A 44,998-nucleotide genomic window follows, 5' to 3' on the forward strand; every position below is an offset into this window, starting at 1 on the left:
ATGTTCAGGAAAAAGAAAAACTGTAGCCAAAGGAGCATTAGGCTCACTTTGTCTACAGTCTGAGACCGGTTATCCCGGTCTTTTTGTTTCTCATTTTTTCGGTCCGACCGTCGCGCCCATAGTCAGGAAGGCATCCGTCATTGCGCCGTCAGGCTTGTCAAAGACCGTGAGACGGACAATTTTGCCTGAAGTGACGAAGACGGCACCGGTCATGAGGACCTCATCCGACTTCGCCTGTTTCAATACGAGTTCCTCCACAGAGGGATCTTCGGCAAGGCTATACTTGCCGATGACTTCCTCCGGATCGGCGCCTGTGCTTTTCAGTGTTTCTTCCATCGTCGTGACGGTGTTCGTGTAATCGGATCCGTCTTCGCCGAACACTTCGATCCGCATGAAATTCTGCTCATCCTCGGTCGAATAAAGCGAATCCCTTCCCGGCTCCTCGGAAGTGAGCTCAAAGCCGTCAAGCAGGTAAACGGAGTAATCCTGTTCGTCACTGTCGGTCAGCACGGCCTTGCCTCGCTGCTCGGATCCGTCTTTTTGGTAGACCAATTCACGGTCAGGACCGCGCTCTTCCTGTTTGTCCGGTTCTTGCTGATCTTCAGTCCCGCCTTCTTTATCCGCATTTTCGCTGTTGCCGGAATCTGTTTCTGTGTCCGTGCCGGTGTTGTTTTCTTCAGTCACCGCATCCCCGTCACCGGACGGATCGGCGCTGGCTCCCTTGTCACCGCCAGTGTTGCAGGCGGCCAGCATCAGGGCGGCCACTGCAGAAAGGGAAAGAATCTTCCATTTTGCTGTCATGAGTGAATCTCCTCCTTCAATTAAGTGGACGACCAGCCGCCGTCTTGGTTTCACCCGGCCCGTGTAAAGGGTTTTCCCCATAGCCCGTCGAATGAATCACGGAGCGGCAAGGCCCGGGCAGATCAATCATCGTTGCCGTATAAAATTTTATATCGTTTATGGTTGACGACGGTCTTTTCTTCCATCTCCAGCTCGTCGAAGTTTTCCATGAAAGTCAGGTTTACAATAACCGAGTTTTCATTGACTTTCTCAACGATTCCTTGAAGGCCGTCCCTGAATTCAATGATATTTCCTACTTCCGCAATCTTCATGCTTCCAGCCCCTTCCGATTGATTATCTAACAGTTTGCCTTATATTCTCTTGAGAGTAAAGAATTTTTCCCCCGGCGCAGTTTCCGTCTTTTGCCGAAGGGGAGAGGGGGAATCGTGATGGAGAGTCCTTTTATGCATCGGATCGAGCGGGTCCGGCTGCAGATGATCGAAACCGCCCGGATCCGCGGTCTGGATGACCGGGAGACGATCCGGCTCAGCAGGCAGCTCGACCGCCTGATGAACGTTTACGGAAATCTCCGGGAAGGCCGGCGTCCGGTGTTGATCCGTTGCCGCCGTCAGGCAAGTTACCAGCCCATCGCCAGAGTTTCCCCGGATTGCACATCGAAAAGCGAAAAAAATATGTGATTGCTGTGATAATAAATGTTTAACGTGCCCAATATGTGGCTATAGTACTTCTGAACACAGCAACATTCTCATTTCCCCCTTTATTTGGCGGTGCCGCTCAGCGGTGCCGTCCTTTTTTATTTGCCCGGCAGTCTCTTTGGCGGGCACAATCTTCATCCAGGGGAGATGTTTGGTACAATGAGTAAAATGACAGAGGGGGAATGAGGAATGGAGCCTAAACGGATTGCGTTCATCGGAACGGGGGTCATGGGGGCGAGCATCGTCCGCCATTTTCTTGCTGCCGGCCATGGGGTGACCGTGTACACCAGAACGAAATCAAAGGCGGACCCTTTGATCGGGGAAGGGGCGGTCTGGGCAGAAAGCCCGGAAGAAGCGGCAAGGGAAGCAAAAGTGGTCATGACGATGGTCGGGTATCCGTCGGATGTTGAGGATGTCTACTTTGGCGATCAGGGCATCTTGTCGGGAATCCGGCCGGGATCGGTTGTTTGTGACTTGACAACCTCCTCTCCGCAGCTGGCGGTCCGGATAGCGGAAGAGACGGAGAAACTCGGCTGCGGGTCCGTTGATGCACCGGTTTCCGGGGGGGATGTGGGGGCGCGCAACGGCACGTTGTCGATCATGTGCGGAGGCACGGAGGAAGCGTTCCGCGAAGTGGAGCCTCTGTTCGGGCTGATCGGCTCTAATGTGATCCATCACGGGCAGGCAGGTTCCGGACAGCACGTCAAAATGTCCAATCAGATTGCGATTGCGACCAATATGATCGGGGTCTGCGAGGCGCTTGCGTATGCTGTGAAGGCGGGCCTGAACCCGGAGCGCGTGCTCGAATCGATTGCCACGGGTGCTGCGGGCTCCTGGTCTTTGAGCAACCTGGCACCGCGCATGCTGAAAGGCGACTTTGCACCCGGGTTTTACGTGAAGCACTTCCTCAAAGATCTCCGCATCGCGCTGGATGAGGCAAAGGTGATGGAATTGCCGCTGCCGGGAGTGGAGCTGGCCGAACAGATGTATTCGGATCTGTCGGCCAGAGGGTTCGGAGATGACGGAACCCAGTCGCTCTACAAACTTTACACGCAATTCAGCTGAGCGGCCCGAACCAGGGCTTGTGGCCGGAAGAAGTTTGATTCCGGCCTTTTTCTTTTGCCCTGGAGGCCTGGCCCGGACGGTTCTTTGGCTGTTGCGGCGGGGTTGGCCCCGAGTTGCTTTCTTTCAGGCCCGTGTAGTCGGAGAGCAGCTGTTTTGCCGCTTTCAGTCCAATCCGCCCTTTCGGATTGCGGATTTCCATGTTTTGCTCACCGAGATGGGGGAGCGAGCGGAAATCGTCTTTTGAAGCCGGCAGATGAAACAAGTAATCGCCGCACCGGATCAGCACTGCAGACTGTTGCCGGCTGAAGCGGGGGTTTTGCACGAAATGAAGGCCCTTTTTCTCCGCCAGGCCTTCCGTGATCATCTTTTCCAGGGCAGCTTTTTTCAAGTTGTACAGAAAACGGTTGTCCGGCGCGGTTTTTGCGTGGCGGTTGACGGTATGTACGGCCTCCGCCAGCCTCAAAGAAAAATCGGGTGCGTCCATGGGCTCTCCTCCTGTCTTGGCTGTTGACGACATCTTATCATGATTGCCGCGGAGAGGGGAAAAAGAAGGCGCGGCGAATGAGACAAACATTCCGGGGCATACTTTGAAAAAGAATGCCGGGAGGGACAGCAATGGATATATGGCTTTGGCCGCTGATCGGTGTCATGTTGCTCATCGCCGCGATCGGAATCGCGATGAGCCGCAAGATGGAGGGGATGATCCCTGAGGACGGCCGCGATGAAATTCCACAGGAGGTCCGGGAACACCCGTTCAAGTTCAATCCGATCCTGATCGTCATCGGCATTTCCGTCGTCTTCATTGGAATCGTCATCTTCTATTATGCGTTCATTTGGTGACCGCCGGGTGCTATCCCGGCGGTTTTTCCTCCTCTTTTACGGGCGGTCCCCGGCACCGCAGCGGCCGTGCCGCATTTCCCTTATTTTCCTCAACTACTCATAGACAGCCGCTTCCTAAATAAAATGTGTGCCGGCCGACATGATTCCGGGTTCCTTCGGGTATGGAAAGTTAAAGGTGCGCCACAGCCCGTCTTATGCCGGCCAGAGCCAAGCGGCCCGCTTCGCCTTTCTTTGTCCGGCTGCGCGGGCCGGCTCTTCGGGTCATAAGCCGTTCTGCTTTGCGGGGCGGGCCCCGCGACGCAGCCCGTCTTATGCCGGTCAGAGCCAAGCGGCCCGCTTCGCCTTTCTTTGTCCGGCTGCGCGGGCCGGCTCTTCGGGCCATAAGCCGTTCTGCTCTGCGGGGCGGGCCCCGCGACGCAGCCCGTCTTATGCCGGCCAGAGCCAAGCGGCCCGCTTCGCCTTTCTTTGTCCGGCTGCGCGGGCCGGCTCTTCGGGTCATAAGCCGTTCTGCTCTGCGTGGCGGGCCCCGCGACGCAGCCCGTCTTATGCCGGTCAGAGCCAAGCGGCCCGCTTCGCCTTTCTTCTATCGCGGCGCCGCCGGGGCTTGTGGTATGATGGAAATACAGGGATTCCTGGAAATGAGGTTTGACAAAGGGGACGGATTTTATGATTTCCGTAAACAGCACAGACTTTCTGCACGAGTCCATCAGGGACCATATCATCTCTTCCGAAAAGGTAGCGCATGTCCAAATCGGCAACAATGCGGAACATGCGCTCCTTGTCCTGACGAAGACGGGCTATTCATCGATTCCGGTGCTGGATCCTCAGTACCGGCTTAAGGGTCTGCTTAGCATGGGCATGATCACGGAAGCGATACTCGGGCTTGAGCGCATCGAGTATGAACGGCTTTCCGGCATGAAGGTGGATGAGCTCATGCAGACCGATGTTCCCGTCATTGGGATCAATACCGAGTTCAGGCGAGTGTTTGACCTGCTCATCAACCACCCGTTCCTCTGTGTGGAAGATGAGGAAGAGATGTTCGCCGGCATCATGACCCGGCGGGTGCTCATGAAGAAGTTGAAAAAAGCGGTTTACACGATGCCGCGATAAGCAATCAGCCAAAAGGTCTCTTCCCGAGGCCTTTTTTTCGGTTTTATTTCCTCAAAAACTCCGGGAAACCGGTATGGGAGGCTTGTCCGTTGAACGTCAATGAATTCACCGTCATCCAGACACTTGCCGATGAAGGCAATATGAGAAAAGCATCAGACCGGCTGTTCATCTCTCAGCCCGCACTGTCGCAGCGACTCCGTTCGATCGAGAAAGAATGGGGGGTGCAGCTGTTTATCCGGTCGCCCAAGGGACTGACGCCGACACCGGCAGGAGAGCATGTCATTCAGTTTGCAAAGGAAACACTTGCCCGCCACGAGGAAGTGACCGAGGCGCTGCAGACGATGGCGAACAAAGTGCATGGCACGCTCAAGATCGCCTGTGCGTCGATCGTCGGCCAGACATGGTTGCCTCGGGTCCTGAAGGAGTTCATCACGGAGCACCCGGATGTGAAAGTGTCGCTCATGACCGGCTGGAGTTCGGAGATTGTCCGGGCACTCCATGACGGAGAGGCGCATATCGGAATCGTCCGCGGCCACTCTGACTGGAAAGGGTCTAAAATCCATCTGTTCCGGGATCACCTGTTCCTCGTTGACCGGGTGATCCGATCCGTGAAGGAAATTCCGGATACCGACCGCCCGTTCATCCAGTTCAAGAGCGATTCAGATTACTACGAGGAGATTCGCGAATGGTGGCAGCGGCATTTCACTTCCAATCCGCAGCGCCAGATCACCGTCGATCAGATTGAGACATGCCGCCAGCTGGCACTGAACGGGATCGGCTATGCCATTTTGCCGTCCATCACGCTGACTGATGTGGAGTCGGTCAATAAAATTCCGCTCACGGACAGCGATGACCGGTTCGAGTTGTCGAGGGACACTTGGCTCATCGGCTACGAACCGTCATTTTCCCTGCCGCAAATGGATGCGTTCCGCAGGATTGCCCTGCAGCATGCGAAAAAAGTTGAGTGAATAGGCGGAAAAAGCGGAACCAAAAGAACCGCCCGGCGTACTAATGGATAGATGCGGGAAAGGACGGGATGAAGATGGGGAAACGGGCATTCGTGTTTGCGGCTTTTGGACTTGCCGTGATGTTGCTCGGAGCGGTTCCGGCTTCTGCGGCTCCGTCGCTTGAAGTGAAAGCTTCCGGCGGGCTGGACGGAAAGGCGAAGGAAGGATCGGGATTTCCGGTTCAGATTGAGATCCATAACAGCGGAGACCCGTTTTCCGGCGATTTGATCCTGGATTTCCATCCCGGCTACCGGTCGGGAACCGCGGAGGCCATCCCGGTGGAAGTCGGCAGCGGGGAGACGGCGGTGATCAGGACTGATGTAGAAGAAGCCGATTCGTATTCCTACCAGGAAAACGGGTTCAGGTTTTTTGAAGGGGGCTGGGAAAAAGGCCGGGAAATTAAATACAAAGGAGACCGGTACCCGAAGCTGAGCTTCTATTTTGAGGATGCCCAGTTTCTGGTGGCTCTTTCGGACAGCGGGGATCGGCTGGCTGCGCTAAAGGATGCAGGTGCGGGACCGTCTTCGGAGAAGGTGTTCATCCAGCCGATGAAGGATGAGGGGTTTCTCGCACCGGATGAAAAATCGGGCTGGGGTTCTGCGGACGTCATTTTCGTGGACGAGACCGTGATGCCGGGCTTGACGGCGGCTGAACAGGAAGCAATCGGCGGCTGGGTGAAAGACGGCGGGACGCTCGTCCTTGGCGGTTCGGATGATCCGGAAACGGAAGCGGGCATCTTTGCGGATCGGCTGCCTCTGAAAATAACGGGCAGGACGGAAATCGACGGAGCCGGCCTTTCCGCACTTGTTCCGGGCGCGGAATTCCCGGAGACGGTTCCGGGATTTGCCGCCGAGGCGGGCCCGGGAGCAACGAGCCTGGCCCGGGCGGACGGGAAACTGATCGCGGCGTGGCTGCCGTACGGTTCCGGGAAGATTGTCCAGACGGCGTTTTCCCTCGGCGACAAGCCGCTTTCTGAAGCACCCGGCTACCCGCTGCTCATGACCCGGCTCCTGACCGGTGCACCGTCTGCGCAGGCCGGCGGAAATTGGATGTATGCCAATCCGCAGGACGGTTTCGTGGATCTTGGAAAGTCTGCGACAGAAAGGTTTGCGACGTTTGATATTCCGTTTCCGGCCATTTTGGCGGTTGTGATTTTGTATATTGTTGTAATCGGTCCGATTCTATACGTTCTTCTGAAACGGAAGGACAAGCGGGAACATGCGTGGTGGATCATTCCGGCAGTTTCCGCCGCTTTGTCGGCCGGACTGTTTGCCTACGGGGCCAAAGACCGGCTGCTCAGCCCGCAGCTGCGCCAGGCGGCTGTCTTGATCGATGACGGTTCGGGCAGCCCGTCCGGCAAATTCATCGGATCGGTCCTGACCAATCGTGCGGGCGATGTGGAATTCCGGGCACCGTCCGGCCTGACCCTGACGGCGACGGGCTCCTCCAACCCGTTCACCGGATCGGCGTCGGACAGCCTGCGCCATGCGGTAGCGGAAAAAGGGGCGGAAGGGACGCGGCTCGTGCTGAGGAATCTGCCTTTCTGGTCGGTCGGCACCGTGTACGGGGACGTCAGTCTTCGGGAGGGCGGCTCAATCGAGACTGACCTCAAATCCGAAGAAGGAGTGTTGTCGGGAACCGTGGAGAACGGGCTGGACGTCCGCCTGAAAGACGTATCCATCTGGAGCGGCCTGGAATTCATCCCGGTCGGGGACCTGGAGGCGGGCGAGCGCAAGGAAGTGCATGCGGTGCTCAAGGGAGGCCAGCTGCTGCCGGCGGTCTCCGGCGGCTACGGACAGGCCGGCGGTTTAGCGGGAAGTGCGAACGGTTACGGAAGCAGCAAGGATCCGCGTGCTGCGGAAATGGCTGAAGCGGCCTCCCTGCTCCTGGACGGAAACAGTCCCGCCGTCATCGGGCGGACCGATTCCTCATTGATTCCCCTGAAGATGTCCGGCAATCCGGTCCAGTCATCCGTCACGGTCATTGTCCGGCCGTTCGAGCCGGACGTCCGGCTGACAGGGCAATTCACCGTTCCGGCGGAGCTGTTGGCGACTTTGCTTCAGCCCGAGGAAGATCCGGACCTCTACTATGAGAAGTCGCCGGACGGGGAGATGTACATGGAGCCAGGGAACTATGTGTATGAAGCGAGAGTGCCGGAAGCGTTCAACGCGGCCGCGGAGAGCTGGAAGTCCCTGTCGGTCGGCGGCGGCCGCGGGTTGGACGACATCAGCCTCCTGAACGTCAGGACCGGTGAATATGAAACACTTGACGCCGGCCAACAGATTGATCCGCCGGAAGATTATGTGTCTGAAGACGGCGAAATCCGGATGAAATTCCGGAAGCTGCCGGGCGGGGACATGGCGGAACTGCCGGAAATCGGATTGGAAGGGGTGGCTGCGCCGTGATTGATATCAGGAAACTGTCCAAGTCATACGGGGCGTTTGATGCGCTTCGGGATCTGGATCTGGAAATAGCGGAAGGGACTGTATTCGGCTTTGTCGGCGCAAACGGTGCGGGGAAGTCCACGACGTTCTCCATCCTGGCCACGCTGCTGCCGCCCACTTCGGGTGATGCGCTGATCGGCGGGGCAAGCGTGAGGAGTGCCCCCGCAGAGGTCCGGCGGAAAATCGGCTACATGCCTGATTTTTTCGGTGTATATGATCAACTCAAAACCGATGAGTATCTGGACTTTTACGCAGGCAGCTACGATATCCGACCGCGCGATCGCGATGTCCTGATCAGCCAGCTGCTCGAACTCGTCAATCTCACGGACAAACGCGGAACATATGTGGACTCTTTGTCGAGGGGGATGAAGCAGCGGCTCTGCCTCGCGCGCAGCCTGATCCACGATCCCGAGGTGCTGATTCTGGACGAACCGGCTTCCGGCCTGGATCCGCGGGCGCGCGTGGAAATGCGCGGCATCATGAAGCAGCTGAAGCAGATGAACAAAACCATCCTGATTTCTTCCCACATCCTTCCGGAGCTTGCGGAAATGTGCGACGAGATCGGCGTGCTTGACAAGGGTAGGCTCGTCGCGCGCAACTCCGTCAAGGAGATTCATTCCCGGCTGAAGGGCGACCGGCTCATCACGGTGAAGCTGAACGGCCCGGCGGACCCGGCAGTCCGTTTTTTCGAATCCCGCCCCCATATCTCCGGGATATCGGAAGAGCCTGCCGCCGGCGAAATTAAATTCTCATTCAGCGGAACGGAAGCAGAGCAGGCGGCCCTGCTGGCGGCTGCCGTCTCGGACGGGCTCGGTGTCCGTTCATTTTCTGAGGAAGAGACGGACCTCGAGGATGTCTTTTTGGCCATCACGGAAGGAGGGGCCCGCAGTGAATGACAGACTTTCGAACCCGGTTCTCATGAAGGAAGTGAAGCTGCGCTTCCGGTCACCCAAAAGCTTCATCGGCATCCTGTTTTATCTGGGTGCGATGAGCCTGTTCGTGTTCGGTTTCCTGTACATCATGACCACGTTTGACGGGGCGGGATCGGGTTTTGTGAATACGGAACAGAGCTTTATCTTATTCACGGTCCTCACCTACATCCAGCTGGCGCTCGTACTGTTCATCACGCCGGGACTGACGGCGGGGGCGATCAGCTCCGAAAGGGAAAAGCAGACATTGGGCATGCTCCTGACGACAACCCAGACTTCATTCCAGATCATTTCCGGCAAGCTGCTGTCGTCGATCGCCTTTCTTCTGCTCATGCTTATTTCCAGCCTGCCGATCTATAGTCTCGTCTTCCTGTTCGGCGGCATCTCTCCGCTCCAGCTGCTGCTCATGCTGTTTTATTTTATGCTGACCACTGTGGCGATCGGTAGCGTCGGCGTCATGTTTTCCACGCTCATCCGGAGAACGGCCGTCGCCATGATCGCCACGTACGGCACGATGCTGGCGCTCACTGCGGTGACGGGATTCCTTTCTGTGTTCACCGCTTCCGTCAGCCAGCTGGGATCGGCGGCGGGGCAGTCGGTGATGGCCCATTTCTGGGCATCGATCAATCCGGCGGTGCTCGTCGCCTCACTGCTGGCCCCCGGTTCGGGAAATATTTTGGCTGACATGACGGGAATCAGATTTCCGGTCTGGATCACTTATCTGCTGTTTTACGCGGTACTGATCATCGTTTCGGTATTTGTCGCCGTCAGCAGGCTCCGTGTGAACATGAAGACCGGCAAATAGGAGGGAGCGGAATGGACAGCAGTGCATTGCTGGAACGGATGATCGGCAAGGTGCGCCGGCGGCTCGGTGTTCTTTGGGCGGCAAGACAGGGATTGAGGGGCGTTGCCTGGGGAATCTGGGCAGCGGCCGCTCTTTTATTGGCCACGCGATTTTTTGTGCTGCCCGGATACCTTTTTTATGCTGCGGGAACTTTCACCGCAGTGCTGGCCGCAGTGCTGATCGCCGGGCGGCAAAGCGTGCCGGGCAGGAAGCAGGCACTTTTTGCACTGGACCGGCATGTGCCGGACAATCTGATCCTCGCTGCAGGTTCTCTGAACGGGCATTCCGGTCCATTGGAAGCCCGTTTGCTCGAGGAAGCAGCCGGGAGGGCGGATGCTGCGCTGGCAGGATTCCGGAAGGAGAAAAGGCACTGGGTGGAGCGGAAGACGTTGTTTTGGGCCGCTGCCGGGCTCGGTGTCCTTCTTGTGTCCGGGTTGTTTCCGTCTTCCGCCCAGCAGGAGGCGAAGGAAACCGAATTGGAACGCAGCATCGTGACTTCCCTTCAGAAGCAAGTGCACCGCCTGCGTGAGCGTACCGCAGAAGATGAAGTCGGAAAACAGCTGGCCGATCTCGCTGCGGTGCTCGGCAAGACCGAACGCCCGGAAGAGGCCATCCGCGAAACCGTGAAGCTTCAGCGTGAGCTGAGTCTCCGGGACCGGATGGGCGACACGGGGGAACGGCCGGACATCGATGGCAACGGATTGTCTGCGGGAGAGACGGCGTCTGAATTGGCGCAGATGGCGGGCGATGCTGATGAGCGGCTCTCAAGCCTTGGCCGCTCTGCTGCGGACAACGGGGGAGAGCCGCCCCTGGCAGTCAAGGAAGATCCTGCGGACAGCGGCGGTGGAGACGGTGGCGGACGCGGATCCGGCGGTGAAAACGGGGATACTCCAAACGGCCGTGCGCCCGGTTCCGCAGAAGGCTCCGAAAAGGGTTCCGGACAAGGTTCAGACGGTTCCGGGGAAGACCCGGACGCAGTGGGCGAAGGGGAAGGAACCACCGGAGAAAAAGCCCCCGGTTCCGGGGAACCCGATTCTTCCGGCAGCGAGACCGGCGGAAAAGGGGACGGCGCTGACGGACAAGGCGGAAAAGGTGCAGGCAGCGGCCGTGGAAGCCGGACTCTTGTCAGTACGCCGCCACCCGACATGACGCACCGGGATCCCACATCGGACAGCGGACCCGTCCGTCCGGGAGGTACACCCGAAAAGGGCCGGGTTCCCGCGGAGAAGGGAACCGTCCGCCCGTACGGCGAGGCACTCGGCGATTACCGGGACGCCTATCTGGAAAGCGCCGGACAGCTTGGCCTTCCAGAGGAACTGCAACGGGTTCTGAGCGAATACTTTTCTTCCCTGGAAAAAGAAGACTAAGGAGGCGGGACGGCCATGGAGACTGAAGAATATGCAGAAATGGGGCGGGCAATCCGCGACATCCGAGATGAAGTGGGAAAGTTCATCGTCGGCCAGAAAGAAGCGGTGGACCTGATCCTCTTTTCGATCATCGGAGGCGGACACGCCTTGCTGGAAGGGCTTCCGGGTCTCGGGAAGACGATGCTCGTCCGGACATTCTCCGAGGTGCTCGATCTTGGTTTTTCCAGGATCCAGTTCACGCCGGATCTGATGCCTTCCGACATTACGGGCACGAGCATCCTCGAACGGCTTCCGGACGGCGGGCAACGGTTTGTGTTCAGGGAAGGCCCGATATTCAGCGAAATGGTACTCGCCGATGAAATCAACCGGGCGACCCCAAAAACACAGAGCGCCCTCCTGGAAGCGATGGGGGAACGCACGGTCACGGTACTCGGCGAGACGAGGCGCATGGCGGATCCGTTCTTCGTTTTAGCCACGCAGAACCCGATTGAACTGGAAGGCACCTATCCGCTTCCAGAAGCACAGCTCGACCGGTTTCTCTGCAAGATCCTCGTTCCGTATCCGGACCGCGAAGAGCTGAAGGAAATCATGCGGCGGACGACGGGTGCGGATCCGGCACCTTTGAAGAAAGTGATGGATCCCGGAGCGGTCAGAAGGGCAAGGGAACTGGCCAGGGCGGTCGTCCTGCCGGAAGAAATGCTGGATGCGGCGGCCCGAATCGTTGTCGCCACCCGGCCGGAAAAGTCGGACATCCCTGATATTGCCCGCTTTGTCCGGATTGGCAGCGGGCCGCGCGGACTCCAGAGCCTCATCGCGCTTGCCAAGTCGCGCGCCCTGTCGGAAGGACGGTATCATGTATCGATCGCCGACTTGCGGGCGTCCGCAGCCCCGGCGCTCCGCCACCGGCTGATTCTCGGCTATGAAGGAGAGGCTTCCGGCGTCACGCCTGATGATCTGATCGGCAAGATTGTCGGAGAAGCCCTCTCCGGTGTCCGTTCATGAACGAGGAGGTGTTCTTCCCTGCGGAGTGGCTTGCCCGGATCGGACGGTGCCGGCTTGTTCCCCATTCCCGCTTCAGAGGTGTCCAAAGGGGATCGAGCCTGTCGGGCAGGACCGGAAACTCACCCGATTTTTCCGATTTTGCGGAATACCATCCCGGCGATGATATCCGGAAAGTCGATTGGAATGTGTATGGACGGACCGAGAAACTGTACGTGAGACGTTATCTTGATGAGCGCGAATTGCGTGTGTCGGTCATTCTCGACGGGACCCGTTCGATGGCCGGCGGCGGCCGCTGGCTGTTCGCAAGACAGCTTTGTGCCGCAATCGGGCTGATCGCCCTGGGCTCGGATGATCATTTCTCGGCAGGCCTGGCGGGAGGCACGCCTGCTGGCCTGTTCAGCGGAAAGGGGGCAAGGAGCCGGAATGCCTTTTTGCAAAAGTTGACCTCGCTTCCCGCACCCGCAGAAACCGGGGGCTTTGCAGAGGAAGCATGGAAATTCGCCGGACAGGCTGCCACCATCCGCTTCCTCATCACGGACGGGCTGGAGCCGGCCGGACACTTTGAGGCGCTGTTCCGCCGGATGCTCGCTGCGGGCGGGGAGACGCGGTTGATCCTCGTTGGCGGGGAAGACGCCGCCGTGCCGGATGTTCGCGGAGACTTCCGGTTCATCGACTCGGAAACCGGAAAGTCCGTGGCCGTGACGCTGACGCCCGGGGCGCGCCGGGCTTACGAGGAACGGCGCGTTGCACACCGTCTCGCGGTTGCCGGCATTTGCCGGAACTTCGGTATCCGGCTGCTGGAAGTGCAGCCTGCCGAAGGGATTCCCGGTTTCGTCAACGGAAAAATGAGGGGTGCCGGATGGATCCGCTGAGGGTGAAGTCCGGGGCGGTGCCTTCGGAAAGGAGGGGAGCGGATGGAAATCGGGTCGCCCGGAATGCTGTGGACGGCGGTCATCCCGGCAGCCGTCGTGCTTTATTACTTTTTTACAAAGCGCTATGACGATCTCATCATTCCGAGCACGCTGTTTTTTGAAGAGACGAAGCGGCATGAGGAGGCGTCGCCTTTTCTCCGCCGTCTCAGGCGGAATGCCTTGTTTTACCTCCAGATGGCAGCGCTGCTTCTGTTCGTGTTTCTCCTTCTCGGCCCTGCGCTCGGCAAAGGAGCGCAAAAGACGGGAGAAGTGCTGTTCATCGTGGATGCGTCCGCTTCGATGCTCGCGGAAACGGACGGCCGGACACTGTTTGAGCAACACCGGCAGACAATGGGTGAACTGGTCCGTGGGCATCCAAACAGCCGGTTCACCGTCATACAGGCCGGCGAAGAGCCGGAAATCTTGCTGTCCCGCTCGGATGTTCCCGGGGAAGTGCTCGGCATCCTCGACGGCCTCCGGGTGACGTACGGACCTGAAGAGATGGAAAGCACTTTGGCGCTCGCAGTGACGGCGGCGGACGGCCTGTCTGCGACCGCCCACGTGTTCACCGATTCCCTTGAGGGGAAGAGCCTGCCGGAAACAGAAGGGCTCGCCTGGCGGGTGCATGCGGCCGGGAAGGCTCCGGACAACGTTTCGGTGGAGGCGTTCGGCGTGGCAGACACGCCGGACGGGCGTTCGGCAATCGCAAAGGTGGGCAATCAGTCCGGCGCAGAAAAACGGATCACGCTTTCTGTACGGGACGAAACGGGACAACGGGCAGCGGAACCCCGGGAGATGACGCTGGAACCGGGAACATCCGAGAATATCCGGATCGACGGCTTAAGGGAGGCAGCCGCCTATTCGCTTCAGGCGGATGCGGAAGACGGCTATGAGCCTGACAACGAGGCGTTTGCTGTACCGGGCGGCCGGTCGCTCCCCGTGTATGCGGATTCCCGTCTCCATGCCCTCGTACACAAAGGCCTTCGCGCGGCCGGTTACCGGACACTGCTCTTTGATCCCGGAGAGCAGGGCTCGCTGCCGGACGAAGCGGTCGTCTTCACCCCTGATGAACGGCTGTTCATTCAGCGGGGCGGCCGGACGGTTCTGTTCGGCCGGAGCATGGAAAAATCGTCCGGACCGCCCGCAGCGGCAGACCGTGCCGAAGATTCGCTGTTCTCGTTCGCCCCGCTGGAAGGAGTGTATGTTTCGGAGCTGTACCCGCCGTTTGGAGACAGATTCAAGACGATTGCAGAGGCCGGCGGACGGCCGTTCATCCAGCGTTCGGAAGCGGGCGGCATCGCAGTCCTTGCGGAACCCCAGATGACCGACTGGCCGCTCCGGCCGTCTTTCCCGCTGTTCCTGTGGAGCACCGTAGACCGCTATTCCGCCGAAGGAGGCGGGCTCGGCTCTTTCCTGCCGGGCGAGCTCCGACCGTTGCCGCCTCCGCCGGGTGGAGACGGCTGGGAACTGTTCACGGCCGGCGGTGAATTTGTCGGAGACACCCAAGCCGGCCGCACCTTTCAAGCCCCGAAAAGGCCCGGCCTGTACTTGCTCCGTTCCGCCGGTGAGGAACGGTACCTGGCGGTGGTCCTTCCCGACTCGGAAAAGCATCCGGCTGCGGGACAATCATTCAGTTCGGGCGAAGAGGGGCAGCGGAGCGGGGCGGATCAAGCGGGAACTTCCCCGGCCGTCCCGGTCCTCCTGCTCATTCTCGCATTGATGCTTGCCGAATGGGAGGTGCAGCGCCGTCATGGACTTTCGTATTGAACAGCCGTATTGGCTGCTGCTTGCCGTCCCGGCAGCGATTTATTTGGCCTGGACTTACAGGCGCTCGGTGAAGGGAGGCGGGCGGCGCGGCGTTGTCCTGCTCTTGCTCAGGAGCACGGCCGCGGCCTGTCTGATCATTGCGGCGTCTTCTCCGCATCTTCTGCTCGGAAGCGGCAGACAGCAGATTTTCATTCTTGCCGACCGCTCCGTTTCCATGGATGGAAGCGAAGACGGGGTGGAGTCGTGGCTGTCCGGAGCGGCAGCCGGGAAAAAAGAAAATCAGGATGTCCGCATCCTGTCGTTTGCGGGCTCAGTCCGCGAAGGTTCAAAAGGCGGCGGCTTGCGTAAGGAATCCGGACCGGGCGGAGCGGGAGAGACGGATCTTGAACAGGCGATCCGCCACGCGGCTGCCGCTGCCGGCGGAAAACCGGCCAGGATCGTCCTGCTGACAGACGGCCGGGAAACGAGGGGAGATGCACTCGCCTACGCCCGTTCCGTCCTCCCGCCGCACATCACCGTCGATGCAGTCGAATTTTCTCCTCCTCCCAGAGAGGATGCGGCGGTTTCTTCTTTCCGGATTCCGCCGTCCGGCCGTGCCGGCGAGGTGCTGGATCTGGAAGTGACCGTCGAGTCGACGGCCGCGGCGACTGGCCGTCTGCTTCTTTTTAAAGAGGACCGTCTTGCAGAAGAGCGGACGGTTGAGCTGAGTGAGGGAGAAAACCGGTTTTTGTTCAAGGAAACGCAGGATGATGAAGGGTTCATCCGATATGAAGCCCAGATCATCACGGAAGGCGACGGAATCGGCGAGAACAACAAAATGAACGCGGTGACGGATATCGCGGGGCCGCCCCGTTTCCTCCTCGTCGGACAAGACAACTCGCCGAGTCCGATCGGCAAATGGATCGGGAACGAAAAAGTCCGCGTCGACAGCATCGGCGCGGAAGAACTGCCGAATGACCTTGCCGCATACCTGTCTTATGACGGGATCATCTTTGACAATATCCCCGGACATCTTGTCGGGGAGGACCGGATGGGTCTGATCCAAGAAGCGGTGAAAACGTTCGGAACCGGATTCATGATGGTCGGCGGGGAGGAAAGCTTCGGCCTGGGCGGCTATTACAGGACACCGATCGAAGAACTGCTTCCCGTCTCCATGGACGTCACCGGAACGCACATCATCCCGTCTCTCGGCCTGGTGATCGTCCTGGACAGGTCCGGAAGCATGATGGGCACCAAGCTGGACATGGCGAAAGAGGCCGCTTCCCGGTCGGCGGCACTGCTGCGTCCCGATGACACGCTCGGGTTCATCGCGTTCGATGATGAGCCGTGGGAAGTGATCGAAACGGGTCCTGTCGGCGATCCCGCCAAGGCGCTGGAGTCGATCCAATCGGTGATAACCGGCGGAGGCACCGATCTGTTCCCGGCTGTCCGGCTTGCCGTTGAGCGGCTGTCGGAAGCGGACGCCCAGCGAAAGCATGTGATCCTGCTGACAGACGGGATGTCTGCAGAGGGCGGCGACTACGAAGGCGTGCTGAAGCAGGCTGCATCCAACAACATCACGGTCTCTTCCGTCGCCATCGGATCTGATGCCGATCGTGTGCTGCTCAGCCGGCTTGCAGACCTCGGCTCCGGCCGCTTCTACGATGTCCGTGATGCTGATGCGGTTCCGGCCATCCTGTCCCGGGAGACGGCCATGCTGTCCAGGACTTTCATCGTCGATGAGCCGTTCCGTCCCGCCGTCCGACCGACCGAAGGCTGGGAGGTCCTCTCGGGATCCCTGCCGGAGATGAATGCGTATATCGCCGTGACCGCGAAGCCGTCAGCGGACGTGATCATGGAAAGTCCACTGGAAGATCCGGTCATCGCGGAATGGATGTACGGACTCGGCCGGACGGTCGCCTACACATCGGGTTCCGGCGGATGGAGCGGAGGCTTTGCCGGCTGGGAGGATTGGCCGCGGCTCTGGACGGCTGCAGCCGCCCGTCTGCTTCCTTCTTACCGGGAAGAGCCGTTTGAAGTGACGAGGAGCGAGGACGGCTCCTATCTTGTAACCGGCTCCGGCAGATCCTCTTTCCTGGATGTGGCAGTAGTGGACGCAAAGGGCAATGAAATCGAAGCGTCCGTCGACCCGACCGGTCCCGGGAGTGCAAGGGTGAGGTTTGATCCGGCGCCAGGTCTTGTCTTTTTCAGAATCTCTGGCGACGGGGAAACCTACGCCAAAGTCGGCCTGTCCGTGCCTTATGGGTCGGAATACAGACCCGGCCCGCCCGACGGGAAATTGTTGGAGGCGCTTGCCGAAGAGACCGGCGGCCGGATGGTCGAAAAGCCAGCGGAAGCACTCAGGACGCAGGAAAGGAAGCAGTGGGAAACGGCGCCGGCCTGGCGGTGGTTCGCCCTTTCTTCCATGCTCCTGTTTTTCGCCGACATCACGCTCAGGCGATTCGGCAGTCCGTCGGCAACAGTGAACAAGCGAAGACGGATGAAGGAATCGCCCGGTGCACCAGCCGCCGGTCCGTCCCATATCCAGAGGCTGCTGGATGAAAAAAGGAAAAGTGAATGACGAAAGCCGGAAGGGTGATTGTTTTCCCTTCCGGCTTTCTTTGATGTTATCCCGCCGTCTGCACCTCACGGGTCCTGAGATGATTGAGCCGTTCGCGGTTTTTTGCGGCCCAAATTGATGTGATCGCCAGGCAGCCCGACAGGATGAGCATCCCGGCCACATACGGGTAAGCCATGTTTACGTCAAAGAGAGTTCCCGCAAGAGCCGGTCCGATCATGTTTCCGAGGCTCATATAGGCGTTCATCAGCCCTGCGGCAAATCCTTGGCCGTCGCCCGCCATTTTGGAGATGAGCGTGTTGATCGCCGGCCTCAGCAGGGAGGTCGCCGTAAAGAAGAAAGTCGCCACGAGCAGGATCGTCCAGAACGTGTGCACAAAAAGGATGCCGATCATCGCAATGGCGGCCACGGCGAGGTTCACCAGAATCACCTGCATCTCGCCGAACTTCTTGAAAAGGGGGCCGACAACGAATGTCTGGACGATGACGCCGATGAATCCGCCGACGGTGAGGAGGACCGCGATGTCCGAAGGCGTATAATTGTATTTCTTATCCACATAGAACGAGATCGTCGCCTGGAAGTTGGCCAGCCCGAATGAAAAGACGAGCATGATGATCAGCAGGACGAAATACGGCATCGCTGCCGAGCGCCGGAGCTGGGAGATGATGTTGTCACCCGGTTTCCCGGATCCCTCTTCAGGCCGGTGTGCCGGAGCATGGGGATCGGGGAGGATGAACCAGGATGAAAGAGCCGCGATGAGGGCCGCGCTGCAGGCAATGTAAAACGGGAACTGAAGGCTGACATTGGCGAGGAATCCTCCGATCGACGGTCCGATCATGAACCCGAGTGACATGGAAGCCCCGAGCCAGCCCATTCCCTTGCCGCGCTCTTCGAATGTCGTGATGTCCGCGACGAATGCCATCATCGGCGGCACGAGAAAGGCTGAGCCGAGACCGCTCAGGAAACGGGCGGCGAACAAAATCCACAGATGGCTTGCGAGACCGAAGATGAGCTGGGAAACGCCAAAGACGACAAGCCCGAAAATAATGAGCTTCTTTCTTCCATACCGGTCCGATAAATTGCCGGACAGCGGGGAGAAGAGGAACTGGGCAAACGCGAATGTGGCGATGAGAAAGCCGAACACCTGGCCGGCCGCGCCGAACGTGTCCAGATAACCGGGCATGATCGGGATGATCAACCCGATTCCGGCCATCGCAATGAACATATTGAACATGAGAATATAAAGCGCAAACCGGTTGCTCTTTACGGCCATGCCGCATCACTGCTCCTTTTTCTTTCGAGTGTCTAATCATTTTACCACATCGGCCGTCCGTCTTCCTCTGCCCGGGTCAAAAATTTTCTGGCCCGGGAAGCAATTAAGCTGGAAGGACGTTGTCCCCGTCTGCGGACCAGGCCGCAAAACTCCCATACAACCAAAACGGCAGGAGCACCGGGCTCCTGCCGTTTGTTCAGTTCATTTCCATTTTGAATTTCAGGAATCGCTCGTTGTAGATGCCGAGCATTTCAGGACCGAGGTCGCGATACACTTCAAGGTGTTCGCGGGTCTCTTCGTCGGGATAGAATCGTTCGTCATTGACAACTTCCGGATCCATCAGGCCAAGGGCATCTTTGTTCGGCGTGGAATAGCCGACGTAATCCGCGTTTTGCGCGGCCACTTCCGGATCGAGCATGAAGTTGATGAATTTGTGGGCGCCGTCAATGTTGGCCGCCGTTTTCGGGATGACCATGTTGTCGAACCAGAGATTGGAGCCTTCCTCGGGAACGGCATAGTCGAGCGAGTCATTTTCGCTCATCATATCCGCAGCCTGGCCGGACCAGGTGAGGGCGACGGATGCTTCATTGCGCTGCATCATCTGGGTGATTTCGTCCCCGATGATCGCTTTTACATTCGGTGCAAGCTCGGACAACTTCGCGGAAGCCTCATCGAGTTCCCGCCTGTCCGTCGAGTTCAGGGAGTAGCCGAGAATATTCAGCCCCATCCCGACCACTTCGCGTGCGCTGTCGACAAGAATCACTTTTTGTCTGAGGGCGGGATCCCACAGATCATCCCAGCTGCTGAAGTCGTATTGTCCCCCGAGCAGTTCGGGATTGAAGACGATGCCGAGCGTTCCCCAGAAGAACGGGATGGAGTATTCATTGTCCGGATCGAACGGCAGGTCCAGGAAGTACGGATCGATATGCTTCAGGTTCGGGAGCTTCGAGTGGTCCAGCGGGATGAGGAGGTTGTTCTCCCTCATTTTCTCGATCATATATTCCGACGGGACGGCGACATCGTAGGAAGTGCCGCCCTGCTGGATCTTCGTCATCATCGCTTCGTTGGAGTCGAACGTTTCATAGACGACCCGGATGCCGGTTTCCTCCGTGAATTGCTTCAGCAGGTCCGGATCGATGTATTCGCCCCAGTTGTAGACGGTGATCGTGTCGGCGCCCGCCTTGCCGGAAGTTTTGCCGAGCTCGGCATTCGCCCAGATGAGCAGTGCCGATGCGATGAGGACGGCCAGTGCCGCCCGGATGATGTCCTTCATCTCTTCACCCCCGTGATCGGCGTTTTGCCCCGGCGGTTCAGTGCATAATAGCCGAGGACGAGCCCGACTGTGACGATGAACAGCAGGCCGGACAGCGCATTGATGGTGAGCGTCACGCCGGTGCGAGCCATTGAATAGATTTCGACGGACAGCGTGCTGAAGCCGTTGCCGGTGACGAAGAACGTCACGGCGAAGTCATCGAGCGAATAAGTGAGGGCCAGGAAAAAGCCCGCAAAAATGCCCGGTTTGATGTACGGGATGATGACACGGGTGAGCACATCCTTGCCGGAAGCGCCGAGGTCGCGCGCTGCGTCGATGAGAGAGTCGCTCATCTCCAGCAGTTTCGGCAACACCATCAAGACAACGATCGGCACGCTGAAGGCGATATGCGAGACAAGAACAGACGTAAACCCGAGCTTGACGCCGAGAGATGTGAACAGGATGAGGAACGACGCGCCGATGATGACGTCCGGACTGACGATGAGCACGTTGTTCAGCGACAGCAGGGTGTTGCGGAGCTTGCGGTTTTTCAGATAGACGATCGCAAGCGCGCCGAGGACACCGATCGTCGTCGCGAGCAGTGAAGACAGGAGGGCGACGATCACCGTGTTGAAGACGATCATGATGAGCCGGGTGTCTTCGAACACCGCTGCATAATGCTCCCAAGTGAACGATTCAAAAGATGACATCGTCCCGCCCGAGTTGAACGAATAAAAAATCAGAAAGAAGATCGGGGCATACAAGATCAAAAAGACGAGTCCGAGGAACAGCTTCTGCCCCTTAGCGGTTTTTCCCATGTCCGGACCCTCCTTTTTCCCTCTGCTCGGTGAAGAGCATGATGATGAACATGAACAGGATGAGGAAGACGGCGATCGTCGATCCCATTCCCCAGTTTTGAGTGACGAGGAACTGCTGCTCGATGGCGGTGCCGAGCGTGATGACCTTGTTGCCGGCGATGAGCCGCGTGATCATGAACAGCGACAGCGCGGGAATGAAGGTGACCTGGATCCCGGACTTGACGCCGTTCATCGTGAGCGGCAGGATGACCCGGCGGAATGTCGTCCAGGAGTTTGCGCCGAGATCACGCGATGCATCGATGAGCGCGGGATTCAGCCGGTCGATCGCATTGAAGATCGGCAGAATCATGAACGGGATGAAAATATACACCGATACGAACACGAAGCTGAAATCGGTGAACAGGAGCTGCCGGTGCCCGATCCCGATTGCGGCGAAAAACGCATTGATCGGACCGTACTGGCCGAAAATGCCGATGAACGCGTACGTTTTCAGCAGCAGGTTGATCCAGGACGGGATGATGATGAGCAGCAGCCAGAGCTGCTTGTGCTTCGTTTTTGTCAGGAAATACGCCGTCGGGTAGGAGATCACAAGGGAAAACAATGTAATCAGGAACGCATACCAGAACGAGCTCAGCGTGAGCCGAAGATAGATCGACGAGAAGAAGTTCCGGTAATTTCCGAGTGTGAACCCTCCGTCCAAATCGAACAGCGAGTAATAGCCGACAAGTGCAATCGGAGCAATGACGAACAGCAGGATCCAGGCGCCGTACGGAATGAGGTAGAACGCGCGGGCGGCCTTACTCTGCATAACCCGTCACCTCGTAAGACTCGAGCCTCCGGTCAAAGTCTTCTTCGGTCTCGTTCAGCCTCATGACGTGGATCGCCTCTGCGTCAAAATCGAGTCCGATTTCATCGCCCACCTGCGCTTTCCGGGTGGAGTGGACGAGCCACTCATTGCCGTCCTTGTCGTACGTCGACAGTTCATAGTGGACGCCCCGGAACAGCTGGGTGTCGACCGAGACGACGAGTTTCCCTTTCTCGGAAGAAGTGATCTCCAGGTCTTCCGGCCGGATGACGACTTCGATTTTCTCGTTCGGATCCAGGCCGGCATCCACGCATTCGAATTCCTTGCCGGCAAAGCGTACGAGCCGGTCCCGGATCATGACTCCGTCGACAATGTTGGACTCGCCGATGAAATCCGCGACGAACCGGTTGATCGGCTCGTCGTAAATGTCGATCGGCGTGCCGGACTGGACGATCTTGCCCGCATTCATGACGAAGATCTCATCCGACATCGCAAGCGCCTCTTCCTGGTCGTGCGTGACGAAGATGAAAGTCTTGCCGAGGCGCTGCTGCAGCTCCCGCAATTCATACTGCATCTCGGTGCGCAGCTTCAGATCAAGCGCGGAGAGCGGTTCATCGAGCAGGATAATCTCCGGATCGTTCACGATGGCCCGGGCGATGGCGACCCGCTGTCGCTGGCCGCCGGACATCTCGGAAATCTCGCGGTTCTCGTATCCTTCGAGATTGACGAACTTGAGCGCCTCCCCGACCCGCTTCTTCACCTCGGCCTGCTTCACTTTTTTGATCCTCAGGCCGAATGCGACATTTTCAAACACATTCAGGTGGGGGAAGAGCGCATAGTCTTGAAAGACGGTATTCACCTGGCGTTCGTTCGGCGGAACGTCATTGATGTTCTTGCCGTTGAATAAAATCCGTCCGTCGGTCGGCTCGATGAATCCGGCGATCAGCCGGAGAATCGTCGTTTTGCCGCAGCCGGACGGACCGAGCAGCGTGTAAAATTTCCCGCGTTCCATTTCGAAGCTGATGTTGTCCAGGACGGTCGCATCGTCGCTGTACCGCTTGGTGACGCCTTCAAATCGGATGATGGGCTGTGTAGTCAATGTCAAACCTCCAGTTTCGTCAAAGATAGGATTCGGTTGCCACGAGCAGGCACTCCGCATCGGTCTGTCCGGCGTTTGAGACCCGGTGGTCATCCGCCGCCTCGTAATAGACGGCGTCCCCCGCCGCGGCCAGGAAAGTTTCTTTGCCAAGCTCAATCTTGATCTTCCCCTTGAGGACGTAGATGAACGTTTCCGAGAGGGACGGCTCGAATTCCTTGAACCGACCGCCGGGTCCGAGTGTGAGGAGCACCGGCTCCATCAAGTTTTCGTTTGATTCGGAAACGAGCCAGCGGACGGTGAATTTCCGTTCGGCATCCGTGTTCAGCGTGTGCTCGTCTTTGCGGAATACAATTTCCCGCCGCTCGGCCCCGTCATCGAAAAACTCTTTCGGCGACGAACCGAGCACTTCCAGCAGGGAGAAAAGCGTTTCGATGGAAGGGGAGGTGAGGTCCCGCTCCAATTGGGAAATGTAGCCTTTGCTTAAATCTGTCCGTTCGCCCAGCTCTTCTTGGGTCAGTCCTTTTTTCAGCCGGAGCCGCTTGATCTTTTTTCCGATTTGCATCGGGATTCCTCCCGTCGGTTTACTGTTATCAAACTTAAAGTTTAGTAAAACACGTTTCATTATACAAAAACAGTGGAGGATTGCAAGCAAAAAAAGCGGCCGGAAACATCGGCCGCTTGATCAAAGGTCCATATCATTCCATCTCATCCGTAGCTTACGCCAAAGCGTGCGGCCGAGCGTAGTGACGGACAGGTAAACGGACAAGGCAATTCCAATCACGGCGGTGAGCAGGGAAATCCACTCGAAAAAGCCGTAAGATTCGATCTCCGTCCAGCTTGTATCGTCTTTCCAGTCGTCAATGACCAAGTTCATGCCATAAATCCCGGATATCACCGTGAACACGGTGAGGAAGAACAGGAGCAGGTTCATCCGTGACGTGGCCGAGTTTTCCTGGACACGGTAAAGTTCATCGAGGGTTTCCTTCACTTCCCGGTACAGGACATCGAGCGTGAACGCTTCACGGAAACGCCGTCCGAGTTCCTTTCCTTCCTGGCGCGCGCTGATATGCTCGAAGTAATACCAGGAAGAAAAGATCGTGATGAGCTGGATGAGGCGCTTCAGGAATTCCTCGTCTTTGTCCCATTTCAGGCGGCTGTATTCAAACGAGACGCGCAGCAGCATGATCCGGTAAAAGTAGTGGATGAGGAAGTTGTAGTAATGCGTGCTCATGAAATGGGCAAGCGGTCGTTCCATCTCCGACCGCGGCTTCGTCGAAATCGCCGCGAACGTGTAGTCAGTCGTCAGCAGATAATAACCCGGCGCCCATCGGTCATGGAGATATTTGTCCAAGTAGTCCTGGACGTATTTCCTGTTGGTCGTTGAGATGAATCGGTTTCCATGCGCATCCAGGCCGTCCACACGTCCGATGCGAAAAAGCTGTTCATCGGAAATTTCCGTGCCGGGCTCTGTGAAGTAAAAGGCATGGACGTACATCCGTTCATCTTCAAAGTAGGGGAGGCTCCCGAAATAGCCGGTCAGCCGCTCATCGTGGATGATGAACGGCTTCATGGCCGCCGCCATTCGTCCAAGAAGAAAGTCATGGATGTTTTCGTAAAACTCCCCGTCGTTGCAGTGGATTGATGTTCCTTTTTCTTCCTTCAGCTTATTTTCGGCCGCCCGGAAGTGCTGGTTGAAGTCCAGGATGCCGGAAAGGGGGAGAGGACCGGTCAGCAGCTCCACACGGGTTGTCAGGAACGCCAGCCCGAACGGGGCGAGCGTAATGTCGATGCTGATGATCCGGAATGGATAGGAGCGGTCCTTCACTTCGAGAATGTATTCTTCGCAGATCGGTTTCGAAAACCGGCGGAACCCGTAATCCTCCGGAGATTCCGGGAACAGTTTTTGCTCCACATAGGGGAGGAAATACTGATCGAGCTCTTCCCGCATGACCTGGACACCCTCCGGATAGATGGCCTTCAGAGAAGCGGAATCGTCCAATGAAAAAAATTTAAAGCCGTCTTGCTCAAGGGCGACGGTTGCCTGCCGGGCCTTCTTCTTTCGGTAGGCAAACGGAAGGACGAATGCCAGATGGGCTTCCGTCACCGTAAAATCGGCCGGCTCTGCAATCACTTCCATAAATTCACCGCGATTCATTGTTGTTTTGTTTGGATGTGGTACACTAATGGAAAAAGGAGGGGCAGCCAATTGGAACAAAGAAATAACTTCTTCCTGAACCCCGGCGGCAGAAAGGGGCGGAACAATGTCTCCCCGGTCGTCGAAGGGATTTTCCTGATGACGAAAGACCGGATCATCCCCTATGAGGAACTCGACGATTATTGCGAAGTCTGCCTGGAGCCACTGTCGTATGATGCGACATACGATGCTGCCTACTGCGCCGAATGCAATGAGTGGCGGGAAGAGGCCTGCAGCGATCCATCTTGCCAATTTTGTTCCGCCCGTCCAAAACGTCCGCACAACCGGAGCTGATCAGCCCGGTATTCATAAAACACATTCCCTCAAGCGGCATGCCGATAAACACGGCTGCCCGCAGGAAGGCAATCCAGACAGACGGAGGACCGGAACATGAAAAAAGAATTTGTGGTCATCGGCCTCGGCCGGTTCGGCGGCAGCATCGTCCGCGAACTGATCCAGCAGGGGGCGGATGTCCTGGCGATCGACCGGGATTCCGAGCGGGTCGATGAATTTGCAGCGATTGCCACGCAGGCGGTCGCCGCAGACACGACGGACGAGCAGGCGCTCGTGTCACTCGGCATCCGGAACTTCGAGCATGTCATCGTGGCGATCGGCGAGCACATCCAGTCGAGCATCCTGACGACGCTCATCCTGAAGGAACTCGGCGTCGCCAAGATCACCGTCAAGGCCCAAAATGACTACCATGCAAAAGTACTGCAGAAAATCGGCGCCGACCAGGTCGTCCACCCGGAACGGGACATGGGTATCCGGATCGCCAATAATATGATGTCCAATAACATCCTGGATTATCTGGAATTATCGGATGAGCACTCCATCATGGAGATCAAGGCGAACGAACTGCTCGCCGGCCATACAATCCTCGACCTGGACATCCGCGCACGCTACGGCATCAACATCGTCGCCATCAAACGAGGGGAGGAGGTCGTCGTCTCCCCGATGGCCGACGAACAAATCCAGCTCGGCGACATCCTGATCATCATCGGCTCGGACGGCGATATCCTCCGGTTCGAGAAGAAGGCCCTTCACTAATTAAAAACAAGCCGCATGCCCCCGGGCCTGCGGCTTTTCTGACTGTGGTGCAACATTCAGAGCGGCTTATCAGATCATGTCTAAATAAAGCCTTCGCGCTCACTCAAGGGTTGTATGATTCCACTCGAGCCATCAACGCGCTCACTCGCAGCCTTTGCGATTCCACTCGCACATTAGTCTTGTGTAAACTCCATCAGTCGAAGAAATCCGCTCGCTTACCGCGGGCGTTGCCTCAGCCTCCTCGAGCTCCGCTCTGCGGGGTCTTCGACGGACGCTGTTCACGCAGGTGTCTCGCGGATTTCTTCTTCTACTTACATAGAGATCTGGACGTTAGTGCTTTCCCGACGATGTAGGGTATTATCCAGACATTCGCGGGCGCAATCCCGACATTCGGAGCGTCAATCCCGACATTCGCGGGCGCAATCCCGACATTCACCCATAACAAAAAACCGCATCCTCCTGGAAGGATGCGGCAGAACTTATAAATCAGACTTCCATGACGACCGGCAAAATCATCGGCCGGCGTTTGGTTTTGTCAAACAGGTATGGTCCGAGTATGTCGGAAATCTGGCTTTTCAGGGCTTCGGGATCCGGCTCTTTTGACGAGGCGACCGACTGGCGGAGCCTGCGGTTCAGCATCGACTGGGCTTCGTTGATCATCGCGCCCGACTCACGCATGTAGACGAATCCGCGGGAGATGAGGTCGGGGCCGGAGACGATCTTGCCTTTTGCTTTGTTGAGCGTGACGACCACAATGACGAGGCCGTCCTCGGAAAGAACCCGGCGGTCGCGCAGAACCACGTTGCCGATGTCGCCGATCCCGCTTCCGTCGATGTACACATCACCCGACGGAACACGGCCGGCAAGGCGGGCTTCGTCGGAACCGAGCGCCAGCACGTCGCCGTTTTCCATGATAAAGATGTTTTCCTCCGGCACGTCACATTGGACGGCCAGGGACTTGTGCATCTTCAGCATCCGGTATTCGCCGTGGATCGGCATGAAGAACTTCGGCTTGATCAGGCGGAGCATGAGCTTCTGTTCCTGCTGGGAGCCGTGCCCGGATGTGTGGATATTGTTGAGCGATCCGTGGATGACTTCGGCGCCCGCCCGGAACAGCAGATTGATTGTCCGGTTGACGCTCGCGATGTTGCCCGGAATCGGGGAAGACGAAAAGATGACAGTGTCGCCAGGCTGGATCTGGATCTGCCGGTGCGTACCGTTGGCGATCCGGGAAAGGGCCGCCATCGGCTCGCCCTGGCTGCCCGTGCACAGGATCAGTGCTTCATTGGCCGGAAGCCGGTTGAGCGTCTGGGTGTCGACGAACATTTCCTTCGGCGCGTCGATATAGCCGAGTTCGCGGCCGATCGTGATGGCGTTGTCCATGCTGCGGCCAAACACGGCGATTTTCCGTCCGTGCTTGATCGCCGCGGTCACCGCCTGCTGGAGCCGGTAGATGTTGGACGCGAACGTCGCGAAGATGATGCGGCCGTCCACCTTGCGGAAGATCTCGTCGATGCTTTCGCCGACTTTCTTCTCGGACATCGTGAAGTCCGGAACTTCCGCATTCGTGCTGTCCGACAGGAGGCAAAGGACGCCTTCCTCCCCGATCTGTGCCATTTTCGCGAGGTTGGCCGGCTCGCCGACCGGTGTGAAGTCGAACTTAAAGTCACCGGTGTGGACAATGTTGCCCGGAGGCGTTTTCACGACAATTCCGAAGGCGTCCGGAATGCTGTGTGTCGTCCGGAAAAAGCTGACCGAGGTTTTGCGGAATTTGATCACGTCGTCTTCTTTGATTTCAATGAGCTTCGTACGGCGAAGCAGGCCGTGTTCTTCGAGTTTGTTGCGCAGGAGCCCAAGTGCGAGCTTGCCGCCATACACAGGGATGTTGACTTTCTTCAAAAGATAAGGAATTCCGCCGATATGGTCTTCGTGGCCGTGTGTGACGAAAAGGCCCTTGATCTTATCTGCGTTCCGTTCGATGTACGTATAATCCGGGATGATGTAGTCGATCCCGAGAAGGTCATCGTCAGGGAACATGATACCCGCGTCGATCAGGATGATTTCATCCTGAAACTGGACCGCGTACGTGTTTTTGCCGATTTCGCCCAGTCCGCCCAGTGCGAAAACGGCTGTCTGGTCATTTTTTACAGACTTCATCCGGATTACACCTGCTCAACGTGGAAGTTCTCGGACTTCATCTCATATTCAAGATGCCCGCCTTCCAGCAGCTGGATGTATTCGATGTTGTAGCCGCGTTCCTTCACGCTAGCGCGGACCTGGCGCTCGTTCTCTGCCTCGACATACATGGATTTTGTGTTTTCGCGGACCGGCACTTCATGCATGTTCTCTTGGTAAAATACTTTGTAGATCATCTTCTGCTCTCCTTTTTCACGTTCAAATACTTGCCATATCCTTTATAATAGCATGCAGGCCCCGCGAAATAAAGAAAAGCCCCCGGTATGAGCGGGGGCGAATCATCATGCAATGGACTTTTTGCCGAGGATGCCATTGAGCCGTTTCAACCATCGACGCTTCAAGCGTTTCAGCATGGCAATCACTCCTTGTCCCTATTATATGCATGAATGAATGTTCTGTCAAGTGTTTTTCAAAGTTTGGGAGGAGGAAATGTGCTTGGGTAAAATTTTGTTTTTCGATATTGACGGTACGCTCTATGACCATGAGAAGAAGCTTCCCGCGTCAGCGAAAAAGGCCATTTTAGCGGCACGGAACAACGGCCATCTGATCGCCATTGCAACCGGCCGGGCGCCTTTCATGGTGCAGCCGGTGCTTGATGAGCTGGAGATCGACACGTATGTCTGTTTCAACGGACAGTATGTCGTCCACCGCGGCGCAGTTGTTCACCAGGGCACACACGACCCGGTGCTGCTGGGGCGGATCAAGCAGGAAGCAGACCGGCGCGGCCATCCGCTCGTCTACATGGACGACAGCGAGATGGTCGCTTCCGGTGAAGGGCACGGGTATGTCCGGGAGGGCCTTGGCACACTCAAGATCACTTACCCGAGGGTCGAAGCGGATTTTTACAAACGCCACCCGGTGCACCAGGCGCTCCTTTTCTGCAAAGAAGAGGAAGAAGAAGGCTACAGAAAAACTTTCCCTGAAGTGGAATTCGTCCGCTGGCAGCGCGTCAGCTGCGACATCCTTCCCGGCGGTGCGTCAAAGGCCGCCGGCATGGAACATATCCTGGAGCGGGAGGGTCTGAAGATGGAGGATGCGATTGCATTTGGCGACGGCTTGAATGACCGGGAGATGCTGGCGGCCGCCGGAATCGGCGTCGCGATGGGGAACGGGCATGACGAAGTGAAACGGCTGGCCGACTACGTGGCCGGAGACGTGGCGGAAGACGGCATCGCACGCATTCTTGAAGAGCTCGGTCTCGTCTGAACGTCCATCGGTCAAATCAAAAAGGCAAGAGGCATCCTTTAGGGCCCCTTGCCGTTTTTTTATTCGTTTTCTCCGAGCGGCTTTGCATCGGGATAGTTTCTGAACGGTTCATCGGGATCGATGTGATCGTAGAACATGACACCGTTCAGATGATCGAGCTCGTGCTGGAATGCGATTGCCGGCAGTCCCTTCAGCCGTCGCTTGATCGGCTCCCCGTCAGGCGTGAAGCCTTTGATCGTCACTTTTGCATAGCGGGGGACGAAGCCCGGGACTTCCCGGTCGACCGACAAGCATCCTTCGCCGCCGGGAAGATAGGCCTTTGCGCCGGAGTGGCTGGCGATTTTCGGGTTGACGATGACGAAGCTGACGGGCTCGCTGTCTTCATCGACAATGTGCAGCGCGAACATTCTCTTCGGGACATCAATCTGGTTGGCGGCCAGGCCGATCCCCGGACGAAGACCGTATCGTTCGGCTATCTCGGGATTTTGGCTGTTCTTGAGGAATTCGAGCATTTGCCGGGCAGTCTCTTTTTCTTCCTCCGACAAAGGGAGGGCCATCTCTTCCGCTTTCATGCGGAGCGTCGGATGGCCTTCCCGGATAATCCGATCCATCGTAATCATGTTGCAGACTTCCTTTCGTGCGACTTGGCATTACCATTAGTATATCGCGGAAGGGGCATGCATGAAATAAAAATGCCCGATTTCATTGAAAACGGCCGAAACTCCTAATATAGTAAAAGGAACTAAGAAGGGACGGGAGGATTGAAGGAAGTGAAAAAGAAAATTGCAGGCACGGCACTGGCCGCGGCCCTGTTCCTTTCCGCCTGTTCGTTCGGTGCATCCGCCCATGACAAGCTCGCCGGTGCCGTCAGCGACATCCAGGAGGAGGAAAAACCTTTCCTGGAATCACAGGAAGACATGGCCGGCCTTGAGAAAAAAGAAAGCAAGCTGTTCAGCTCGATGATGGAACTGACGAAAGACGATGCCGACAAACTTTCCGGCATGGTGAAAGAAGCGGACGAATCGGTCGATGAGCGGCTGACCCTCCTGGACAAGGGAGACGAGTCGGTCGGGAACGCGGAAAAAAAACTCGCCGCTCTCGATGACGTGAAGACGGATGACGAATCGGCGAAAAAAGCAATCGGTGAACTGAAAGATGCGATGGAAAGCCGTTACGCAGCGCAGCATGACTACTCCAAGCTCTACCGGGAAGCGGCGGATCTTCAGAAGAAGCTGTACGCCATGCTGACCGAAGAAGGGGCCGACTTCAAAGAGATCCAGGACCAGGCCGACGCAGTCAATGCAAAAAATGACGAAGTCCGCGCCGCGCTCGGTGAATTCAACGAGACGACGGAACGGGTCAATGAACTGAAAGCGAAAGCATTTGACCGCATGGAAGAGGACAGCTCAAAGTAATCACTGCAACAAATCAGGGGTGCCGGCGGGCGCCCTTTTTCAATGCCCAAAGAGAGGATTTGCCGGACAGCCGGCGATTTTCCGCATGCTTCCCCAAGATGCGGGGCATGGTTAACTGGGCGGAGAAAGCATCTCAAGACGGACAACGATAGTTTTTCGGTCACTGCGACCGGGAAAGGATAGGATATGGTGCTTTTTTGATATGGTACAAAAGAAGTTGATGTGCTAATACAGTTGCTGAATTGAAGGGTTGTGTACTAATACTAAAAGCGCTTTCAAATCGTTGCATTGACCGGACTTTTCCGTTCTTGTATAATTCATTCGTGAGAAGTTGTACCACCCGCAAGAGGCATACCCGATAATACAGAAAAGGAGAGTTGCAGAACATGGCTGCCAAAAAGTCGAACCGACTCGATCCGGAACAAACGCTCCGTGAGATCGAAGAGAAATTTGAGATGTTCCAGATTCTGAATGAAGAGGGGGAAATCGTCAACAAGGAGCTGGATCCGGGACTTTCCGATGAGGAATTGACCGAACTGATGACACGCATGGTCTGGACACGGATCTTGGACCAGCGTTCGATCTCCCTCAACCGCCAGGGCCGCCTCGGTTTTTATGCGCCGACGGCCGGGCAGGAAGCATCCCAGCTGGCATCACACTTTGCGCTTGAAAAAGACGACTTCATCCTGCCGGGTTACCGGGATGTTCCGCAGATCGTCTGGCACGGACTGCCGCTTGACCTTGCGTTCCTCTGGTCCCGCGGACATTTCCAGGGCAGCGAAATTCCTGACGGCGTCAACATTTTCATGCCGCAGATCATCATCGGCGCCCAGTACATCCAGGCGGCCGGCGTCGCGCTCGGCAAACAGAAGCGTGGCGAAAAGTCGGTCGTCGTCACCTACACGGGTGACGGCGGAACGTCTCAGGGGGATTTCTATGAAGGAATCAACTTCGCGGGTGCCTACAACGCGCCGGCCATTTTCTTCATCCAGAACAACCAGTACGCCATCTCGACGCCCCGCGAGCTGCAGACCGCAGCGAAGACACTTGCACAAAAAGGCGTGGCTGCAGGCATTCCGAGCGTTCTTGTCGACGGGATGGATGCGCTTGCCGTCTATGCGGTGACGAAGCAGGCACGCGAACGCGCGCTCAACGGCGGCGGCCCGACACTCATCGAAACGATGTGCTACCGCTATGGTCCGCACACGATGGCAGGGGACGACCCGACCCGCTACCGTACATCCGAAACGGATTCCGAGTGGGAAAAACGCGATCCGCTCATCCGTTTCCGCAAGTATATGGAGGCGAAGGGCCTCTGGAACGAAGAAAAGGAAAATGAAGTGATCGAGCGTGCCAAGGAAGAGATCAAGGCTGCGATCAAAAAAGCGGACGCCGCTCCGAAACAGAAAGTGAGCGACTTCCTCAAGATCATGTACAAAGGCGACATGCCGCAAAACGTCCAAGAACAACTCGACATTTACACAGAGAAGGAGTCGAAGTAACCGATGGCACAATTGACGATGATCCAGGCCATTACGGATGCCCTCCGTACAGAGCTTAAAAATGATGAAAATGTCCTCGTCTTTGGTGAGGACGTCGGGGTCAACGGCGGCGTCTTCCGCGCCACGGAAGGCCTCCAGAAAGAATTCGGCGAAGACCGCGTGTTCGATACGCCGCTCGCAGAATCAGGAATCGGCGGCCTGGCGATCGGCCTGGCCATGCAAGGTTTCCGCCCGGTTCCGGAAATCCAGTTCTTCGGCTTTGTCTTTGAAGTGATGGACTCCATCAGCGGGCAGCTTGCCCGGCTGAGCTTCCGCACGGCAGGCAAGATGCATGCGCCGGTGACGATCCGTTCGCCGTTCGGCGGCGGCGTTGCGACACCGGAAATGCACGCAGACAACCTGGAAGGCCTCATGGCACAGCAGCCCGGACTCAAAGTGGTCATCCCGTCCGGTCCGTATGACGCGAAAGGCCTTCTCATCTCGGCCATCCGCGATGAAGATCCGGTCATCTACCTTGAGCACATGAAGCTGTACCGCTCGTTCCGCGAAGAAGTGCCCGAAGAGGAATACACGATTCCGCTCGGCAAGGCGGCCGTCAAGCGGGAAGGAACGGACCTGTCCATCATCACATACGGCGCAATGGTCCGTGAAAGCCTGAAGGCGGCGGAAGCGCTCGAGAAGGAAGGGCATTCCGTTGAAGTGATCGACCTGCGCACCGTCCAGCCGCTCGATATCGACACGATCATCTCTTCCGTTGAAAAGACGAACCGTGCGATTGTCGTCCAGGAGGCCCAGCGCCAGGCGGGCATTGCTGCGAACGTCGTTTCTGAAATCACCGAGCGTGCCATCCTGAGCCTGGAAGCGCCGGTTCTCCGCGTAGCGGCACCGGATACGATTTATCCGTTTGCCCAAGGGGAAAACACATGGCTCCCGGATGCAAGCGACATCATGGAAACAGCGAAAAAAGTTCTCGGATTTTGATCATTGAGCGAAAGGAAGGGTGAGAGGCGTGGCTTATGAATTTCGGTTGCCGGACATCGGCGAGGGGATCCATGAAGGCGAGATCGTAAAATGGTTTGTCGGAAAAGGCGATACGATCGAGGAAGATGACACACTCTGTGAAATCCAGAACGACAAGGCCGTCGTTGAAATCCCGTCGCCGGTCGGCGGAACGGTCGAGGAAGTCCTCGTCCAGGAAGGCGAAGTGGCCGTCGTCGGAGATGTGATCATCCGGATCGACTCCCCCGACCACGAGGGAGAGGAAGACACGGCCGGCACGGAGGAAACAGAGGCGCAGGTCCAGTCGACACTGGAATCGGGCCAGGATGTGGAAAAGGCGGAAGCCCCTAAAGGCGGCAAGGAAGAAGGCGTACCTTCGGCTCCGGCACAGTCTGCCGGAAAAGAAACAGACGGACGTCGCGTCATCGCCATGCCGTCCGTGCGCAAATATGCACGCGACCATGACGTCAACATCCGCGAAGTGGAAGGCAGCGGCAAAAACGGCCGTGTGCTCAAAGAGGACATTGATTCGTTCCTGAGCGGCGGACAAAAACAGGAACAGGAAGCTCCTTCGGCAGAAGCGGCGCAGGCGCCACAAGAGCAGGAGCAGCCGGCTGCGGCAAAGGCAACGGTTCCGGAAGGCGACTTCCCGGAAACCCGGGAGAAGATCTCTCCGATCCGCAAAGCGATCGCAAAGGCGATGGTCAATTCCAAGCACACCGCCCCGCACGTCACGCACCTCGACGAAGTGGACGTCACGGCGCTTGTGGAACACCGCCGCAAGTTCAAGGAGATTGCCGCCGAAGAAGGCATCAAGCTGACTTATCTTCCTTACGTCGTCAAGGCGCTCGTTTCCACGCTCCGGAAATATCCGCAGCTGAACGTGTCGTATGATGACAACACCGAGGAAGTCGTCCAGAAGCACTACTACAACATCGGCATTGCGGCCGACACGGACCGCGGACTTCTCGTTCCGGTCATCAAGCATGCGGACCGCAAATCGGTGTTCGCCGTGTCGGATGAAATCAATCAGCTAGCAGGGAAGGCGCGCGACGGCAAGCTCGCCCCGAATGAAATGAAGGGCGGCTCCATCTCCATCTCGAACCTCGGATCGGCGAACGGCCAGTGGTTCACCCCGGTGATCAACCACCCGGAAGTCGCGATCCTCGGAATCGGTCGGATTGCAGAGAAACCTGTTGTCAAAAATGGTGAAATCATGGCCGCTCCTATGTTAGCATTATCGTTGAGCTATGATCACCGGATGATCGACGGCGTCACGGCACAGCAGGCGCTGAACCATATCAAGAAGCTGCTCGCAAATCCGGAACTTTTACTAATGGAGGCGTAAAACAATGGTAGTAGGTGATTTTCCAATTGAAACGGACACACTCGTCATCGGATCCGGCCCAGGGGGATACGTTGCGGCGATCCGTGCCGCGCAGACCGGGCAGAAAGTGACGATCGTGGAACGCGGAAGCCTTGGCGGCGTTTGCCTGAACGTCGGCTGCATCCCGTCGAAAGCCCTCATCTCCGTCGGCCATCGCTATGTGGATGCGCAAGGTGCCGACGCAATGGGCATTACGACCTCCGACGCGAAAATCGACTTCTCCAAAGCCCAGGAATTCAAAAACAGCGTCGTCAAGAAATTGACGGGCGGTGTCGAAGGCCTCCTGAAAGGCAACAAGGTGGAAATCGTAAAAGGCGAAGCGTACTTCGTTGATGCGCACACGGTCCGGGTGATGGACGAAAAATCTGCCCAGACTTATAAATTCAACAACGTCATTCTGGCGACCGGCTCCCGTCCGGTGGAAATCCCTTCGTTTAAGTTCTCGAAGCGGATCATCGATTCGACCGGCGCGCTGTCGCTCGAAGAAGTGCCGGGCAAGCTCGTCGTCATCGGCGGCGGCTACATCGGTACCGAACTGGGTTCGGCTTATGCGAACCTCGGCTCCGAAGTGACGATCCTCGAAGGCGCGAAGGACATCCTCGCGGGCTTTGAAAAGCAGATGACGCAGATCGTCAAAAAAGGCCTCAAGAAAAAAGGCGTTGAAATCGTCACGGGCGCCATGGCAAAAGGCGCAGCAGAAACCGAGAACGGCGTGACGGTCACATACGAAGCCGGCGGCGAAGAGAAGAAAGTCGAAGCCGACTACGTGCTCGTCACCGTCGGCCGCCGTCCGAACACGGATGAAATGGGCCTTGAGGAAGCCGGCGTGAAGTTCGGCGAACGCGGCCTCATCGAAGTGGACCGCCAGGGACGGACAAGCGTGTCCAGCATCTTCGCGATCGGCGACATCGTACCGGGTCCTCAGCTTGCCCACAAAGCTTCCTACGAAGGCAAGGTCGCAGCCGAAGCGATTGCCGGAGAAAAATCCGAAGTGGACTACATGGCCATCCCTGCTGTGTGCTTCACGGATCCGGAACTCGCGACGGTCGGCCTGAGCGAGCAGCAGGCGAAAGACGAAGGCTACGAAGTGACGGCGGGCAAATTCCCGTTCGGCGCAAACGGCCGCGCACTTGCGCTTGATGCAACCGACGGCTTTGTGAAGCTCGTTTCGCGCAAAGAAGACGGACTGCTTCTCGGTGCCCAGATCGTCGGCACAGGTGCATCCGACATGATCGCAGAACTCGGACTGGCCATTGAAGCCGGCATGACGGTGGAAGACATCGCCATGACGATCCATGCCCACCCGACTCTCGGCGAAATCTCGATGGAGGCGGCGGAAGTCGTCCTCGGCTCGCCGATCCACATCCTGAAGTAATCTTTGGACATTCAAAGAGCTGTCCCGAAGGCCGAACCGGCCGCCGGGGCAGCTCTTTTTTTATGTGCAAGCCCGGCCGTCCGGATGTCCTGAGTTCATTGCATGGGCGGGAGCGTGCGTGATAGACTGGAAATTCGAAGGGAGAGTGGACAATATGAGAAAGACAACATGGCTGATGTACATAGCCGTTGCCGCACTGCTTCTGCTCGGCGCATGCGGCAATGGCAGCAAGGACAACAACTCCGCTGCCACCGGCGAGGGGGAAACGGTGCCGGCCGGCGGTCAGCCGGAAGAAGATCAGTCCGGCGGCGAAGAAACGGGCGGCGCCGGGGAAGGGGACAAAGAGACGGCTGAAGAAACAGAAGAAGAAGCTGAATTACCGGCCGAGCCGCTGTATGAGCTGAACGAAGCAACCTGGTCATTCCAACCGGTCGGCGACGCGAATCCGCAAGCCGCACTGCTGACATTTGACGATGCACCCGACAAGCATGCGCTGGAAATTGCCAAGACGCTCATCGAAAAAGACGCACCGGCCATCTTTTTCGTCAACGGTCACTTCCTGGATTCTGATTCGGGCAAGGAGATGCTGAAAGAGATCCACGACATGGGCTTCCCGATCGGGAACCACACGATGACGCACGCCAACCTGAAAGAACTGTCTGAGGATCAGCAACGCGAAGAAATCCTCGGCGTCAATGAAATCGTGGAGTCGGTCATCGGAGAGAAGCCCCGCTTTTTCCGGGCTCCGTTCGGCTCCAACACCGACTTCAGCCGGCAGCTCGTTTCCGATGAAGGCATGCTCCTCATGAACTGGACATACGGCTATGACTGGGAGAAGCAGTATATGGACGCCGACGCACTTGCGGACATTATGGTGAACTCCGAATACCTCAACAACGGGGCAAACCTGCTCATGCACGACCGGGAATGGACGTCCGCCGCGCTTCCGCGGATCATCGACGGCCTGCGCGGGAAAGGCTACGAGCTGATCGACCCGGCGACGATCAAGCTCCCGGAGAATTGAACCTGATTTGGGCGGATGTTTAACAAACTGCCTTGAATGTCAGGCAACTTCACCGCTCTCGAAAAAAAGCAGTTCCGCACAATCGCGGAACTGCTCAGACTGTAGCCAAAGTGAGCCTAATGCTCCTTTGGCTACAGTCTTCTTTTTCTTGAATATCCTTCGGATTTCCGCTGCGGGCGTTGCCTTAGCCTCCTCGAGCTGCGCTCTGCGGGGTCTTCGGCTAACGCTTTTCCAGCAGGTGTCTCGGGCTCTCCGCTCCAGACCACTTAAAGTGTGTTGAGACGATCAAAATAACAGACTAATAAACGGATGATGAGCATGCTGTCAAAATCAAATGGAACCAATCAAGATCAATTCCATAGAAGAGGTCAGGCAATCTGAGGATCTAACGCTATTTTTATTTCCATAAAAATAGAAAATCAGGTCCGGAAGTGTTTGCAGGACCTGATTTGTCTACAGTCTGAGCAGTTTCGCACATCCGCGGAACTGCTTTTTTTTCGGCATCGATTCAGGAAAGGATCGGCTTCTGTTCGCGGATGACGAGCAGCGTTTCGATCGTGTCGTCTTCCGGGCCCTGGACGGGAAGCCCGGCTTCCATGTTCATGCGGATGTAGTCGATGTTGTCGCGGGTGACGATTTCGCCTGGGATCACGATCGGGATGCCGGGCGGGTACACCATGACGAATTCCGCCGAGATCCGGCCCTCCGCTTCATCGAACGGGACCGTTTCGGTTTTTGCGTAAAAGGCGTCCCGGGGCGTCAGCGCAAGCGCCGGGATTTCCGGCAGCGTGACGAATGGCGGATGTTCGGAGCCATCCGGCGCGAACTCTTCCGCCAGCCGTTTGAGCGCATTCACAAGCAGGCTCGCTTCGCGTGCCGTATCCCCGATCGTGAGTATGCACAGGATGTTATACAGGTCCGACAGTTCCACTTCGATGTTCGCCTGTTCGCGAAGCCACACCTCGGCCTGGCTGCCCGTGATCGACAGGTCCTTCACGCTGATGAGCAGCTTTGTCGGATCGGTGTCATGGGAGGCGGAGCTGTGGATCAGTTCCTGCCCCGGGCACCAGAGCCCCGGGATCTTGTTGATCCGCCTGCGGGTGTCGCGGGCAAGCCGGATTGTGTTATCCAGCAATCCGTGTCCGTTCATGGCCAGTTGTCTCCGTGCGCAGTCGATGGATGCGAGGATCGGGTATGAAGTGGACGTCGTTGTCAGCATCGAAAAAATCGACTGGACGCGCTTGCGGCTGACGAGTCCTTCCCTCAGGTTCAGAACCGATCCCTGGGTCATGGCACCGCCGAGCTTGTGCACCGACGTGGCAGCGAGATCCGCTCCGGCCGCCATCGCCGACACCGGCAGCCGGTCATGGAAGTGGATATGGACGCCATGCGCCTCGTCGACGAGCACCGGAACGCCGTATGAATGGGTGATTTCCACGATCCGCTCAAGATCCGCGCACACTCCGTAGTACGTCGGGTTGATGACGAGCAGGCCCTTCGCGTCAGGATGAACGGACAGGGCCTTTTCCACAGCTTCGGCAGAGATTCCGTGTGAAATGCCGAGTTCCGGGTCCACTTCGGGGTGGATGAAGACGGGCACGGCACCGGCAAAGACGATCGCGGACATGATCGATTTATGGACGTTCCTCGGGACGATGATTTTGTCGCCGGGCTCGCATACGCTCAGGATCATCGTCATGATCGCGCCGCTTGTCCCCTGCACTGAAAAGAACGTGTAGTCGGCGCCGAAAGCCTCCGCCGCCAGCGTTTGTGCCTCATGGATTGCGCCTTTCGGCGAGTGAAGGTCATCAAGCGGCGAAATGTTGATCATGTCGATGGACAGGATAGGATCGCCGGCGAATGCCCTGAATTCGGGATCCATCCCGCGGCCTTTCTTGTGGCCGGGTATATGAAACTGGACCGGATTGCGGTCCCGGTGTTTGAGCAATGCATCAAAAAGCGGGGTTTCCTGCTGGGACAATCTGCTGCCTCCTCATCATGCGGTTTCAAGGGGAATTATAGCACCGCACCAACCGGTTGTCACCGTCAATCCGCGGTACGGTTCAACTCCGGCCAAAGGTGCGATATGATGGAGGAAAGGGGGAATGATGATGGAGTGGAACACAAGGGTGACCGGGCTGCTTGGCATTGATTGTCCGATTGTCCAGGGAGGACTCGCCTATCTCGCTTATGCAGATTTGGCAGCCGCCGTATCTGAAGCCGGGGGACTCGGACAAATCACGGCGATGAGTCTGCCCGGACCCGATGAACTGCGGGAAGAGATCCGGAAAGTCCGAAGCATGACGGACAAGCCGTTCGGCGTAAACTATGCGATCGGACAGCACGGACGTCCGTATGACCATATGCTGGACGTGGCGATCGAGGAAAATGTGCCGGTCGTCACAATGACGGGCGGGAACCCCGCGCCGATCCTGGAGCGTCTGAAAGGCACGGACATCAAGAAACTGGTGCTCGTGGCCGCCGTGCGGCAGGCTCAGAAGGCCGAAAGCCTCGGAGCGGATGCGGTCATGGTCGTCGGACAGGAAGGCGGCGGCCATCTCGGACGGGACGATGTCGGCTCGATGGTGCTCATCCCGCGGGTCGTGGACAGTGTGTCCATCCCGGTCATCGCTTCTGGCGGCATCGGGGACGGCCGGGGATGGATGGCCGCCATGGCGCTCGGCGCGGAAGGGATTGAAATGGGGACCCGGTTCATCGCCACGAAAGAGTGCATTCATGCATCGGATGTGTACAAGCAGGCCCTGCTGGATGCAAGCGAAACCGGGACCGCCGTCATCAAGCGCCGTCTCGGCACTCCCGCCCGCGCGCTCGCCAACAGCTGGACCGGACGGATTCTGGAGATTGAAGAAAAGACGCCTGACTATGAGGCGCTGAAGGACTTCATCAGCGGTGAAGCGAACCGGCGCTACATCCATGACGGCGACACGGAAGGCGGCTACGGCTGGGCGGGCCAGGTCACAGGGCTGATCGACGACATTCCGACCGTGGCGGAGCTGATCAGCCGGATGGCGGGAGAGGCGAAAGCAATCCGGACGAAATGGGGTTTTGGACTAAACTGAGGAGGTGCCAAAATGGATTATTCCTATCCGCTTGAACCGGACTGGACAACCGAAGAAATCATCGATGCAGTCAAATTTTACGAGGCGGTCGAAAAGGCGTACGAAAAAGGGATCAGCCGGGGAGAACTGATGAAAGCGTATCGGCGGTTCAAAGAAATCGAACCTTCCAAGGCGGGGGAGAAGCGCATCTTCAATGAATTTGAGGAAGCGAGCGGTTATGCCGCCTGGCCGGTCATCCGCAGGCTGAAAGACAGTCCGGACGAGGAAATCATAAAAGGAGCGGGGGCATAATGCCCTCCGCTCCTTTCATTTCCGGCCGGTGAGGGTCCGGTAAACCGGCAGCAGCCGGTTGAAGGTGTCTTCTGCACAGGCGAGGAACTCGTCTTCTGACAAGTTCACCGCTTCTTCCCGCGCAATATGACGACCGACGAGGAACTCGGCCTTTTTCACCGTCTTCAGCCGCTCCAGCAGGCTGATGACCTCATCGCCGCCGTCCGCGTGAACAGGGGAGGATTCGGGCGACATGTGGTCTCCTGAAACAATGAAGTCTTCCGGCAGCCCGTCGAACAGTTCCGTGTCCGCAAGCATCCGGTCCGCCATCATTTCCTTCCCGGGCAGTTCGTAGACCAATGCCAGAATGACGAATACTTTGGTTCCGAACAGCCCGATCTGGAAGTGGGGAAGAGCCTTGTATCCGCGGTTGCTCGTTGACCAGGCGACCCACGTGTCTTTCGGCGGGTTCACCTTCCTCCTTGCATGCTTGGCGACATGCGGGTGGAATTCTTCGCCGAGCACCGAGGAGAAGTAGTGGGCGTAATGCACGCCGAGCGCCTCCAGCTTCGGACGGACCGTGGAAATCAGCGCTTCCATGCGCGCCTCCAGCCCGTCGATTGCGAATACATCGAAGTCTTTTTCTTCCCATTTCATCTTGGTCATGGACTCACACCTTTCTCTCTGTACGTTTATTGTAGCAAAAAACGGGGAACAATCTTTCCAACAGGACATCTCGCCGGGGGAACCGGAAAATGAGCGGCATCCATTACAGTGAGGTGACCAAAAATTCCGCGAAAGGGTGTATCGACCATGAAACAAGTCATTCATGTAATCAGGAAAGCGGATGTGGAAAAGCAGTACGTGAACATGCTGACGCTGGAACTTGACTATGAACTCGCCACTCTCTACGATGCCATGAACGAGTCGGATGAAGAACAGCAGGAAAAAAGCAAGCAGCGACTCATGGAGATCCACACAGAGCTGGAGAAATACAATGCTCTTGCAGCGAACTGAATCGGTTAGCAAACGGGGGGATCCGGGTTCATCCGATGGTTTAATTGGATGAAGCGGATTCCCTTTCGGTATAATGGACGGCAGGGCACCCGGGGCTGACCGGTGTGCCGGAAGGGGGAGGCCATTGGACTGGGGAATGATCGACCGCTACGCAAAGTCGCTGATCAAGGAAGCGGGCCACAGGATCCGCGTGTCGTTTGCCCGTGAGATACAGATTGACACGAAAGACGACGCCAACGATCTGGTGACGGACATCGATAAGGACATCGAGCAATTTTTCATTTCAAGAATCCGCCAAGATTTTCCGGACCACCGGATTTTGGGCGAGGAAGGCTTCGGGGACGAAGTCAGCTCCAATGAAGGGGTCATCTGGATACTGGATCCGATCGACGGGACGATGAACTTCATCCATCAAAAAAGGAATTTCGCCATCTCGCTCGGAATCTACGCCGACGGTGCGGGGATGCTCGGCTACATCTATGATGTGATGGCGGACGATTTTTATCACGCCGTGCGTGACGGCGGCGCCTACCGCAACGATGAGCGGCTGCCCCGTCTTGAACGGACGCCGCTGAACGAAGCCGTCATCGGCATCAATGCGAGCTGGGTCTGTCCGAACCGCTATGTGGACCATGAACGTGTGGCCGGTCTTGTGAAAAACTGCCGCGGTACCCGCTCTTACGGTTCGGCGGCCATCGAGCTGGCCCACGTGGCGTCCGGCCGTCTGGACGCCTATATCTCCATGAGGCTTGCGCCTTGGGATATTGCGGGCGGCTCTGTGATCGTCGGGGAAGTCGGAGCACTCACGACGGACCTGCGCGGCCGGGAACACGACATGCTGACGAAGGGGACGTTCATTGCGGCGAGGCCCGGGCTGCATGAAACGATTCTCGGTGAGTATATCCATCTGAAATCATGATGCGAAAATGAAAAGCGGGCACACCGTCGGCCGTTGGACCGGCAGGAAATCTTTCCCTGCCGGATCAAAACCGCCGTTTTGGTGCCCCGCTCTTTCATTTTATAAAAGTCCTTTTTCGCGCATCGCCTTTTTGGTCTTGAAGCCGAAGCCCATCACGGCAAACAGGAGCACGACTGCCCCGATGATGCCAAGAATGCTTCCGGCCCCGATTGCAAAACCGATGGCGACCATCGATGCGAGCGCCGCCAGGGCAAAAAGGACAAAGACCCACTTCACGTTTTTCATGGCCAACCCTCCGGAAAACGGCCTTCGCCGTATTTAAAAGATGACAAACGGCCATCATGTGATATAATAACACAGTTATAAATCCGGCAACAGAAAAGTGAGTGAAAATAAAATATGACAACGCTTCGTCAAGATATACGCAACATCGCCATCATCGCACACGTTGACCACGGCAAAACAACACTGGTCGACCAGCTCCTGAAACAATCCGGCATTTTCCGTTCCAATGAACATGTCGATGAACGTGCGATGGACTCCAATGACATCGAACGCGAGCGGGGCATCACGATCCTCGCCAAAAATACCGCCGTCCAATACCACGATGTGAAAGTCAACATCCTCGATACCCCGGGACACGCCGACTTCGGAGGCGAAGTCGAGCGGATCCTGAAAATGGTCGACGGCGTCCTTCTCGTCGTGGATTCGTACGAAGGCTGCATGCCGCAAACCCGCTTCGTGCTGAAAAAAGCGCTTGAACAAAACCTCAAGCCGATTGTCGTCGTGAACAAAATCGACAAAGACGCCGCGCGTCCGGCCGAAGTCGTCGATGAAGTGCTTGAACTGTTCATCGAGCTCGATGCAAACGACGAGCAGCTTGAATTCCCGATCATCTACACATCGGGCATCAACGGCACAGCCAGCCTGTCGCCGGATCCTGCAGACCAGGAAGAGAACATGCAGGTGCTGTTCGAATCGATCATTGAAAACATTCCGGCACCAGTTGACAGCCGGGACGAGCCGCTTCAGTTCCAGGTTTCTCTCCTGGACTACAGCGACTACGTCGGCCGGATCGGCATCGGCCGCATTTTCCGCGGCAGCATGCACGTCGGCCAGCAGGTTGTCCTCATGAAAAACGACGGCACCCGGAAAAACTTCCGGATCACCAAGATGTCCGGTTTCCTCGGTCTCAAGCGGGTGGAAATCCAGGAAGCCTTCGCCGGTGACCTCGTTGCCGTCTCCGGTTTCGAAGACATCGACGTCGGCGAAACGGTTTGCCCGGTCGACCATCCGGAAGCACTTCCCGTGCTCCACGTGGACGAGCCGACGCTCCAGATGACATTCCTCGTCAACAACAGTCCGTTCGCAGGACGCGAAGGGAAATGGATCACGGCGCGCAAAATCGAAGAGCGTCTGGAGCAGCAACTCCAGACGGATGTCTCCCTCCGGGTGGATCCGACCGATTCACCGGATGCCTGGGTTGTCTCCGGCCGCGGCGAGCTTCACCTCTCGATCCTGATCGAGAACATGCGCCGTGAAGGATTTGAGCTCCAGGTTTCCAAACCGGAAGTCATCGTGCGCGACATTGACGGTGTCCGCTGCGAACCGGTTGAGCGCGTCCAGATTGACACGCCCGAACAGTATACCGGCTCGGTCATCGAATCACTCGGCGAACGAAAAGGCGAAATGCTTGATATGGTCAACAACGGAAATGGCCAGGTCCGCCTCGTCTTCAATGTTCCGGCACGCGGCCTCATCGGCTACACGACCGAATTCATGACGATGACGCACGGCTACGGAATTCTGAACCACACGTTCGATTCGTACCAGCCGATGTCGAGAGGCCGCGTCGGCGGCCGCCGGCAGGGCGTGCTCGTCTCGATGGATAACGGCACGGCCACCACTTATGGTATAATGCAGGTGGAAGAGCGCGGTACCATCTTCGTCGAGGCGGGAACGGATGTGTATGCCGGCATGATCGTCGGGGAACACAGCCGCGAGAACGACCTCACCGTCAACGTCACGAAAATGAAGCAGCAGACAAACGTCCGCTCTGCAACGAAAGACCAGACGGCGACGATGAAGAAACCGCGCATCATGTCTCTTGAGGAAGCCCTGGAATATCTCAACGACGATGAATATTGCGAAGTCACGCCTGAATCGATCCGCCTGCGCAAAAAACTCCTCGACAAAAACGAACGGGAGCGGAGCGCCAAGAAAAAGAAAATGGCAGAATCCGAGGCGTAATCGCATCCGAAAGGGAGATCCGTCTTGAAAGATGCGCAAGTATTTGAGAGGATGTCGCCGATTGCCCGGGCGATTTATGAGGCGATGCCATCCAATGATTCGGCGGGTTATGTCCTGCTGCTCGTTGTGTTCGCCCTGTCCGCGTTCGTCTACCACCTTGGATTTGCGAAGAAGCTGAAACTCTGGCAGAACGCCGTGATCTACGTGTTCCTGTTTCTCGGCTGCCTGATGCTCACCTTCCTCGCATTCTTCCTTCCGATCGTGGAAGGCCTGATCGTGGCGGCGCTCATCCTCATCATCTATAAGGTCCGGAGAATGTCCGACCATAAGCACGAACAAAAGAAATCCACGTCAGTCTGACGTGGATTTCTCAGACTGTAGACAAAGTGAGCCTGGTGCTCCTTTGGCTGCAGTTTTTCTTTTTCCTGAATATCCTTCGGATTTCCGCTGCGGGTCCTCGCTTACCGCGGGCGTTGCCGACGCCAACGCGAAGTTTGGCGTCTGCGCTCAAAAGCGATCGCGTTGAGC

44 protein-coding genes are annotated in these 44,998 nt (G+C 57.3%); 28 read left to right on the forward strand and 16 right to left on the reverse strand.

From position 1 onward, the window contains the following. Positions 1-90: 90 nt before the first annotated feature. Positions 91-801 (reverse strand): DUF8580 domain-containing lipoprotein, encoded by a 711-nt coding sequence (locus tag ACFFIY_RS02660; RefSeq protein WP_354197256.1) that lies wholly within the window; start codon positions 799-801, stop codon positions 91-93. A gap of 122 nt (positions 802-923) precedes the next feature. Further along, positions 924-1,112: a YkvS family protein gene (locus tag ACFFIY_RS02665; protein ID WP_354197258.1), complete on the reverse strand. Its 189-nt coding sequence runs from the start codon at positions 1,110-1,112 to the stop codon at positions 924-926. A gap of 117 nt (positions 1,113-1,229) precedes the next feature. On the opposite strand from ACFFIY_RS02665, the gene ACFFIY_RS02670 reads away from it, so the two are divergent. Beyond that, on the forward strand, positions 1,230-1,478 hold the full coding sequence (locus tag ACFFIY_RS02670; RefSeq protein ID WP_354197260.1) for a Spo0E family sporulation regulatory protein-aspartic acid phosphatase: 249 nt from the start codon (positions 1,230-1,232) through the stop codon (positions 1,476-1,478). Positions 1,479-1,685: 207 nt separating this feature from the next. Further along, complete coding sequence (locus ACFFIY_RS02675; protein ID WP_354197262.1) at positions 1,686-2,561, forward strand: NAD(P)-dependent oxidoreductase; 876 nt, start codon at positions 1,686-1,688, stop codon at positions 2,559-2,561. Here the strand turns inward: ACFFIY_RS02675 and ACFFIY_RS02680 are convergent. Next, positions 2,554-3,045 (reverse strand): YkyB family protein, encoded by a 492-nt coding sequence (locus tag ACFFIY_RS02680; protein WP_354197264.1) that lies wholly within the window; start codon positions 3,043-3,045, stop codon positions 2,554-2,556. The two genes, ACFFIY_RS02675 and ACFFIY_RS02680, sit on opposite strands and share 8 nt — an antisense overlap. A gap of 131 nt (positions 3,046-3,176) precedes the next feature. Between ACFFIY_RS02680 and ACFFIY_RS02685 the strand changes: the two genes are divergently transcribed. The 11 genes from ACFFIY_RS02685 to ACFFIY_RS02735 all read left to right on the forward strand — a co-directional run bounded on the left by ACFFIY_RS02685 (position 3,177) and on the right by ACFFIY_RS02735 (position 17,342). Beyond that, positions 3,177-3,401 carry a hypothetical protein gene (locus tag ACFFIY_RS02685; RefSeq protein ID WP_354197266.1) on the forward strand — a complete coding sequence of 75 codons (225 nt, stop codon included), beginning with the start codon at positions 3,177-3,179 and terminating at the stop codon, positions 3,399-3,401. A 666-nt stretch (positions 3,402-4,067) separates the two neighbouring features. Next, a complete protein-coding gene (gene cbpB, locus ACFFIY_RS02690) occupies positions 4,068-4,511 on the forward strand; it encodes a cyclic-di-AMP-binding protein CbpB (protein WP_354197268.1) in 444 nt (147 codons plus the stop codon). Positions 4,512-4,600: 89 nt separating this feature from the next. After that, a complete protein-coding gene (ccpC, locus tag ACFFIY_RS02695) occupies positions 4,601-5,479 on the forward strand; it encodes a transcriptional regulator CcpC (RefSeq protein WP_354197270.1) in 879 nt (292 codons plus the stop codon). A 68-nt stretch (positions 5,480-5,547) separates the two neighbouring features. Beyond that, positions 5,548-7,923, forward strand: a complete 2,376-nt coding sequence (locus ACFFIY_RS02700; protein ID WP_376837172.1) for a DUF8725 domain-containing protein — start codon at positions 5,548-5,550, stop codon at positions 7,921-7,923. Beyond that, on the forward strand, positions 7,920-8,858 hold the full coding sequence (locus ACFFIY_RS02705) for an ABC transporter ATP-binding protein (RefSeq protein ID WP_354197274.1): 939 nt from the start codon (positions 7,920-7,922) through the stop codon (positions 8,856-8,858). Before ACFFIY_RS02700 ends, ACFFIY_RS02705 begins: the two co-directional genes overlap by 4 nt. After that, the gene (locus ACFFIY_RS02710; RefSeq protein ID WP_354197276.1) at positions 8,851-9,696 is read left to right on the forward strand and encodes an ABC transporter permease; all 846 of its coding nucleotides are present in this window, start codon (positions 8,851-8,853) and stop codon (positions 9,694-9,696) included. The genes ACFFIY_RS02705 and ACFFIY_RS02710 overlap by 8 nt, the downstream gene beginning before the upstream one ends. Positions 9,697-9,707: 11 nt before the next feature. Beyond that, positions 9,708-11,102, forward strand: a complete 1,395-nt coding sequence (locus ACFFIY_RS02715; protein ID WP_354197278.1) for a DUF8809 domain-containing protein — start codon at positions 9,708-9,710, stop codon at positions 11,100-11,102. A 15-nt stretch (positions 11,103-11,117) separates the two neighbouring features. Continuing rightward, entirely contained in the window at positions 11,118-12,104 is a 987-nt protein-coding gene (locus ACFFIY_RS02720; RefSeq protein ID WP_354197280.1) for an AAA family ATPase, read from the forward strand. Then, the gene (locus tag ACFFIY_RS02725) at positions 12,101-12,976 is read left to right on the forward strand and encodes a DUF58 domain-containing protein (RefSeq protein WP_354197282.1); all 876 of its coding nucleotides are present in this window, start codon (positions 12,101-12,103) and stop codon (positions 12,974-12,976) included. Before ACFFIY_RS02720 ends, ACFFIY_RS02725 begins: the two co-directional genes overlap by 4 nt. A gap of 42 nt (positions 12,977-13,018) precedes the next feature. After that, positions 13,019-14,782 (forward strand): VWA domain-containing protein, encoded by a 1,764-nt coding sequence (locus ACFFIY_RS02730; RefSeq protein WP_354197284.1) that lies wholly within the window; start codon positions 13,019-13,021, stop codon positions 14,780-14,782. After that, positions 14,766-17,342, forward strand: coding sequence for a VWA domain-containing protein (locus ACFFIY_RS02735; protein WP_354197286.1), 2,577 nt, complete (start codon positions 14,766-14,768; stop codon positions 17,340-17,342). Before ACFFIY_RS02730 ends, ACFFIY_RS02735 begins: the two co-directional genes overlap by 17 nt. 46 nt (positions 17,343-17,388) lie before the next feature. On the opposite strand, the gene ACFFIY_RS02740 is transcribed toward ACFFIY_RS02735, so the two are convergent. The 7 genes from ACFFIY_RS02740 to ACFFIY_RS02770 all read right to left on the reverse strand — a co-directional run bounded on the left by ACFFIY_RS02740 (position 17,389) and on the right by ACFFIY_RS02770 (position 24,723). Next, positions 17,389-18,612: an MFS transporter gene (locus ACFFIY_RS02740; protein WP_354197287.1), complete on the reverse strand. Its 1,224-nt coding sequence runs from the start codon at positions 18,610-18,612 to the stop codon at positions 17,389-17,391. A 196-nt stretch (positions 18,613-18,808) separates the two neighbouring features. Beyond that, complete coding sequence (locus tag ACFFIY_RS02745; RefSeq protein ID WP_354197288.1) at positions 18,809-19,885, reverse strand: ABC transporter substrate-binding protein; 1,077 nt, start codon at positions 19,883-19,885, stop codon at positions 18,809-18,811. Continuing rightward, positions 19,882-20,682 (reverse strand): ABC transporter permease, encoded by an 801-nt coding sequence (locus ACFFIY_RS02750; RefSeq protein ID WP_354197290.1) that lies wholly within the window; start codon positions 20,680-20,682, stop codon positions 19,882-19,884. Before ACFFIY_RS02750 ends, ACFFIY_RS02745 begins: the two co-directional genes overlap by 4 nt. After that, positions 20,666-21,490, reverse strand: a complete 825-nt coding sequence (locus ACFFIY_RS02755; RefSeq protein WP_354197292.1) for an ABC transporter permease — start codon at positions 21,488-21,490, stop codon at positions 20,666-20,668. The genes ACFFIY_RS02750 and ACFFIY_RS02755 overlap by 17 nt, the downstream gene beginning before the upstream one ends. After that, positions 21,480-22,586: an ABC transporter ATP-binding protein gene (locus ACFFIY_RS02760; RefSeq protein WP_354197295.1), complete on the reverse strand. Its 1,107-nt coding sequence runs from the start codon at positions 22,584-22,586 to the stop codon at positions 21,480-21,482. Before ACFFIY_RS02760 ends, ACFFIY_RS02755 begins: the two co-directional genes overlap by 11 nt. A gap of 19 nt (positions 22,587-22,605) precedes the next feature. After that, positions 22,606-23,148 (reverse strand): helix-turn-helix domain-containing protein, encoded by a 543-nt coding sequence (locus tag ACFFIY_RS02765; RefSeq protein WP_354197296.1) that lies wholly within the window; start codon positions 23,146-23,148, stop codon positions 22,606-22,608. A gap of 120 nt (positions 23,149-23,268) precedes the next feature. Next, positions 23,269-24,723, reverse strand: a complete 1,455-nt coding sequence (locus tag ACFFIY_RS02770) for a magnesium transporter CorA family protein (RefSeq protein WP_354197298.1) — start codon at positions 24,721-24,723, stop codon at positions 23,269-23,271. 69 nt (positions 24,724-24,792) lie between these two features. Here ACFFIY_RS02770 and ACFFIY_RS02775 point away from each other — a divergent pair, with 69 nt between their 5' ends. Both ACFFIY_RS02775 and ACFFIY_RS02780 read left to right on the forward strand, forming a co-directional pair. After that, positions 24,793-25,074, forward strand: a complete 282-nt coding sequence (locus ACFFIY_RS02775; RefSeq protein ID WP_354197300.1) for a hypothetical protein — start codon at positions 24,793-24,795, stop codon at positions 25,072-25,074. 96 nt (positions 25,075-25,170) lie between these two features. Beyond that, a complete protein-coding gene (locus tag ACFFIY_RS02780; protein ID WP_354197301.1) occupies positions 25,171-25,830 on the forward strand; it encodes a potassium channel family protein in 660 nt (219 codons plus the stop codon). A 486-nt stretch (positions 25,831-26,316) separates the two neighbouring features. Here the strand turns inward: ACFFIY_RS02780 and rnjA are convergent, their stop codons facing one another. Next, positions 26,317-27,987, reverse strand: coding sequence for a ribonuclease J1 (gene rnjA, locus ACFFIY_RS02785; protein WP_354197303.1), 1,671 nt, complete (start codon positions 27,985-27,987; stop codon positions 26,317-26,319). A gap of 5 nt (positions 27,988-27,992) precedes the next feature. Then, on the reverse strand, positions 27,993-28,202 hold the full coding sequence (locus ACFFIY_RS02790) for a DNA-dependent RNA polymerase subunit epsilon (RefSeq protein ID WP_354197305.1): 210 nt from the start codon (positions 28,200-28,202) through the stop codon (positions 27,993-27,995). A 259-nt stretch (positions 28,203-28,461) separates the two neighbouring features. On the opposite strand from ACFFIY_RS02790, the gene ACFFIY_RS02795 reads away from it, so the two are divergent. Next, positions 28,462-29,232, forward strand: a complete 771-nt coding sequence (locus tag ACFFIY_RS02795) for a Cof-type HAD-IIB family hydrolase (protein ID WP_354197307.1) — start codon at positions 28,462-28,464, stop codon at positions 29,230-29,232. Between the two features lie 59 nt (positions 29,233-29,291). Here ACFFIY_RS02795 and def read toward each other — a convergent pair whose 3' ends face one another. Then, positions 29,292-29,852: a peptide deformylase gene (def, locus tag ACFFIY_RS02800; protein ID WP_354197309.1), complete on the reverse strand. Its 561-nt coding sequence runs from the start codon at positions 29,850-29,852 to the stop codon at positions 29,292-29,294. 150 nt (positions 29,853-30,002) lie between these two features. Between def and ACFFIY_RS02805 the strand changes: the two genes are divergently transcribed. The 6 genes from ACFFIY_RS02805 to ACFFIY_RS02830 all read left to right on the forward strand — a co-directional run bounded on the left by ACFFIY_RS02805 (position 30,003) and on the right by ACFFIY_RS02830 (position 36,934). Beyond that, entirely contained in the window at positions 30,003-30,647 is a 645-nt protein-coding gene (locus ACFFIY_RS02805; RefSeq protein WP_354197311.1) for a YkyA family protein, read from the forward strand. Between the two features lie 386 nt (positions 30,648-31,033). Beyond that, the gene (pdhA, locus tag ACFFIY_RS02810) at positions 31,034-32,149 is read left to right on the forward strand and encodes a pyruvate dehydrogenase (acetyl-transferring) E1 component subunit alpha (RefSeq protein ID WP_354197313.1); all 1,116 of its coding nucleotides are present in this window, start codon (positions 31,034-31,036) and stop codon (positions 32,147-32,149) included. Positions 32,150-32,152: 3 nt separating this feature from the next. After that, positions 32,153-33,130 carry an alpha-ketoacid dehydrogenase subunit beta gene (locus ACFFIY_RS02815; RefSeq protein ID WP_354197315.1) on the forward strand — a complete coding sequence of 326 codons (978 nt, stop codon included), beginning with the start codon at positions 32,153-32,155 and terminating at the stop codon, positions 33,128-33,130. Positions 33,131-33,158: 28 nt separating this feature from the next. Next, positions 33,159-34,496, forward strand: a complete 1,338-nt coding sequence (locus ACFFIY_RS02820; RefSeq protein WP_354197317.1) for a dihydrolipoamide acetyltransferase family protein — start codon at positions 33,159-33,161, stop codon at positions 34,494-34,496. Between the two features lie 4 nt (positions 34,497-34,500). Then, positions 34,501-35,910: a dihydrolipoyl dehydrogenase gene (lpdA, locus tag ACFFIY_RS02825; protein WP_354197319.1), complete on the forward strand. Its 1,410-nt coding sequence runs from the start codon at positions 34,501-34,503 to the stop codon at positions 35,908-35,910. Between the two features lie 154 nt (positions 35,911-36,064). Beyond that, a complete protein-coding gene (locus tag ACFFIY_RS02830) occupies positions 36,065-36,934 on the forward strand; it encodes a polysaccharide deacetylase family protein (protein ID WP_354197321.1) in 870 nt (289 codons plus the stop codon). Positions 36,935-37,442: 508 nt separating this feature from the next. Here ACFFIY_RS02830 and ACFFIY_RS02835 read toward each other — a convergent pair. Beyond that, entirely contained in the window at positions 37,443-38,915 is a 1,473-nt protein-coding gene (locus ACFFIY_RS02835; protein ID WP_354197323.1) for an aminotransferase class I/II-fold pyridoxal phosphate-dependent enzyme, read from the reverse strand. A 130-nt stretch (positions 38,916-39,045) separates the two neighbouring features. Between ACFFIY_RS02835 and ACFFIY_RS02840 the strand changes: the two genes are divergently transcribed. Continuing rightward, a complete protein-coding gene (locus tag ACFFIY_RS02840) occupies positions 39,046-40,014 on the forward strand; it encodes an NAD(P)H-dependent flavin oxidoreductase (RefSeq protein ID WP_354197325.1) in 969 nt (322 codons plus the stop codon). 12 nt (positions 40,015-40,026) lie between these two features. Then, positions 40,027-40,305, forward strand: a complete 279-nt coding sequence (locus tag ACFFIY_RS02845; RefSeq protein WP_354197327.1) for a UPF0223 family protein — start codon at positions 40,027-40,029, stop codon at positions 40,303-40,305. Between the two features lie 15 nt (positions 40,306-40,320). Here the strand turns inward: ACFFIY_RS02845 and ACFFIY_RS02850 are convergent, their stop codons facing one another. Next, complete coding sequence (locus ACFFIY_RS02850; RefSeq protein ID WP_354197329.1) at positions 40,321-40,950, reverse strand: YktB family protein; 630 nt, start codon at positions 40,948-40,950, stop codon at positions 40,321-40,323. A gap of 147 nt (positions 40,951-41,097) precedes the next feature. On the opposite strand from ACFFIY_RS02850, the gene ACFFIY_RS02855 reads away from it, so the two are divergent. Together ACFFIY_RS02855 and ACFFIY_RS02860 are read left to right on the forward strand one after the other, a co-directional pair. Continuing rightward, the gene (locus ACFFIY_RS02855) at positions 41,098-41,301 is read left to right on the forward strand and encodes a YkzI domain-containing protein (RefSeq protein ID WP_354197330.1); all 204 of its coding nucleotides are present in this window, start codon (positions 41,098-41,100) and stop codon (positions 41,299-41,301) included. 124 nt (positions 41,302-41,425) lie between these two features. Continuing rightward, entirely contained in the window at positions 41,426-42,220 is a 795-nt protein-coding gene (locus ACFFIY_RS02860) for an inositol monophosphatase family protein (RefSeq protein ID WP_354197332.1), read from the forward strand. Between the two features lie 99 nt (positions 42,221-42,319). On the opposite strand, the gene ACFFIY_RS02865 is transcribed toward ACFFIY_RS02860, so the two are convergent. Next, entirely contained in the window at positions 42,320-42,505 is a 186-nt protein-coding gene (locus ACFFIY_RS02865; RefSeq protein ID WP_354197334.1) for a YlaF family protein, read from the reverse strand. Between the two features lie 114 nt (positions 42,506-42,619). Between ACFFIY_RS02865 and typA the strand changes: the two genes are divergently transcribed. Together typA and ACFFIY_RS02875 are read left to right on the forward strand one after the other, a co-directional pair. After that, positions 42,620-44,470, forward strand: coding sequence for a translational GTPase TypA (gene typA / locus ACFFIY_RS02870; protein WP_354197336.1), 1,851 nt, complete (start codon positions 42,620-42,622; stop codon positions 44,468-44,470). A gap of 51 nt (positions 44,471-44,521) precedes the next feature. Continuing rightward, positions 44,522-44,830: a YlaH-like family protein gene (locus ACFFIY_RS02875; RefSeq protein ID WP_354197407.1), complete on the forward strand. Its 309-nt coding sequence runs from the start codon at positions 44,522-44,524 to the stop codon at positions 44,828-44,830. Positions 44,831-44,998: the final 168 nt, after the last annotated feature.

Origin of the sequence: Bhargavaea ullalensis (assembly GCF_042432615.1) — a bacterium.
GTDB classification, from domain to species: domain Bacteria; phylum Bacillota; class Bacilli; order Bacillales_A; family Planococcaceae; genus Bhargavaea; species Bhargavaea ullalensis.

Coding starts and splice junctions, on each gene's coding strand:
- ACFFIY_RS02660 (WP_354197256.1), bottom strand. CDS start 801: ATGACAGCAAAATGGAAGATTCTTTCCCTTTCTGCAGTGGCCGCCCTG.
- ACFFIY_RS02665 (WP_354197258.1), bottom strand. CDS start 1,112: ATGAAGATTGCGGAAGTAGGAAATATCATTGAATTCAGGGACGGCCTT.
- ACFFIY_RS02670 (WP_354197260.1), top strand. CDS start 1,230: ATGGAGAGTCCTTTTATGCATCGGATCGAGCGGGTCCGGCTGCAGATG.
- ACFFIY_RS02675 (WP_354197262.1), top strand. CDS start 1,686: ATGGAGCCTAAACGGATTGCGTTCATCGGAACGGGGGTCATGGGGGCG.
- ACFFIY_RS02680 (WP_354197264.1), bottom strand. CDS start 3,045: ATGGACGCACCCGATTTTTCTTTGAGGCTGGCGGAGGCCGTACATACC.
- ACFFIY_RS02685 (WP_354197266.1), top strand. CDS start 3,177: ATGGATATATGGCTTTGGCCGCTGATCGGTGTCATGTTGCTCATCGCC.
- cbpB (WP_354197268.1), top strand. CDS start 4,068: ATGATTTCCGTAAACAGCACAGACTTTCTGCACGAGTCCATCAGGGAC.
- ACFFIY_RS02700 (WP_376837172.1), top strand. CDS start 5,548: ATGAAGATGGGGAAACGGGCATTCGTGTTTGCGGCTTTTGGACTTGCC.
- ACFFIY_RS02715 (WP_354197278.1), top strand. CDS start 9,708: ATGGACAGCAGTGCATTGCTGGAACGGATGATCGGCAAGGTGCGCCGG.
- ACFFIY_RS02720 (WP_354197280.1), top strand. CDS start 11,118: ATGGAGACTGAAGAATATGCAGAAATGGGGCGGGCAATCCGCGACATC.
- ACFFIY_RS02725 (WP_354197282.1), top strand. CDS start 12,101: ATGAACGAGGAGGTGTTCTTCCCTGCGGAGTGGCTTGCCCGGATCGGA.
- ACFFIY_RS02730 (WP_354197284.1), top strand. CDS start 13,019: ATGGAAATCGGGTCGCCCGGAATGCTGTGGACGGCGGTCATCCCGGCA.
- ACFFIY_RS02735 (WP_354197286.1), top strand. CDS start 14,766: ATGGACTTTCGTATTGAACAGCCGTATTGGCTGCTGCTTGCCGTCCCG.
- ACFFIY_RS02740 (WP_354197287.1), bottom strand. CDS start 18,612: ATGGCCGTAAAGAGCAACCGGTTTGCGCTTTATATTCTCATGTTCAAT.
- ACFFIY_RS02745 (WP_354197288.1), bottom strand. CDS start 19,885: ATGAAGGACATCATCCGGGCGGCACTGGCCGTCCTCATCGCATCGGCA.
- ACFFIY_RS02750 (WP_354197290.1), bottom strand. CDS start 20,682: ATGGGAAAAACCGCTAAGGGGCAGAAGCTGTTCCTCGGACTCGTCTTT.
- ACFFIY_RS02755 (WP_354197292.1), bottom strand. CDS start 21,490: ATGCAGAGTAAGGCCGCCCGCGCGTTCTACCTCATTCCGTACGGCGCC.
- ACFFIY_RS02765 (WP_354197296.1), bottom strand. CDS start 23,148: ATGCAAATCGGAAAAAAGATCAAGCGGCTCCGGCTGAAAAAAGGACTG.
- ACFFIY_RS02770 (WP_354197298.1), bottom strand. CDS start 24,723: ATGGAAGTGATTGCAGAGCCGGCCGATTTTACGGTGACGGAAGCCCAT.
- ACFFIY_RS02780 (WP_354197301.1), top strand. CDS start 25,171: ATGAAAAAAGAATTTGTGGTCATCGGCCTCGGCCGGTTCGGCGGCAGC.
- rnjA (WP_354197303.1), bottom strand. CDS start 27,987: ATGAAGTCTGTAAAAAATGACCAGACAGCCGTTTTCGCACTGGGCGGA.
- ACFFIY_RS02790 (WP_354197305.1), bottom strand. CDS start 28,202: ATGATCTACAAAGTATTTTACCAAGAGAACATGCATGAAGTGCCGGTC.
- def (WP_354197309.1), bottom strand. CDS start 29,852: ATGATTACGATGGATCGGATTATCCGGGAAGGCCATCCGACGCTCCGC.
- pdhA (WP_354197313.1), top strand. CDS start 31,034: ATGGCTGCCAAAAAGTCGAACCGACTCGATCCGGAACAAACGCTCCGT.
- ACFFIY_RS02815 (WP_354197315.1), top strand. CDS start 32,153: ATGGCACAATTGACGATGATCCAGGCCATTACGGATGCCCTCCGTACA.
- lpdA (WP_354197319.1), top strand. CDS start 34,501: ATGGTAGTAGGTGATTTTCCAATTGAAACGGACACACTCGTCATCGGA.
- ACFFIY_RS02830 (WP_354197321.1), top strand. CDS start 36,065: ATGAGAAAGACAACATGGCTGATGTACATAGCCGTTGCCGCACTGCTT.
- ACFFIY_RS02840 (WP_354197325.1), top strand. CDS start 39,046: ATGGAGTGGAACACAAGGGTGACCGGGCTGCTTGGCATTGATTGTCCG.
- ACFFIY_RS02845 (WP_354197327.1), top strand. CDS start 40,027: ATGGATTATTCCTATCCGCTTGAACCGGACTGGACAACCGAAGAAATC.
- ACFFIY_RS02850 (WP_354197329.1), bottom strand. CDS start 40,950: ATGACCAAGATGAAATGGGAAGAAAAAGACTTCGATGTATTCGCAATC.
- ACFFIY_RS02855 (WP_354197330.1), top strand. CDS start 41,098: ATGAAACAAGTCATTCATGTAATCAGGAAAGCGGATGTGGAAAAGCAG.
- ACFFIY_RS02865 (WP_354197334.1), bottom strand. CDS start 42,505: ATGAAAAACGTGAAGTGGGTCTTTGTCCTTTTTGCCCTGGCGGCGCTC.
- typA (WP_354197336.1), top strand. CDS start 42,620: ATGACAACGCTTCGTCAAGATATACGCAACATCGCCATCATCGCACAC.
- ACFFIY_RS02875 (WP_354197407.1), top strand. CDS start 44,522: ATGTCGCCGATTGCCCGGGCGATTTATGAGGCGATGCCATCCAATGAT.